This window comes from Bacillus cereus group sp. BfR-BA-01349 (genome assembly GCF_022663795.1).
GTDB classification, from domain to species: domain Bacteria; phylum Bacillota; class Bacilli; order Bacillales; family Bacillaceae_G; genus Bacillus_A; species Bacillus_A cereus.
This window is the reverse complement of sequence record NZ_JAKUGE010000020.1, coordinates 1-57,671: the sequence shown is the minus strand read 5'-3', so window position 1 is coordinate 57,671 and position 57,671 is coordinate 1. Positions and strand designations below refer to the sequence as shown.

Genomic DNA, 57,671 nt, shown 5'->3' with positions numbered 1-57,671 from the left:
TAGGGATGAGTGATCGAGTTCTTGTTATTCATGAAGGAAAAGTCGGCGGAATTTTAGAGAAAGATGAGGCATCACAAGAGTCTATTATGGCACTAGCTACAGGGGGAGAGTAAGGATGGATAAGAAGGGGAATGTATTACAACAACTCGGTTCTTTAATCGGTTTAGTATTAATTATCGTTGTAATTACAGCTTTAAATCCAGCGTTCATTGAAATTCCAAATTTATTTAATATACTGCGTCAAGTATCGATTAATGCGCTTATTGCATTCGGAATGACCTTCGTAATTTTAACAGGGGGTATTGACTTATCGGTAGGTTCTATTTTAGCATTATCAAGTGCACTTGTTGCTGGAATGATGGCAAGTGGCATGGATCCGTTCCTTGCAATGGCAGTTGGATTATTAGCAGGTCTTGTAATGGGAATTGTAAACGGTATCATCATTGCGAAAGGAAAAGTAGCTCCATTTATTGCAACTTTGGCAACAATGACTATTTTTCGTGGGTTGACGCTTGTTTATATGGACGGACGTCCGATCACTGGTCTTGGTGATCATTTAATGTTCCAAATGTTTGGCCGCGGTTATTTTCTTGGTATTCCGGTACCAGCTGTTACAATGATGATCGCTTTCGCAGTACTGTACTTCATTTTGAAGAAAACGACATTTGGTCGCCGTACATTTGCAATTGGTGGAAATGAAGAAGCAGCAGCACTATCAGGTATTAATGTTACGAGAATTAAAGTAATGATTTACGGTCTTTCCGGAATTTTGGCAGCGCTTGCAGGTATTGTCTTAACATCACGATTAGATTCTGCACAGCCGACTGCAGGTACTTCTTATGAATTAGATGCAATTGCAGCAGTTGTATTAGGTGGAACAAGTCTTTCTGGGGGAAGAGGATGGATTGTTGGTACATTCATCGGTGTACTTATTATCGGTGTACTAAATAACGGTTTAAATTTATTGGGTGTATCTTCTTTCTTCCAACAAGTTGTAAAAGGACTTGTAATCTTACTAGCTGTATTAATTGATCGCAGAAAAGAAGCGTAATGGAGGGACAGTTCATGAAGAAATGGTTACTTATACTCGTTGCATGTATTATGGTCATTACTGCTGGTTGTTCAATGGAACCGCCAGAATGGGCAAAGGATTCTAGCGATAAAGGTCGAAATAAAACTATTAAAGTTGGATTCTCTGTTTCAACTTTAAATAATCCCTTTTTTGTAACTTTGAAAAAGGGTGCAGAAAAGAAAGCGAAAGATAGTGGCATCGAATTAATTGCTGTTGATGCACAAAATGATGCAGCAAAGCAAACGAACGATGTTGAAGATTTAATTCAAAAGGGTGTCGATGTAGTTGTTATTAATCCGACCGATTCAGATGCTGTTGCTTCAGCAGTAAGTGCGGCAAATGCAGCAAATGTTCCTGTTATTACAGTAGACCGCGTTGCGAATTCAGGTAAGGTTGTTTCTCACATTGCTTCTAACAATATCGAAGGTGGTCAAATGGCTAGTGATTACATTCGGGAATTAGTTGGCGAAGGAGCAAACGTTGCTGAGTTAGAAGGAATCCCTGGATCTTCCGCTGCTCGTGAACGTGGGAAAGGATTCCATAACGTAGCCGATAAGTCTTTAAAAGTAGTTGCAAAACAAGCGGCTGATTTTGATAGAGCGAAAGGATTATCTGTTATGGAAAACATTTTGCAAGCAAATAGCGATATTAAAGCCGTGTTTGCTCATAACGATGAGATGGCATTAGGTGCACTTGAAGCATTGAAGTCTGCTGGAAAAACAGATGTAGTAGTTGTTGGATTTGATGCAACAGAAGATGCTGTGAAAGCGGTTAACGATGGGCGTATGGCTGCAACAGTCGCTCAAAAACCAGAATTAATCGGAGAGAAGGCGATGCAAACAGCAAAAGAGATAACACAAGGTAAAAAAGTGGACAAATCTATTCCGATTGAATTAGAGCTTATTAAGAAAAAAAATAAATATAAAATGAAAATTAGGAAGGAAGAATAACAAATGAAATTCTTTATTGATACAGCAAACATTAACGAAATTAAAGAGGCAAATGCATTAGGCGTATTAGCTGGAGTAACGACAAATCCATCACTTGTAGCAAAAGAAGGCGTAGATTTCCACGAACGCATTCGTGAAATTTGCAACGTTGTAGAAGGACCTGTAAGTGCAGAAGTAATTAGCTTAGAAGCTGATAAAATGATTGAAGAAGGAAAAGAACTAGCGAAGATTGCTCCAAACGTTGTTGTAAAAGTTCCAATGACAACAGAAGGTTTAAAAGCAGTAAAAGCGTTCTCTGATTTAGGAATTCGTACAAACGTTACATTAGTATTCTCAGCAGTTCAAGCATTACTTGCAGCTCGTGATGGTGCAACATACGTTTCACCATTCTTAGGTCGCTTAGACGATATCGGTCATAACGGTATGGACTTAATTCGTCAAATCGCAGAAATCTTTGCAATTCATGGCATCGAAACAGAAATCATTGCAGCATCTGTACGTCACAGTGTTCACGTAACTGACGCAGCATTAAACGGTGCACATATTGCAACAATCCCAGCAAACGTAATTGCTTCATTAGTGAAGCACCCATTAACAGATCAAGGAATTGAGAAATTTTTAGCTGATTGGGAAAAAACACAAGAGAAATAATAGAAAAGCAAGAATCCTAGTTTAATTGACTAGGATTCTTTTTTTTATTTAAAAGAATTTTCATGCAATTTTGCATATTGTCTTTTAAATTTGTTATATAAGATATTTAATATATATCACATAACTCTTTATTTTTCATATTTCGACATAAAGTGAAACTTTAATCAGTGGGGGCTTTGTTCATCCCCACACTGATTATTAATTGAACCAAGGGATAAAAAGATAGAGGGTCTGACCAGAAAACTGGAGGGCATGATTCTATAACAAAAAGCTTAATGTTTATAGAATTATGTCTTTTTATATAGGGAGGGTAGTAAACAGAGATTTCGACAAAAATGCACCAATTTATCTGAATTTTAAGTTTTATAAAAGGGGAGAAATGGAATGAGAAGAAAAGCACCATTTAAAGTGTTGTCATCATTAGCAATTGCGGCAATTATCGGATGTACATCTGTAATGAGTGCTCCGTTAGCATATGCAGAAACGGCAGCAAAAGAGAAAGATAATGTATCTACAACACCAATTGATTACAATTTAATTCAAGAAGATCGTTTAGCGGAAGCACTGAAAGAAAGAGGAACAATTAATCCAGCATCTTCTAAAGAAGAGACGAAAAAAGCTGTTGAGCAATATATTGAAAAGAAACAAGGAGATCAGGCGAATAAAGAAATTCTTCCAGATGCTCACTCACAAGAAACGTCTGATTTCACAAAAAAAGTAAAAGAGAAAAAGATGGAAGAAAAGGAAAATGTAAAAAAGGCTGAAAAAAATGTTAGCCTTGAGCAAAAGCCAGAACCAAATAAAAAGCAATTGAATGAGCAAGTTCCAACTTCAAAAGCAAAGCAAGCTCCATATAATGGATCTGTTCGATCGGATAAAGTATTAGTGCTACTCGTTGAATTTAGTGATTATAAACATAATAATATTGATCAAACACCAGGTTATATGTATTCGCAAGACTTTAGTAGAGAACATTATCAAAAGATGTTGTTCGGTAATGAGCCTTATACTTTATTTGATGGTTCAAAAGTAAAAACGTTTAAACAATACTATGAAGAGCAGTCTGGTGGTAGTTATACGACAGATGGATATGTAACGGAGTGGCTAACTGTTCCAGGAAAAGCATCTGATTATGGAGCTGATGGTAGCAGTGGTCACGATAATAAAGGTCCGAAAGGTGCACGTGATTTAGTGAAAGAAGCTTTGCATGCAGCTGCTGAGAAAGGACTAGATTTATCCCAGTTTGATCAATTTGATAGATATGATACAAACGGGGACGGGAATCAAAATGAACCTGACGGTGTAATTGATCATTTAATGGTAATCCATGCTGGTGTTGGTCAAGAAGCTGGTGGCGGTAAATTAGGTGATGATGCGATCTGGTCACATCGTTCAAAATTAGCAGTAGATCCAGTAGCGATTGAAGGTACGAAATCAAAGGTAGATTACTTTGGTGGTAAAGTCGCAGCACATGATTACACAATTGAACCGGAAGATGGAGCTGTAGGTGTGTTTGCACATGAATTTGGACATGATCTTGGATTACCAGATGAATATGACACGAAATATACTGGAAATGGTTCACCAGTCGAAGCTTGGTCATTAATGAGTGGAGGTAGTTGGACAGGGAAAATCGCAGGAACAGAGCCGACTAGTTTTTCACCACAAAATAAAGACTTTTTACAAAAGAATATGGGTGGCAACTGGGCAAAAATATTAGAAGTAGATTACGATAAAATTAAGAGTGGTGTGGGAGTTCCTACCTATATTGATCAAAGTGTTACGAAATCAAACCGTCCAGGCGTTGTACGTGTTAACTTACCAGGTAAAAGTGTTGAAACGATTAAACCGGAGTTTGGAAAGCATGCATATTATAGTACAAGAGGCGATGATATGCATACAACGTTAGAGACACCATTCTTTAATTTAACAAAGGGAACAAATGCAAAATTCGATTATAAAGCAAATTATGAGTTAGAAGCAGAGTGCGATTTCGTCGAAGTACATGCAGTAACAGAAGATGGAATGAAGACGTTAATTGATAGACTTGGAGAAAAAGTAGTCCAAGGAGATAAAGATACAACAGATGGGAAATGGATTGATAAATCATATGATTTAAGTCAATTTAAAGGCAAAAAAGTGAAACTACAATTCGACTATATTACAGATCCGGCTGTAACATATAAAGGTTTTGCGATGGATAGTGTAAATGTAACTGTTGATGGACAAGTTGTATTTTCTGATGATGCAGAAGGACAGTCTAAAATGAATTTAAATGGTTTTGTTGTTTCTGATGGGACAGAGAAGAAAGCTCATTACTACTACTTAGAATGGAGAAACTATGCGGGATCAGATAATGGATTAAAAGCAGGAAAAGGTCCAGTGTACAATACAGGTCTTGTCGTTTGGTATGCAGATGATAGCTTTAAAGATAACTGGGTTGGGATGCATCCAGGTGAAGGATTCCTTGGTGTTGTTGACTCTCATCCAGAAGCGCTAGTTGGTAATTTAAACGGGAAACCAGCATACGGTAATACGGGCATGCAAATTGCAGATGCTGCATTTTCATTTGATAAAACACCAGCATGGAGTGTAAATTCATTAACACGTGGTCAGTTTAACTATTCTGGATTACAAGGTGTTACAACTTTTGATGATTCAAAAGTATATAGTAACAAGCAAATTGCAGACGCAGGAAGAAAAGTTCCAAACCTTGGACTTAAATTCCAAGTTGTTGGACAGGCAGAAGATAAATCGGCAGGCGCTGTTTGGATTAAACGCTAATAACATAAAAGCACATTCTTCATATGAAGAGTGTGCTTTTTAATTTGTACAGTAAGTTATTATTTTAGCTTATGTAATACAAGTCTCTGTTCATATGTAGTGTATCAAATTATGTGGGGAAAGGAAATATTTCCGAGGAAATTGTCGAAGTATCGTCGGTATTTATACACCTTTTTTGTAAAAGAAGAAATGTAGTATTGCCTTTACAGTTTAATTTATTTACATTGTTACTTGGTTACACACAAAAGTAATATATTCGGCAGTAAAAGAGCGCTATTGGATAGTGCTCTTTTTGTAGATAGAAAGGAGTTGAGTTAAATGAAAGAAATAATTGAATGTCCACAGTGTGAAGGAGAGATTACTGCGCAACATATTATTGATCTCCCGCATCCTTTTTCATTCAGATGTCCACACTGCAAGGTGAAGTTAAAAGAAATGAGAATCACACCGTGCTTAATATTAGCAGCAATTTGTATCATTCCACTGTTTATTATAATTGGAGAGAGTATTAAGGAATTACTAGTAAAATATTTTTCTATTATAGATGATGTACCAACTGTACTTATTTTCTTCTTATTTTGTTATCCATTGTATTATTTCCATGAAAAATATAATGCTATATTGTTTATTAAATACGGCTTATTGAAAGTTAAAAGTTGAATTGAATAGGAGATTATCATAATGCTTTGGAAAATATATTTAGTTATTGTAGCAATGTTAGCTATTATTTCGTTAGTAAGGGGCATGTTTCAAACACCAATTCAAAAGTTTGACTTTGTAGTTTCTATTATTACGTGGATAGGGCTCTTTGGTTTTGTATTTGATATACAAATATTAACCTCAATTGTTTGGAAATGTATTTTCTTGTTTAGCATCATTTGGACTTTAACTGCAGTTTTTGTTTTTCGTTTATATGAGGAGCGAGATGAGCCGTTACCTTTTATATTTAAAGTAATTGGAATTATTCCAACGCTTCCATTATATTACGGATTATATCAATATGCATTTTAAAAAAGACAACGATGGATTATCCCATCATTGTCTTTTTTACTTTGCTTCTTACATAAATCATCCCAGCAAATGTTAATAAAAATGCTGTCCCGATAATGAAGCTGATGCTAGGTGATGCTCCGATTGCGCCGACTGTAAAGGAGCCAGCAACAACTCCTAATGAGAAGAAGGCATAAAATAATCCGAATGCCTTTCCGCGATTATCGTCTGTAGTATTTTCAACGAGTAAAGCGTTAATAGAGGGGAAGAGGATTGCGAATCCAATTCCATAAATCATCATTACGATAAAGAGCATACCTTTTGTAGCAAATAATCCGAGTAAAGATAATGCGAATGCCATAACTGCAATTCCGATTAGCATTAGTTTCGAACGATTAAATCGATCGTAAATACGATTTGTTGGAAGCAAGAAGAAGAGGATAGCAGTTATACCAAATACACTTAACATCATGCCTGTTGTGGATGCTTTAAGCGCTAATGCCTCAACTTTTACTGGTAACATATAAGTGACAATTCCTTGTGAAAACATTAATGTGAAAGCACCAATATATGCTTGTAATAACGGTTCTGATTTTAAAAGTTCAACCATATCTTCTTTGTTCATCATTTGCGTTCTTGATGTATCTTTTCTTGATACGTTATTTGGTAAGAAGAATAGAGATACGATCGTACCAAGAGCCATTAAAATAGAAATAGTAATGAAGACCCATTCTACGCCAGTTGTTGCTTTCATAATACCGCTGAAAGCCGGTCCTACGATTGCGGCTGTTCCAACAGCAGCACCAGATAGAGCCATTGCTTTTCCTTGTCTTTTTGCATTTGTTTGTTTTGATAAAAATGTAAAGGCAGCAGGAATTAAAAAGCCATCACTAAATCCATGCATAAAGCGAACAACTAATAGTTGTTCACCACTTTGAACAACGGTGTATAACAAGACTATGAAACTCGTAATTCCCATGCTTATATAAAGGATTTTTTTTGCACCAAATTTATCGACAGCTGCTCCAGCAATAATATTACCGATCATATTAGCGAATGAGTACATACCGACAACTAGCCCGATAATAAGAGGGGTTCCTCCAAGGCTTTGAGCGAAAGTACTCATAATAGGTAATTGTGAAAATGTATCTAAAAATGCCACGATAACGATAAAGTAAATAAAATATTTCAAGCGATATTCACCTCTCCTATGCTATTATGGCACAATGCTAATTTCACCTGCAATGAAATTGAATTAACAGATGTGGAAAAAAGTACAAAGTGACAAAATATTGAACATTATTTGTAAAAAATTAGTAGAGATGCGGTTGTTTTTTTGAAATATATGGATAGAAGTATTATAATAGAATTGTAAACTTCACCAGGTTAAGTATATACATAGAGAGGGATGTATAAAATGAAAGCACTACTTTGGCATAATCAACGTGATGTACGAGTAGAAGAAGTACCAGAACCAACAGTAAAACCAGGAACAGTGAAAATCAAAGTTAAATGGTGTGGTATTTGTGGGACAGACTTGCATGAATATTTAGCAGGGCCTATTTTTATTCCAACAGAAGAACATCCATTAACACATGTGAAAGCACCTGTTATTTTAGGTCATGAGTTTAGTGGTGAGATAATAGAGATTGGTGAAGGAGTTACATCTCATAAAGTGGGAGACCGCGTTGTTGTAGAACCAATTTATTCTTGTGGTAAATGTGAAGCTTGTAAACATGGACATTACAATGTTTGTGAACAACTTGTTTTCCACGGTCTTGGCGGAGAAGGCGGCGGTTTCTCTGAATATACAGTAGTACCAGAAGATATGGTTCATCACATTCCAGATGAAATGACGTATGAACAAGGTGCGCTTGTAGAACCAGCAGCAGTAGCAGTTCATGCAGTACGTCAAAGTAAATTAAAAGAAGGGGAAGCTGTAGCAGTATTTGGTTGCGGTCCAATTGGACTTCTTGTTATCCAAGCAGCTAAAGCAGCAGGAGCAACTCTTGTTATTGCAGTTGAACTTTCTAAAGAACGTCAAGAGTTAGCGAAATTAGCAGGTGCGGATTATGTATTAAATCCAGCAACTCAAGATGTGTTAGCTGAAATTCGTAACTTAACAAATGGTTTAGGTGTAAATGTTAGCTTTGAAGTAACAGGTGTTGAAGTTGTACTACGTCAAGCGATTGAAAGTACAAGCTTCGAAGGACAAACTGTAATTGTTAGTGTATGGGAAAAAGACGCAACAATTACTCCAAATAACTTAGTATTAAAAGAAAAAGAAGTTATTGGTATTTTAGGATACCGTCACATCTTCCCAGCTGTTATTAAATTAATTAGCTCTGGTCAAATTCAAGCAGAGAAATTAATTACGAAAAAAATTACAGTCGATCAAGTTGTTGAAGAAGGATTTGAAGCACTTGTAAAAGATAAAACACAAGTGAAAATTCTTGTTTCACCTAAATAAGATAGAATCGAATAGAGTAGCCCTTTTCTAGAAATAGAAGAGGGCTACTTTTTTTCTATACTGAAAGGTGATAGACTTTCCTTTGACTAAATGTATTTTTGTTTGGAAGGGAGAATCTAATGCTTTCATTTTTGTTAACTTTAAAGCGAATGTTAAGAGCCTGTTTACGAGCGTGGAAAGATAAAGAATTTCAAGTATTATTCGTATTAACAATTTTGACTTTAATATCGGGTACGATTTTTTATAGTACAGTTGAAGAATTACGTCCTATTGACGCTTTATATTTTAGTGTGGTCACGTTGACGACTGTCGGTGATGGGAATTTTAGTCCGCAAACTGATTTCGGAAAGATATTTACAATCTTATACATATTTATTGGGATTGGATTAGTGTTTGGATTTATTCATAAGTTAGTGGTCATCTCCCTGTCAAGTAGACAGTAATAAAAAGAGTATTATGCCACGGCCTTTTCCCGATATTCTATCGGGGAAAGGCCGTGAAGTTTTTCTTGGAATCTTTCTGTATTATAAAATTGAATATATTCTTGAATTGCTCGGTAGGCCATTTCATATGTCGTTAGGAAACTATTCATCTTCAACTCCTGAAGATGGTGGCGTTGCGATTGTGAGCAAATGGCCAATCGCTGAAAAGATTCAATATGTATTTGCAAAAGGATGCGGGCCAGATAATTTATCGAATAAAGGATTTGTATACACGAAAATTAAGAAAAATGATCGCTTTGTTCATGTAATTGGTACGCATTTGCAAGCGGAAGATAGTATGTGCGGAAAAACTTCACCTGCATCTGTACGTACAGACCAATTAAAAGAAATTCAAGACTTTATTAAAAATAAAAATATACCAAATAATGAGTATGTGTTAATTGGTGGTGATATGAACGTAAATAAAATAAATGCAGAGAACAAGAATGACTCAGAGTATGCATCTATGTTTAAAACATTGAACGCTTCTGTACCATCTTATACTGGACATACAGCGACTTGGGACGCAACGACAAACAGTATTGCAAAATATAATTTCCCTGATAGTCCTGCTGAGTATTTAGATTATATTATTGCAAGTAAAGACCATGCGAACCCATCGTATATAGAGAATAAGGTGTTACAGCCGCAATCTCCACAATGGACTGTTACATCATGGTTCCAAAAATATACGTATAATGATTACTCTGATCATTATCCAGTAGAGGCGACTATTTCTATGAAGTAGTTTCAAAAAGTTTCTTCGTAAAGAAGAAACTTTTTTTATTTGCAAACAGGAAAATCACACTTTCTTTCCAATATGTATAAGACATATTGAGAAGAGGAGAGAAAAATGTGGATCGAGGAATTTTTAAAGAAGTTCCATTACCGTGTGCATTTTTGGATGAAGTGGCTTTAGATAGAAATATTCAATCGATTATAGAGTTAAGTGGAAATAAAAAGATTCGTATAGCGAGTAAATCGTTACGCTCTGTTCCGATTATGCAAAAGATACTATCTACAAATAATCGATTTCAAGGTATTATGTGCTTTTCACCTAGAGAGATTTTATTTTTAATAGAACAAGGATTTAATGATTTATTGCTTGGATATCCTGCTTACGATGAAAGAGCTCTGTATGAAATTAGTTTGTTAACAAAGAAAGGTTTCATTATAACTTGTATGGTGGATTGTGAAGAGCATATTGTGTATTTAGAAAACATTGCTGAGCAATCTAAAGGATGTTTTCGTGTTTGTTTGGATATTGATATGAGTAGTCGCTTCTTTCAATTTCATTTTGGTGTACAAAGGTCCCCAGTAAAAAATGTGCAGGATGCGTTGAAAGTAGTAGAAAAGGTGAGAAGGTCATCATATTTAATGTTAGATGGTGTAATGGGATATGAAGCTCAAATTGCCGGGGTGGGCGATTATATACCGAATCAATGGTTGAAAAGTAAAGTGATTTCGTATTTAAAGCAGAAATCAGTGCTAGAAGTTAAAGAAAGAAGAGAACATATTGTAAAAGCAATACAAAACATTGGTGTTGAGCTAAGGTTTGTAAATGGAGGCGGAACAGGAAGCATAAAAACAACCGAGAAAGATAATTCAGTTTCAGAGATTACAATAGGTTCTGCTTTTTATTCTCCGAAGCTGTTTGATTATTATAAAGAGGTGAAATTTCATCCAGCGGTCGGATTTGCCTTACCAGTTGTGCGTAAACCAGTCCCGTTTATTTACACTTGCCTAGGTGGTGGATATATTGCTTCAGGAGCAGTTGGAAAAGATAAAGAGCCTGAAGTTTGGAGACCGAAGGGTGCAAAATTATTAGCTTTAGAAGGTGCTGGCGAGGTACAAACGCCAATTTTTTATAACGGCGAGGAACGAGTGGATATAGGAGAGACCATTTTGTTTCGTCATAGTAAGGCTGGTGAATTATGTGAACGCTTTCCTTTTTTGTATCGTGTTAAAAAAGGAGAGATTGTCGGGGAGTATTCAACATATCGGGGGGATGGCCAATGCTTTCTATAAAGGGACAAAAGTGGAGAAATTGGACAGGGAATGTAGAAGGAACGCCGCATTATACGATGTATCCAGAAAGTATACAAGATGTAGTAGAAGTTGTGGGGCTTGCGCGAAAAAAGGGAAAGAAAATTCGTGTTGTCGGTTCAGGACACTCGTTTACCCCCCTTGTGCAAACGGAAGAAGTTTTAGTTTCTTTAGATGAATTGAAGGGTATTGTGAATATTGATGCAGAGAAGATGGTTGCTGAAGTATGGGCAGGAACAAAGTTATATGATTTAGGGAAGTTACTTGAGGAAAAAGGTTATGCGCAAGAAAATTTAGGGGATATTGATTCGCAATCTATTGCAGGAGCGATTAGTACGGGGACTCATGGAACGGGTATTACCTTTGGGAGTTTATCAACACAAGTTATAGAGATTACGGCAGTTCTATCTAATGGTGAGAGTATAGTTTGTTCGGAAGCTGAGAACGTAGAATATTGGAGAGCGTTTCAGTTGTCACTTGGAATGTTAGGTATCATTGTAAAGATAAAATTGAAGGTTATTCCAGCGTATTCACTCGTTTATGAAAGTGAAAAACAGTCATTATCCACTGTAATGAACAAACTAGAAGAATATAAGAAGCATCGTCATTTTGAATTTTTCGTTTTTCCTTATTCTGATGAAGTACAAGTGAAACTTACGAACGAAACAACGAATAAAGGCAGTGATTTGAAATGGCATAAACTAAAGGTAGAGTTACTTGAAAATAGGATGTTCTCTTTACTATCTAAAGGATGTAAATGGTTTCCTTCTATAAGTAAAGGAGTGAGTCGATTATCAGCTAAAGCTGTACCAAACACAAAAATAATTGGCCCGAGCTATGAAGTATTTGCTACATCACGTACGGTGCCATTTTATGAAATGGAGTATAGCATTCCTTCAAAGTATATGAGGACGGTTGTAGAAGAAATCTCAAATCTTATTGAAAAGAAAAAGTATAAGGTGCACTTCCCAATCGAATGCCGCTATGTGAAAGGGGATGATATATGGCTTAGTCCGGCCTATGGAAGAGATTCAGCATATATCGCTGTTCATATGTATAAAGGTATGAAATATGCTGCTTACTTTGGCGAAGTGGAAAAGATTTTTCTGAAGTATGAAGGGCGTCCACATTGGGGGAAAATGCATACATTATCGTATGAGCAATTACAATATATATATCCAGAGTTTCATTCGTTTTTACAGGTGAGGAAATCTCTAGATGAACTTGGAATGTTTTTTAATCCTTATGCGGAGAAGTTATTTATCCCGCTATTTGTCAGGCAGTAAGACCCCTACGTCAAAATTCAGTGGAAGCAAAGAAGTTAGGTGAGGGCTAATTAAAGTTTCACATTATGTATATGAAAAAGCTGACAAATAATTATTTGTCAGCTTTTTTTAGTGTAATTGCATTTCTTGTATGACTAATATGTTCATAAAATAGTAGTTTATCACGGCTAAATACATGTAGTAAAACATGAATAATAAATAGGCCGTTAATGATGAATAGGAATAATAATGTAACGAGTAATACTAAAGGCTCTGTGTGATTTAAAATAGAGCTACTAGAAAGAATATAATTGATTCCACCTAACGCAAAATAAAATATACCGTAGCGAATAAATAGTTCTTTTAATGTAATACGATTTGATTTTCCTTTCACGTGAATGCGAAGCAATGCTTTCCCAATTGTTTTTCCGTTAGTAAAGTATGGAATAATAATAAAGTAAATAAGGATTGAACACGTAATGAAAATGAGTTCATACATATTGGTGTAAGATTGCATATTAGAAACGAAGAAAGAATTTCCTTTGTTTTTAACGACAGGTACGACGATAGATAAGAAAATCCAATCAATTTGCATCGCGATAAGGCGACGAATGAATCCGACTGGTTTCGTTTCCAAATCAATATGACTATCTAACTCGTTTGTCTTCGGAAGGAAGTACGTAAATATTGGTGCAATGATAAAACCAATTACGCCACCTAATGTATTTAAAAACAAATCATCGATATCAAATAATCGGTATGCACAATTGTATATACTGTATAATCCAGTCACTTGTGTTAGCTCGAAAAATAGTGAAAGGAAAAAGGAAATGCAAATTGTTTGTAAGAAACTACGTCGGAAATAATAACGTAAGTAAATACCGAATGGAACAGTTAATAGAACGTTAAAGGCAACTTGTAAAAACGCAGACTCTTTTAATAAGTAGAAATAAGTAGCTGGTTTCGTTAAAACTGCCGATGTATGACTACTAATCTCTTGTATGAAATAAAATGGTGCGAGTTGCATGTGTTGTGTATTAGCCGGTTGTAGGCTACAAGTATCAAACGTTTGTGGCAACGGCAAAATAACAAGAAAATAGGCATTTAATAAGTAAAGTAATAATGAGTATAAAATAAATGAGCGCCATTTATTTAAATAACCGTATTTTCGATAATTAAATATTAAAAAAGGGATTAAAAGAAACATTGCTAAAAAAGGAAATAAAATAAAGGCTGTTTTCACTGGAAATAAATATGCAGTCAAAGTAAAACTCCTTTCAATAAAAATTCGTTTATCATTATAGCGCTAAAAATATTTAAATACAAAGTTAAAACCTTTCGAAATAGAAAAAATTACTAATTTGATAGGAATTAAGTTATAATAAATTAATATAAGGATATTGTGATTTCATAAGTTGAGAGAGGGTACAAGAGATGCGATATGAACTTTTTTCTGTAAGTGGGGATCATATTACGACTTTTGAAAGTGCATGGCGTTTTCAGGAGGGAGAACAGATTTTTGTTCATGATGATCAAACAAAACGAAACTTTATTATTATTCGGCTGACGCATGATGTATTTCAACAAAATAAACATGTTATTCGTTTGTATTGTCAAGAGAAGAAAGTGTATGCATAAGAGAAGCCCTCTTACAGTATGAAAAGTAAGAGGGTCCTTATCTCGTTATTTGTGAATAGCCCAATTGATGAGGGTGATTAAAGTTTCACTTTATCATTTTGCCCCTCGTAAGGAATAAAAAGAGAAGGATTAATGCACATAGGTAGCATTTGATTTGGAAGAAAGGATATAGCCTTGTATTTTGTGCTTCAAAGTTTCATTGCCTTCTTTTTGAGAAAGCCATGTATGGTAATCTTGTTGTGTTTTCCATAACATACGAATCATATACTCTGCCTTATCATTTGTACGATGAACAGGTGAAAACTCTATGTTAATACAACCGTTCGTTCCGGGGGAAGGATAATTTTGTTTAAGCCCATAAAGTAGCTCATTTTCATATTCGTACTTAATGTGAATGAGTTTAGTAACTATAAACATATAAACACCTCTTTTACGATAATAGTAGGAAAGATAGAATTACTGTAATAGTGAACTCGATAAATATTATAACATTCTGAAAATTATAAGTGAATAATAGGTTTTAACTTAATAAAGGTATAAAAAAGCGAGTCATTCTATTACACTAGATGACTCGCTTTTAATTTGTAAGTTTTACTTTATAAGAAAATAAGAGTAAGTACACCTACGATAATACAATAGAAAGAGAAATATTTTAAATTTCCTTTTGCCATAATGTTCATAAACCATTTTAGTGAAATATACGTCATGATAAATGTTGCGATGAATGCAACGACATATGGTACGAATAATGTGTCTAGATTTGGGTCATTTGCAATGTCTGTAATGCTTAACAATAAGCCACCTAAGCTAACAGGAATGTATAGTAAGAATGAGAAGCGAAGAGCTGTTTCTTGCTTCATACCAAGTAACATTGCTGCTACGATTGTGGCACCAGATCGGCTTATTCCGGGAATCAGTGCACAAGCTTGTGCTAATCCGACGATGATTGCATCTTTCATAGAAAGGTCGCCATCATTTTTACGACCGCGTAAATTTCTAATAATCCAAAGGCCGACAGCAGTAATAAGAAGGGAAATCCCAACCATCTTCACACCTTTTAAGTACTGATCGATGTAATCTTTAAATAAAACACCAATAACACCTGCTGGAATGGTTGCAATAACAAGATAAATAATAAAGAAGAAATCTGATTTTGCGTCTTCTGCTCTTGTAAATATATAAGAGAGACCATTCTTCGTTAGACGAATTAAATCATTTCTATAAATAAGTAATACAGCTAATAATGAAGCTGAATTAACAAGTAGTTCGAAGCTAAACTCTTCTATTTTTAGTCCTAGCAAATGTTGTGCTAAAACGAGATGACCACTTGAAGAAATCGGAATTGGTTCTGTTAGTCCTTGGAACAGACCGAGAATTAAATATTTTAAAACGTAGTAAAATTGTTCCATAATAACCTCCTTGTTTATTAGTTGAAAGAAACAACTTTTCCATTATAACAAAGATATGGATGAATATTGAAAAGAAATAAATATTCAAAATAAAATAAAAATCCCTTATAGCAGTATAAGGGATTCTTAATTTTAATTAAGAAGTCACTGTTCCTTGAAGACTTTTAGACAATTGAACATCGACTTTTTCAGCATCATGAATATGATTCATAATAGTAGTATTTAATTTTTGGAACATTTGTTGTGTGTTAGCGAATTCTCGTAATATGTCATTATTACAAGACTTTTGGTTTTCGATAGCCTTAATAACATTTGTAGCACCATTTTGTAACGTTTGAATCATAACTAAAATATTTTCAATTCTAGCATTTGTATCGGCGCTCATTTCTACACCTTCATCGACTAAATGTAAATTATCTTTTGTGTTATCATATGCTTTTTCAATTTCTTCTTGTATTTTTTTCGTTAAGTTGCCGATGTTTTTTGTACTTTCTGCTGTACTTTCCGCTAGTTTTCTTACTTCATTGGCAACGACGGCGAATCCCTTACCATGCTCTCCAGCACGCGCGGCTTCAATACTCGCATTTAAAGCAAGTAAATTTGTTTGTGCTGCAATGTTTTGAATGACTTCTACAATTTGCTCGATTTCCTTTGAGCGTTCGCTTAGATGATTCATACTATTAGACGTGCGTTGAGATTGTTCACCTAATTTATTAATTACAATAAGTAAGCGGTGAACGGATTCTTTTCCTTCATTAGAGCAGTCAATAATTTCTGCAATAGACTGAATTAAGCTTTGTTCCTTTTGTAACATTTCATTATTTAACTCATTGGAATGTGTCGTACGTGTTGAAACATTTTCGAAACATGAACTTAATTGTTGAACTAAATTTTGAAGTGTATTATGTTGGTTATTTACAAGTTGATGCTCTTGGATAACGCTTTGTACACGATCGTGGATAGTAGAAATAGTCTCTTGCTTTTCGATATCTTTTTGTTTTAATTCTGCTTCTAATTCTTGTATACGCTCTTCTAATTGAGCAATTGTATGTTGGAGTGATTTTTTTTGAGTAAACATGTATTTATTTCAACCGCCTTCGAAAGTTATATTTTCTCTATATTTGGATTTTAGCATCTTTTGTATTTTTTAAATATAGGAATTGTTAAATATTTAAGAATCTATTACATTTTATTCATAATTCTCTTTTTTTCGTCACGAAAAATAAACTGTATTTAATCGTTTTGTAAACAAACTGTAAAATAAATCATGTATAACTGTATAAGAAGGGAGTCGGATTATGAACTATTTTAAGCGAATCAGCTGTCTAGTATTAGCAGGAATTATCGGTCTTTCTAGTACAGTCGCTGTTAAAGCAGAGTCAAACGACGAGAAACTTAACAACATGCAACAGCAATTGCAACAAAACGATGCAGAAATGCAAAAGAAAGAGCAAGAGAAGCAAGCTGTTAGTAAAGAAATTAAAGGTATCGAAAACGAACTACATAATTTAAATAATACAATTGCAAAAAATAAAGAGGATCAAGCTGCTATTCAACGTAAAATCGATGAAACACATAAGCAGATTGAGCAAAAAAAGCAAGAAATTGTCGTTTTGGAGGATAAAGTCCTTGCTCGTAAAGATATTATGAGAAAACGTATGGTTTCTGTTCAAAACAGTTCAAATACAAGTTTAGTAGTAGAAGTTGTAGTAGAGTCAAAAAACTTTGCAGACTTCTTACAACGTATGAACGCAGTTTCTACTATTCTAGAAGCTGATAAAGAAATTTTACGTCTACAAGAACAAGATCTTCGTCAAATTGAAGAAGATAAGAAAACAATTGACGAAAAAGAAGCATCTTTAGTAGTAGACAAACAAAAATTAGCAAAAGCGCAAGCTGAACTGCAAGATAACTTGAAGAAGCGTCAAGATAACTTACAAACAGTTCAAGCTAAATATAATGAAGTTGCAAGTCAACTTAATTTAGCAGCGGAAGAAAAAGCTAAAATTGAATCAAATATGAAGACAGTACAAGAAACAATTGCTCGTGAGCAAGAAGCAGCAAGAATCGCAGCGGAAGAGCGTGCAAAAGCAGAAGCGGCTGCAAAAGCAGAGCAAGAAGCTTTAGCGAAAGCACAAGCAGAAATTGCTGAAAAGCAAAAGCAGGAAAAAGCTAGTAAACCAGCTGAACCTGTAGCAAAAAATACAGAAACACAGCCTAAGCCTGATACGAAACCAACTCAAGGTGGAAAAGAATTTTACGTAACAGCAACCGCTTATACAGCTGACCCATCTGAAAATGGCTATAAACCGGGTGAAACTGTAAAATCTAAGTTAGGACATAATTTAACTGCAAATCCAAACATGAAATTAATTGCTGTAGATCCATCTGTTATCCCATTAGGTTCTACTGTATATGTAGAAGGATATGGAACAGCAATTGCTGGAGATACTGGTAGTGCAATAAAAGGGCATATCATTGATTTATTAATGCCAAATTCAGCTCAAGCTAATGACTGGGGTAGAAGAACAGTTAAAGTTAAAATTTTAAATTAATATGTAATCCAACTTTACAATACGTAGAGTTGGATTTTTTTATAATAATAATGTTAAGTTGAGTTTACATTTTGTTAAGGATAGCATACAATAATGGTGAGAGGTGGTAAATTTGACCATTTTAAACAGAGTAAAAGAATTAAGAGCTCGTTTTAACTTTACGCAAAGCGTATTAGCAGAAAAGGTTGGAGTAACGAGACAAACAATTGCAGCAATTGAAAAAGGGGATTACGTTCCTTCGTTGTTATTGGCACTTACGATTTGTGATGTGTTTCAGTTAAAGATGGAAGATGTGTTTGTTTTAAATAAGGAGGGGGAAAAGGATGAATAGAATTGTTTTTTCTTATATTATAAATGTACTCTATACTGCACTAGCATGTTGGACATTTGTTGAATTTTATAGTGTTATTACAGAGTTAGCAGATATAATTAAAAACGAGAAATTCCCGTTTGAAGTATGGTTTAATGGAGTACCATTCATTTTATTATTTATTGGAGCAATTATAGTTACAATTTTTTATCGAATTCAAAAGAAAAAATATAAGAATTTATCTTTTTGGATGTATCCATTATTATTTCCACTAGAAGATGAACGTGAAAAAGCGATTACGGATAAAGCTTGTAGAACAACATTTGTATCGTTATGGTTTGTGTTACCTTGTGCAGTTGGATTTTTAACTTTTTCGCCTATTATTAATGAATATCTTCCTGGATACCCATTATATATTCTATTTTCTATTTTCTTTATTCAAATGACAGTATTTCACGTATCACTATACAGAAATAAATTAGCTTAAAAAGAAACCTTCTTGCACCGGCAAGAAGGTTTCTTTTCAGCTAATACTTGTACATATGACGATATTATTTTATCATTTTATATAGAGTAAGATTTTGTAAGGGAAAGGAACTGTGTATGAATAAGCAAAGAATTTATAGTATAGTAGCAATTCTGCTATTTGTTGTAGGTGGCGTGTTAATTGGAAAGCCATTTTATGATGGATATCAGGCTGAAAAGAAACAGACTGAAAATGTGCAGGCTGTTCAAAAGATGGATTATGAAAAGCATGAGACGGAATTTGTAGATGCTTCCAAAATTAATCAACCAGACTTGGCGGAAGTAGCGAATGCATCATTAGATAAGAAACAAGTAATTGGTCGTATTTCGATTCCAAGTGTTTCAGTAGAACTGCCTGTTTTAAAAGCTTCTACTGAAAAAAACTTATTATCAGGTGCAGCGACAGTAAAAGAGAATCAAGTTATGGGAAAAGGAAATTACGCATTAGCAGGACATAATATGTCTAAAAAAGGTGTTTTATTTAGTGATATAGCTTCTTTGAAAAAAGGCGATAAAATTTATTTGTATGACAATGAAAATGAATATGAGTATGCGGTTACTGGTGTATCTGAAGTGACTCCTGATAAGTGGGAAGTTGTAGAGGATCATGGGAAAGATGAGATAACGCTTATTACATGTGTATCTGTAAAGGATAATTCTAAGCGTTATGTTGTTGCTGGTGATTTAGTAGGAACGAAGGCGAAGAAGTAAAAAAGAAGGTGAACTCTTTAAAGAGTTCACCTTCTTTTTTACTAATGTTGAGAAATAATAGAATATTTCGGTTCGTATTTAAGTATTCTTCTATTTATGTATAATAAAGTAAGAATTCCATATTTTGGGAGGGACAAGAGTGAGACAACAGGTGAAGAAACTTCTTTTAACAACGAGTATAGCGTTATTGGTAGCTCCAATTTCAGCTTATGCGCATCCAGGGCGTACAGATGCTAATGGCGGACATACGTGTCGTACAAATTGTGAGAAGTGGGGATTACAGTACGGGGAATATCATTATCACAATAAACCAGCTTCTAGTAGTGGCGCAACGAGCCCAGCTCCTAGTCAGAATAATAATAGTGCTGTAGAAGCTGAGAGACAAGCAGAAGCACAGCGCAATACTGAGGCTGAAAAACAACGTGCTGCAGAAGCACAGCGTAAAGCTGAAGAAGAGAGACAACGTGTAGCCGAAGAACAAAGAAAAGCTGAAGAGGCACGTAAGCAAGAGGAAGCGCAGCGCCAAGCTGATATGGAAAAAGGTCAAAAGAATGGAGAAACTGATTTTAAAGCAGGAAAAAATGATGCAGAAGTGCATGTAGCTGGAAAATCTGATGCATATAAACAAGCGTTTAAAGCGACTTATGCAGCCGCATGGTCTTTAGAAGAGCAGAAGAAAACGCATTTTGAAAAAGGAAAAGAACAAGGTTTAGCACAAGAGACGATGGACGATAGTCAAGTTGCTCCAGAGTTTAAGGTAAACTTTGCAGACGGGTTCAAAGTAGGGAATAAAGAAAGAACAGAAAAAATTGAAAAGGAGCAAGCTGAATTAGGGGAAAAGACAGGGAAAGAACTAGCTGAAAAGAATCCTGAAAATAGAGAGAAAGAAGTATACGTGAAGGCATATGAAACAGCGTATGAAAAAGGCTATAAGTCTACAAAAAAGGTAGTAGAAAAGGCTGGCTATAAGTATGCATTTGAAAACTATGATTTAAAAGTTCCTGCTAAGTATGAACGAAATGAATTGTTAAAGAAGTGGTTTACTGAAGGATTTAAATCGAATAAAAAAGCAGCGGAAATTCGAGAAGAAGGGTATAAAAAAGGAGACAGCTGGTTCTCATTCTTCTATAAGAGTTTCGTACCAAGTGAATATAAAGAACATAAAGAGCTGTACGAACAAGCAATAGAAAAAGGTAAAACAGCATAAAAAAGATGAGGAGAAATTCCTCATCTTTTTTAATCCATCCATTTCACTAATTTCTTAGAAATTAATAATAAAACACAGCCTAATACAATTGCCACAGCGCCAATAACTGTGAATACTTCAGCGTATCCAAGTGAAGTTGTGAAGCTTGCAAGTTGTCCGCCTAAAATGTTGGCGATACCTGAACTTGCTAGCCATACACCCATTAATAAAGATGCTAATTTTACCGGAGCAAGCGAACTAACCATTGATAGTCCGACAGGTGATAAGAATAGCTCACCTAACGTATGGAAAAGATACGTAAAGACGATAAACAGTAAGTTTGCTTTTTCTGTAATGTTATGTTCATCACTACCTGTTTTTAATGTAGCGATAACGAGAATGATATAACCGATACCGAGTAAGATCATACCAAGTCCCATTTTAGTTGGGATTTTTAAATCACCCTGCTTGCGAGTTGCAAGTTTTGCCCATAATGCAGAAATGACTGGAGCAAGTAAAATAATAAATAATGGATTGACCGATTGGAACCAAGATGTTGGAACTTCCCATCCGAACACAGAGCGGTCTACAAATTTGTTTGTATATAATGTTAATGAGCTACCAGCTTGTTCAAAGCCAGCCCAGAAGAAGACAACGAAGCATGTTAAAATGACAATAACTGCGGTACGTTGTTTTTCTTTTTTTGTTAACGGTGTATCTCCTACTGATGGTTGTCCAGTAGCTGTTTGTAAATCGCGAGTTGGTTTCTTACCGATATTACCAAGGAAGCGATTTGATAGTGTTGTAAATAAAATTTGTCCAATGATCATTCCGATTGAAGCGGCTAAGAAACCGTAACGGAATCCGTAATGTACAACGCCATCAACTGTTGTTTTGAATAAATTTTCTGATAAAAATCCGCAAACGAGTGGAGCTAAAAATGACCCGACGTTAATACCCATATAGAAAATGGTAAATGCACTATCACGTTTTGGATCGTTCTCTTCGTATAATTCTCCAACCAGTGTAGAGATGTTCGGTTTGAAGAATCCGTTACCTATAATAATAAGCGCTAATCCGAGGTATAGACCTAATTGGTTTTGCAAGGCAAATAGTGTAAGGTTACCGATTGCCATTGTTATACCACCAATTGTGATTGCTTTTCGTCTACCTAGAAAACGGTCTGTTAAGTATCCACCAATCATTGGTGTGAAATAACAGGCTCCAGTATAAAATCCGTAAATAGAGAGTGCCCATGCGGGACTAAACCCAAGACCACCGCTTACTAAAGCTGTCGTTAAATATAATGTTAATAATCCTCGTAATCCATAGTAACTAAATCTTTCCCACATTTCTGTAAAGAAGAGTAAGTATAAACCTGGAGGATGTTTCTTTTTTCTTTGTTGTTCTCTTTCTAGTTGTATCGCTGATTCCATGTTATTTTCCTCCTGACACAAACAAAAACAAAGTTAATAGTTTTGTATATTTAATATTTTACCTTATTAACTATTATAAGTCAATAAAGGTTGATTTTTCAGAAGAAATTGGAAAAGAGGAATAGCTATAGAATGGGTGTTTCTTTTGTGATAGACTATGGACTATGTTTTCTTTGTAAGGAAGCGGGTTATTGTACTTTTTTTATATGTGAAATTGATTTCATAAAAGATGAAATTAAAGAAGGAGAAAGAAATGAAATTGTTACAGAAAAAAGAAATTTTACTTATTAGCCTTATGTTATTCTCTATGTTCTTTGGAGCAGGGAATCTTATATTTCCACCTTTCCTTGGGTATGAAGCAGGAGAACATGTTTGGATTTCATTAGTAGGGTTTATTATATCAGCAACAGGTCTTCCTATATTAGGTGTTATCTCTATTGCAAAAGCAGGAAGTTTTCAAACGTTAGCGGGTAGGGTTCATTCTTCATTTGCAATTATTTTTCCATGTATCGTGTATGTATTTATTGGACCTGGGCTTGGTATACCACGTGCGGGAAGTTTAGCTTTTGAAATGGGGCCAGGTCAGTTATTCCCTGAAGCAGGAAGCGGACTATTGTTGTTTTACACAGTTATTTTCTTTAGTATTGTTTACTGGTTAAGTTTATCTCCATCTAAATTAATGGGGTTGTTTGGAAAAGTATTGACGCCGTTATTATTATGTATGATTGCACTTATTTTTATAAAGAGTATGTTTACACCGGTAGGAGATATGAAAGAACCAATAGGGAACTATGGACAAGCTCCTATGTTTCAAGGGTTTTTAGATGGATATTTAACAATGGATGCGTTAGCTGCTTTAATCTTTGGAATTGTTATTGCAAATGCATTACGTGCAAAAGGTATTGAAGATGATAAAAGTTTAGCGAAATATATGAGTATTGCTGGCATTGTGGCAGGATTATTATTATCGATTATTTATGTCATCCTTGGATATGTGGGGGCAATTAGTGGCTCATTAGGAACATTCGATAACGGTGCGAAAGTGTTAGCGCAAGTTATGACTACATTATTTGGGGAGGGCGGAGTCGTTTTATTAGGTCTTATTTTTACTATCGCATGTTTATGTGTTTCAATTGGACTTGTTACGTCTTGTAGTCAATTTTTTGCGAGTGCATTTCCGAAAGTATCTTATAAAGTGTGGGCATTTATAGTAAGCGTTGTTAGTATGATCTTAGCTAATTTAGGATTAACGCAAATTTTAAAAGTATCAGTTCCAATTCTTGGATTTATTTATCCAATTGCATTAACTCTTATTATTCTAGGGTTATTCCATAAGTATATTGGAAAGTATGCATACGTATATGCAGTAACTGTTTTGGTTGTAGCGATATTTAGTGCAATTGACATTTTAAATAAAAATGTAATGATGAATCAGTGGACGTCAGCATTAAAATACATTCCGTTTTATACAGAAGGTGTTGGGTGGATTGTTCCAGCTATTGTAGGCATGTGTCTCGGTTTCATCGTTAGCATTGTTTTAAATAAGAATAACTGAGTAAAAAGGTGTTTTCCGATTTTGGAAGACGCCTTTCTTTTTTGGAAAAAATACTATTGAAAATGAATAGACTAAGAGTATGATAAAGATAATTGGTAATATATAGGTTTAATGAGAGTTACAAATGAGGGGGGAGCGTATGAAGAAGGATTTTGATAAGAAAATAGAAGCACTCGAAACGGCAATTGAAACAATTCAAGAAGCACTTGCTGAATTAAAAGTGAAGCAAAGGGAAATAGAAGTAGAAAACGCTCAGCAACATGTTAGTAAGAACAAGAAAGAATATATTGAAACGGTAATGGAGGAAAAGCCAAAAGAAGAAATAGTTAAGATAAAAGAGCCTTTGCAAGAACGTCAGGTAAAACAAGTAGATATATCTGCTTTTAAACCAGAGCCATTTAATATTATTAAGTTTTGTCAAACATGGTTACCGCGTGTATTTGTCGGTATTATGTTGCTTGGAGTGATCTGGTTATTTAAAGCAGGGGTAGATGCTGGCTTATTAACACCAGCGATACGAATTGTGTTTGGTATCGTATTATCTATCGGATTGTATTATATAGGAGATATTCAAATTAAAAGAGAGCGGCAGGCGTTAGGGTTAGTATTAGCTGGAGGAAGTATTACCGGGATTGTTCTAACAACGTTTGCAGCACATTATTTATATGGATTTATTCCGGCAAGTGTCGCATTTCTCTGTAATATTGCATGGGTTATTTTAGGTATTTATTTAGCGAAAAGATATCAATCGGAATATCTCACTATTTTCGGAGCGGTCGGAGCGTTCTTCGTACCATTCTTGTTAAATAGTACGACTCCTAATCCTTATATTTTCTTTGGATATGAGACAGTATTAACACTTAGTTTATTATGGTATGCGTTGAAAAATCGTTATAAATACTTATATATGATTTCTTACGCTGTTGCTGCCATTGTCCTTTTCGTTTTCTTTGCTGTTATGTCAATGTTAGTAGAGAACTTGCAAGTACAGTTAACGATTGTATATGGTTTGATTCATTTACTATTATTTTGGCATATGTTTACGGAGAGAAGTTTTATACTAGAACCACGTTTGGCGATATTTAGTGCAAATGCAGTGTTCTTTATACTAGCTATTTCAAAAATACATGATTTTACAACATGGGGATTAATTATTAGTGCAATCGTGCATGCCGCTATGTTCGTATTTGAATATAGGAAAAATAGACATTCTACATTTACAAATCTCTTATTTGGTTTCGCAATGGGAGCATTTAGTTTAGCAATTTTATATGAGTATAGTTTAGTGAATGCAGCGATTGTACTATTATTACAAGGTTTCCTCGGCATGGTCACTTCTATTAAAGTAAAACAACAGATAAAATTGTATGTTAGTGCGACGGTTTACGCAATTGGAATGATACAGACTATTTTTAGCCCGTTTGATCAATTTATTTCGGCAGGCTTTGTTGCTCATCTTATTTTAATAGGAACGTTCTATTATTGCATGAGAGAAGCGAAAGAAGTATTAGCGAGCTTCGGCAAATATATGTATTCTATAGTGCTCTATTGGTTTATGATAATTGTATTTATTACAATTACGAGAATCGGTGAAGTTTTATCTACAGATGGAAGCGTAATTAGTGTATCAGTATCGTTATTATGGATGGTATATGCATTATTTGCGGTTTGGTTTGGAAGAAATAGAAATATGAATGAAATATTATATGCTGGTTTAGTCGTTTTAGTCGTAACGGTAGGGAAGTTATTCTTACTTGACTTACCAGAGGTATCGATGATGATTAGGGCAGTGTTATTCCTAATCGTCGGTAGTATAGGTATCGTTATTTCAAGAATGTTTTTCTCGAAGGAAGAGAAGTGAGAAGAAGGCAATCCATGTATGGATTGCCTTTTTTATTATTTCTTATTAATTGTTACAGTTTCATTATATTTCGTTGTTGTATTTTGGCGTAGACGAAGCGTTGCTTGTCCAACTGTATTTGAATCAATCTGTACATTTACAACTTTCTCAGCAGAGCCTAAGCTGTTTGTTGTGAAAGAAAATGCACTACTATATCCAAAAGTAGATGGCCAAGTGCCGTTTGCATTTTGTACTTTAGCCACTTGTGTTCCACCAGTAGTGAAGATACCTAAAGAATAGTTGTTATAAGTTGTATTAGGTAGTAAGTTGTTTACTTGAATCTTCATTTGGAAAATTTCATTGTTTGGTAGAATGCTAGGGTGTGTAACGACGTAGTCGCTTGTTGTTACCGCACCGTTATAACCGTATGAACCTGGTTTAAAAGTATTTGTATTAAACCATTGATAACCTGCATTTGGTGCACTCCAAGGTTCAGGTTGTGGTTCTGTTGATAAGCTTGGCTGTTCAAATGTTTGTAGAGCTGTAGGTGAATCAAGTTGTAAACCATTTACTTGATCTAAACTTGTAAATGTCTCTTTATTTGATAACCAATTTACGATGTTTTCTAATAAGATAGCATCGTTTTCTTCTTTATAACCATCGTAAGTTTTCTTTGTTTGGCCAGAATCTTCACGAACGTACTTTGGCGTAGCATCTTCAACAGGAGAAGAGTCACCAATAAAGGCAGCTTTTCCAAGTCCTACTTTTGCAATTGCAGCATATGGGCCTTCTGCAATACCACCGCCATTATAAACGCCGCTATCAACAGCGTTATTCCATTTTGATGGATTTTCTGGAAGGTAAACAAGTCCTTTTGCTAGTTTTGGATTTGTAATTGCCAGAGTAGAACCAGCATGCATTGCTACAGACGAAACACCTTTTGTAATTCCGAAAGATTGTTCAGGCGATACAATTGTTTTCGCTGAAACATCACCAAGTGCATTGTAGCGGAAGCGAATACCGAAGTTGTCAGAGAGCCAATCAGAGCTTTCTACTCCTTGCATAGCTTGTGAATTTGTTTCTTCATTAGACATTCCTTTTGCTGGATTATCCCAAGCACCGCGTCTATATCCATTAAATACTTCAGAAGAGTCCCAGCGATTTTTATTACGATCTGCATTGTAATGATCAGCAATAAAGAAGATACTACCACCATTTTTTACATATTGTAACATAGCGTCCTGCTCAGATTTTTTGTAAGGAATATTAGCTTCTGGAACGATAAATACATTGTAATCTTTTAAATCTTCGTACGTAATAGGTGTTGATTTACGAAGTTCCTTTACGTGATATCCGTTTTTTGCAATGCCGTTTCCGAAGTCAGAAAAGCCGCCGTCAATAACCCAGTCAGCTGTCCCAGCAGTTTGACCGTGTGTATTATCAAATAATACTTTCTTCCCATTGTTTTGATTTACAACTTTTGCAGCAATTTCAGGAGCTGGGTCTACAGAGCTTTCGGCATAAGTAGACGGTATGAACGAAGTCCCTATACTTAGTGTAATTGCTGTTGCTAAAGAAAATGTAATCCATTTTTTATTCTTCATAGAAGAATCCCCCTAATAATAAATATATGTGCTTTAATAATGTAATTTATTTTTCTGTAAAAATAAAGACGGAAAACATAAAAAATATTAAAAGATTGTAAAAATACCGTGAATTATGTTGAGAAATATTTATATAGATATAAAAACATCCCTTCCAAGTAATAAGGAAGGGATGTTTTGCTTAACTAATTTTTGAGTTAGGTGTTTCATCAATCTTATGAAACCCTTTCATGTAATATACGATTGCTAAGCCGATAAGCCAAATTGGGCCAACAATCAATGCAATTCGTGTATCTTCTGAATACGCCATTATACCTAATACTAATATAAGGAAAACGAGTGAGAAATATGAGCTTAATGGGTATAAAGGCATTTTATACGATAACCTTTGTTTATTTTGAGTAGGCAAGCTTTTACGGAATTTAATTTGAGCAACTAATATAATGCCCCAAGTCCAAATTGCGCCGAAAGTTGAAATGCTAGTAAGCCATGTAAATACCTTTGCAGGTACGAGATAGTTTAATATAACACCAATGAGTAAAACGATAGCAGTTGCTACAATTCCTTGGCTTGGAATGCCATTTTTATTTAAACGACCAAATCTTTCAGGAGCTTTTTTCTGCTGAGCTAATGTATATAGCATACGGCCTGTACTAAATAAACCACCGTTACAAGAAGAAAGAGCTGCTGTTAATACGACAAAGTTAATAATACCTGCTGCTTTTGCGATACCAATTTGCTGGAATGTTAATACAAATGGACTGCCTTTCTCACCAAGTTCGTTCCATGGATAAATTGCCATCATAACGAATAATGCCCCAACGTAAAAGAGTAGAATTCTCCAAAATACGTTATCAATTGCCTTTGCGAGTGTTTTCTTCGGATTTTGAGCCTCACCAGCTGTAACACCGATTAATTCAACGCCTAAATAAGCGAATAGTACCATCTGCATGGAGAGTAGTAACCCAGAAAATCCATTTGGGAACCAGCCACCATGTGACCAAAGATTTGAAATACCAGTAGCGATACCACCGTTTCCGAATCCGAATAAAATAATACCAGCTCCGACTACTATCATACAGATAATTGTGACAATTTTAATGAGAGCAAACCAAAACTCAAGTTCTCCAAATACTTTTACCGATAAGAAGTTAAAAGCGCTCATTAATAATAGAGCAAGTAATGCCCAAGTCCAGCGCGGGATATCAGGGAACCAGTACTGCATGTAAATGCCAGCTGCTGTAATTTCAGCCATACAAGTAACAACCCATAAGAACCAGTAATTCCAACCAGTAATATAACCAGCGAGTGGTCCAATATAATCATATGCATATTTACTAAAAGAACCAGCAACAGGTTGTTCAATTGCCATTTCCCCAAGCGCTCGCATAATGAAAAGAATAACGAGACCGGCAATCATATAGCCTAGCAAAATAGAAGGACCTGCTAGTTTAATGGCGGAAGCGGATCCTAAAAATAGCCCAACGCCAATAGCTGAGCCTAGTGACATTAAAGTAATATGTCGTTCTTTTAAACCACGATTTAAAGTTCCAGATTTGTTTGTGTGCTGCATAAGAAGAATCCCCCTTGTAGAGTGAACGATATTTGAATGCATTTACTAAATATTTAACTATTCCAAATTATAAAACATTTCTATCTGTTATGCTACAAAAATAATCATAATGAACTGTACTACATCTGCACTTGTCAGACTTAAACTTAAAATTCGAACTATTAGGGAATATATTGACTCTTCTTTTTATTGATTGTTAAGATTAAGTATTATATTTTCTCACATACTAGTAAGAAAAAGAATGTGTGATAATAATTCAGGTGTAGGAAGGGTACATAAGCATGTTTCAATTACAAAAATATAACACTTCTGTGAAGCAAGAGTTTTTAGCTGGCATCACAACTTTTTTTACATTTGCGTATATTCTTGTCATCAATCCAAAAATATTATCTGATGCAGGTGTACCATTTGACCAAGCGTTTACAGCAACAATTATTGCAACCGTTGTTGGAACAGTAGGTATGGCGATTTTCGCGAATTACCCGATTGTTATTGCTCCAGCTATGGGAATGAATGCATATTTTGCTTATTCTGTTGTACAGAAGGCAGAAGGGATTACATATGTAGTTGCCTTTTCAGCTGTATTTGTAACGGGGATTATTTTTCTTTTATTATCTTTTACTTCGTTTAGGCAAAAGTTAATTTTAGCAATTCCTGATAGTTTAAAGCATGCAATTGCAGGTGGAATTGGACTATTTATTGCTTTTATTGGATTGCGCCTTTCTGGAATTATCGTGGATCATCCGTCTAATTTAGTTACGATTGGTGATTTTCATTCTCCAGCTGTTATTTTAACTTTAATTGGTTTAATATTAGCGGCGGTATTAATGACATTGCGTGTGAGCGGTGCATTATTTATTAGTATGATTGTGACAGGAATTATTGCCTTCTTTACAGGGCAATTGAAGTTTGCTGATAAAATTATGGCGATGCCTCATTTACCAGAGGGTATCATCGTTTCAAACCCAATCAATGCCTTTTCAGATGTAATTGAATACGGATTATACGGCGTTGTATTTTCATTTTTACTTGTACTTTTATTCGATACAACAGGTGCATTACTCGGTTTAATTAAACAAGCAGGTTTAATTACAGACAATACAGAGAAGCGTTTTGGTAAAGCGTTTATTGCAGATGCAATTGGCGGGACTACAGGTTCTATCTTTGGAACAAGCCCAACAGCAGCGACGATTGAATCATCAGCAGGTATTGCTGCAGGTGGTAAAACTGGATTAACAGGGATTGTAGTTGTTGGTCTAACAATTATAACGGCATTTTTTAGTCCTGTTATTGCTTCTTTATCAAGTGTAGCCGCTATTACAGCTCCTTCATTAATTATAGTAGGTAGTTTAATGGCACAAAGCATTCGAGATATTAATTGGAATGAATTTGAAGATGCGTTACCAGCATTTTTAATTTTTATAGGTATTCCGTTAACATCTAGTATTGCAAATGGAATCGCAATTGGATTTTTAGTATATCCAGTCTTGAAAATTGTGAAGGGTAAAGGGATGGAAGTACATCCATTACTATACTTATTTGCATTCTTATTTGGATGTCATTTATTCTTATAATATAAATATAGGAGAGGGCCTTCTTATGGGAGGCTCCCTTTTTGTGTATAATAAAGTGAAACTATGGGCAGTAGGGGATATCCTCACTGTGTATTAGCCCGCACCAATCGGGATAAGATGAAAACTTAATTGGTTTCGTAAAATATAAATTACTTAATGGAATATATATGTTACAATATAGATAGAGGAGGAACATGAATGGCTGTAAGTAAAATAAAAGTCGCACGTGTTCAGTTAGATTTAACACAGCAACAATTAGCAGAAAAAGTAGGCGTTACAAGGCAAACGATTAGTTTAATTGAGAAGGGGAAATACAATCCATCTTTAGATTTATGTTTAAAAATTTGTTATGCAGTAGATAAAACGTTGAATGATTTATTTTGGGAGGAAAAGGAGTGGTAGGATGGAAATCGTGAAAGATGAACGTTTAATGATTGAAGGGTTAAAACATATTAGATTAGCTTTCATCTTACAAAACATCGTCATACTAGCTATCGTCTTTTACCGCTATGTCTTGCAAGGGGCAGGATATGAAAGTGTTTCAGATTTATTAATGGTATTTATGGGCGGGATAATAATTATTAACTTTTTAAATCTGAAAAATTCAGTGGAAGTGTATGAGCATACGGGCGGAGTGTCGCGGCGTTATTTTATGAAGCTATTATTCATTCCAGTGGGTATTATTATTGGGATTTTAGCTATTTGTATCGTTGTAACACCAGATATTTCGATAAAGGAAATTAGTATGACAGGACTTATTATGTTTGCTTGTTTTTTAGTTCCTAGTTTGTTTATATACATATATATGAAAAAAATAAAAAGAGAAGATTAAAATATAAGAAAGGCTTTCCCGTATTGAGGAAAGCTTTTCTTATATCTTTTTATACAAAACTTTATGAAGGCCAATTGGTTCAATTTCAAAAATTTCACCATGTTCCTGAAAGCCTAAGCGCTTGTAATAGTCAGCTACAGTAATTCGGCCATTACACCATAACATATTTGCTTGACGCTCTTGTAAGATTTGTTTTGCATTCTGAATTAAGGAGCTTCCAGCGTGGTTGTTTCGAAACTCAGGTAATGTGGCCATTCCTCGTAGACGATAATGAATACCGGCTGGTAGGTCAGGATATATTTCTTTTGAGAAGGAAGCGATACTAATTAGTTCATCGTTTATAAATGCGCCTAAGTGGAAGGTGTCTGTTTCATAATCGGAAGGATATTTACAATCTGCTAATGTTTGATTGGGGCGTAAAATTTTTTGACGTAATACGTAAGTTTCGGATCCCTCAATATTTTTCACGATAATCATATTAACATCCTTTCTTATAAGGCTTTTTCTGTTAATTGTATAAAGAAATAAGCAGGTGCGGCGAGAAGTCCGAGTATGCTAGCAGTTCCGAGAAGGAGTGAAAGTAGGAGGCAAGAATATTTTATTCCATTCGATTTTTTCCATCCGTAACTACAAATCTCAATACTAACACCGATGAGAATAATGGCAACGAGTATTTCTGCTAATAATAAAAGAGCTAAAGTTACAATAGACATAATGTGATCCATCCTCATAATATGTGATAGTAACATTTTACCATATAAAGTTAAAAAAATGCCCCTCAATTATGTGAGGGGCATTTTTTTACTCTAATATGTTTTTTAGTGTATCGATATGTTCTTTTGAACCTGTTACAAGTAATGTGTCACCGTGTTGTAGTCTTGTATCACCATGTGGTATTAATGCTTTGTTACCGCGGTAGATTTGAATGACAAGTACATCACCTAAAAACGGGAGGCGGCGAAGCGCAACGCCGTTATATTTATTGCTGCGCAGTTCAACTTCACGTACTGTTTCGTTTGCTGTTGTAATTAAGCGAACGAGACTAGGTTTATCAATAAGTGCACGTAATAAAATACGTGTAGAGTTAATTGTTGAGAATACAGCGATATGTTCTTGCGTTGCTTTTTCTTGTAGAAGTGGATCTTCTACACTTGCAATAACATGTTCAACACCTAGCTCTTTTGCATGTTCTGCCAATAATAAGTTTTGTTCATCATCGCTTGTTGCAACAACGACGCGATCTGCATCAAATGCTGTTTGTTCAGTTAATGATGCGATTGTGATGTCATCTAATTTCACGATAGGGAAGTCATGTGATTTCGCTTCTTCATCATTTATTTTGTTTTGACGCATCATATATAGCGTTACGTCATAATCTTCTCGTTTTAAATCTAGTGATAACGGAAGGGTAATTCTGCTCGCGCCAATAATAGCTACTTTTGGTTTTGGTGTTTCTACTTTTGGGAACATTTTTTTAAACAATATAGGTGCAAAAATACAAGTAATAACTGCACTTAAAATAAGAGAGGCAGATAAACTTGGACTGATGATCTCCAGTTTTTCACCAATTTGTGCAGCCGCAATAACTAGAGAAAGTGTCGATGTTAATAAGATTGCACTTCCAAGTACGATATTACGTGGATACCATTTTCTTAAGACGAGTGATGGTAAGAGTTTCGAAATAAAGAGTCCTACAATTAAGATTGGAATCATTAGCATGCTAGAAGGTTCTTTGAAAATAGACCACACCTCTAGATTTACACCAACCATTACGAAGAAAATAGGGATGAAGAAACCATAGCCGATAGAATCAAGTTTTTCCACCATATCTTCATTTGGTGATAATAACGATACAAGTACACCTGCTAAGAAGGCGCCTAAAATATTTTCTGCTCCAACAGATTCCGATAACCCAACTAAGATTAAAATGAGTGCAAAAACAGCTCGTGTATCAATTTGTACACTACCAGCTTTTAAACTATCTAAGTATGGAATGTTTTTAAAGCGTTTTGCAATAAAGTAAATGACAATACCGGCACCGAATAGAATAAGTAAGAGCCACATACTCTGACCGCTTTCGGAATTTAATGCGACAAAAACAGCGAGTAAAATCATTGTAACTAAGTCTGCAATAACAGCAACTAATAAAATGATTTGTCCGATTGCAGTTTTTCCTAGGTTGTTCTCTTTTAATGTTGGTACAACAACACCTAAAGAAATAGTTGAAATAATTAAAGTCATGAACATTGCATTATCTACGAATCCTAGCCATACGAATAGTAATGATAGGGCATAAGACAAGATGAAAATAAATAAGAAGATAATGCTTGCTGCTTGAAATGTATTTGGCTCGTTTGTCGTATTCTTTTTCCCTTTTTGTTTAAAGATAGAAAAATCAATTTCTAAACCGCTTAAGAACATAAGGAAGATAAATCCTAATGTTGATAAAACTTGAAGCCATATATCTGGCTCAATAATATTAAACCCACTTTTACCTACAAAGATTCCTGCAATAATTTCTGCAACGACCACAGGAAGTGCTTTTAATTTAAAGCGTTGTAACAAAAGGGGAACGAAAAACGCGATTGCAACGACAACCATAAGTGATAGAACAGAAGTATGATGTTCCATTGCGTTCTCTCCCTTCAAATAAATATAGTACCTATTTAGCCATATAATAGGTAGAAAAGCAACGCATATGGATTCGATTTCATAAAGAAAGACTTTTCTTAACATTTGTCATAATAAGTATATTTTTCATGATTATGCTGTTAATTCCGTAATGTGGATGTAATAGGGGGGATAAAAAAAGCCTGCTGAGGAATCTCAGCAGGCTTTTTCATGTACATTACATTGAGAAGAAGATCCATACAGTTAAACCAACTGTTGCAGTTGCAACGAAGAAACTGTATATCATTGTAAGAATTTGAACTCTTCCTTCTCCTTCTTTTAAATGCATGAACATAATTAATTGTAACAACGCTTGCGCAACAGCCATTATGATAATAGTTGTTAGGACTGTTGAAAGTGGCAATGTTGTGTAAAGTGCCACGTATAACGCTAGGAACGTTAATGCAAGCGATAAAATAAATCCGAAAACGTGTGACCAAGGGAATCCGCTATGCGCATGTCCGTTTGCTTGGTTGTTATTTTGACCCATTTACGCCACCATCCCGTTCAAGTAAACTAGTGTGTAAATAAAGACCCAAACAAGATCGAGGAAATGCCAGTATAAGCTGATAATGAATACTTTACGAGCTGTAACTGGTGTTAAACCTCGTTTTAAAATTTGGATAATAACACAAATTGCCCAAATGATACCGCCTGTTACGTGGGCTCCATGCGTTCCAAGAAGAACGAAGAATCCAGATAAGAAGGCACTTGTTTGAATTGTTGCACCTTCACCAATATACATAATGAATTCTTCAATCTCGAAGAATAGGAAACCTGCACCTAAAAGTAATGTAAGGACGAACCATCCAAGCATCGCTTTTTGGTTGTGCTTACGCATTTCGTGAATTACGATACCACATGTGAAACTACTTGTTAAAAGTAGTAATGTTTGAATTAAAAGCGTTTTAAGTTCAAACAGTTGCGCTGGTGTTGGGCCATCTGCCGTACGACCAGCAAGGACTAGATAAGAGGCGAAAAGTGTTGCGAACAGCATAATTTCAGCCCCAAGAAAAATCCAGAATCCTAGGATATTCAATCTGCTTTGTTCGGATTGATATTCCAAAGGTAAGCTTTTATCTAAAGCCGCCATGTCATTTCACCTCTCATGCTATATGTTCTGTTTTTTTAATTTCATCAACACTGATATAGTAACCTTCATCATAATCGAATGAACGATAGATTAAGCAAGCTAAAATACCAACTCCACCGATTGCTGCAAGCCAGAACCAGCTAAATACTAATGCGAAACCTGCAAGACCGAAGAATCCAGACGCAATAATAGGCACACCAGAGTTACTTGGCATGTGAATTGGTTTGATATCTTCTGCTGCTGGTGTAACTGTTTCTCCGCGTTTTTTCATGTACCAGAAAGCATCAGCTTCTTTAATTTCAGGAAGCTTCGCGAAGTTGTAATGTTGTACAGGAGAGTGAGTTGCCCATTCAAGTGTACGACCATCCCATGGATCTCCAGTTGTGTCACGTTCACCGTGACGTGCACTCCAAATTACGTTGTAGCAAAGAAGTAGGAAGCCGATACCCATCATTACCGCACCAACAGATGCGATTTGGTTTAGCCATCCCCATCCAAGACTTTCAGAGTAAGTGTACATACGACGAGTCATACCGTCTAAACCTAAGAAGTACATTGGGAAGAAACAGATGTTGAATCCGCTCATAAAGATCCAGAATGTCCATTTACCTAGGCGTTCATTTAACATATGACCAGTCATTTTTGGATACCAGAATGTGAATCCAGCAAGCATAGCGAATACTGTACCTGCGATTAATACGTAGTGGAAGTGAGCGATTAGGAAGTAGCTGTTATGGTATTGATAATCAGCTGCTGCCATTCCAAGCATAACCCCTGTAACCCCACCGACTACGAAGTTTGGAATAAATGCCAATGACCAAAGCATTGGAACTGTAAAACGAATACGTCCTTTATACAGTGTAAACAACCAGTTAAAGATCTTAACCCCGGTTGGAATCGAAATCGCCATTGTCGAAATCGAGAAGAATGAGTTAACCGCTGGACCTGCACCCATCGTGAAGAAGTGGTGAAGCCATACGACGAAACTTAGTAAAGAAATTGCAACCATTGAGTATACCATCGCACTGTAACCGAATAGACGCTTACGTGAGAATGTACTAATGATTTCAGAGAAAATACCGAATGCCGGTAAAATAACGATATATACTTCAGGGTGACCCCATACCCAGAACAGGTTGGCCCATAACATCGGCATACCGCCGCTCGCCATCGTAAAGAAGTGAGCATCGAATAGACGGTCAAATGTCATTAATGCAAGAGCAACTGTTAATACTGGGAAAGCGAAAATAATGATAATTGTTGTAATTAAGATTGACCAAGTAAACATTGGCATTCTCATTAAAGTCATACCAGGTGTACGCATTTTTAAGATAGTAACAAGGAAGTTAATACCGGTCATTAGCGTACCGAGACCTGAAATCTGTAATGCAATTGCGTAGTAGTTATTTCCTACGCCTGAAGTAAACTCTGTACCTGCCATTGGGAAGTAAGAAGTCCACCCAGCGTCTGGAGAACCACCGATTACGAAAGCGATGTTGAATAACATTGCTCCGACAAAGAATAACCAGAAACTTAAAGCATTTAAGAACGGATATGCAACGTCACGAGCACCAATTTGTAATGGTACTACAAGGTTCATTAATCCCATAACGAATGGCATTGCCATGAAAAGAATCATTACTGTACCATGTGTTGTAAAGATCCCGTTATAGTGTTCAGCGTTTAAATAAGTTGTTTCTGGGAATGTTAATTGTGCACGGATCATTAAACCATCCATACCACCACGGAATAACATGATAACCGCAGAAATAATATACATAGCTCCGATTTTTTTATGGTCAACAGTTGTTAACCATTCGTCCCAAAGCCATTTCCATTTTTTATACTTTGTTAGTACGAAAATGATTGCTAATGTCACAAGAACGATAGAAGCGTCTGCACCGTAAATAATCGGGTCACCTGTGACAAAGAATTCATCAAGCTTCACTGTGTTCACTCCAATCTGTTGGAATAATAGCTATTATTTTTTGTTTTTGTAGTAGTTGTAATCACAATATTCAAGTGATTTTGGATCTACATAACTTAAGTGGTGACTAGAGAATGTCATACGACCAACTACACCAGGTTTAACAATTTCGTTGTACTTAGCTTCTGTTAGTTTAGGAGCAGTTTCTTGTACTTCTTTAACCCACTTGTCATATTTCTCTTTAGTTTTTGCTTCAACTTCGAACTCCATGTGTGTGAATCCTTCACCAGAGAAGTTCGCACTACGGCCTAGGTAAGAACCTGGCTTATCAGCTTGTAAATAAAGATCCATAATCATGCCATCCATTGTGTACTTCATACCACCAAGTTCTGGTACCCAGAAAGCATTCATTGGGCCGACAGAAGTCAGTTTGAATTGAATTGGTACACCAGCTGGGATGTTTAAATAGTTAACGGTTTCAATTTTTTCCTCTGGGTAACTGAATAACCATTTCCAGTTTGCAGATGTAACATAAATTTCAACTGGTTTAATATGTTCGGACTCTTTCGGAACCTCTTCCGAAGCATAAGTTGCTTTTACTGTTGGAATCGATAATGCGATAACGATAATAACAGGAACAAGCGTCCAAATAATTTCTAGTAATGTGTTACCGTGTTGTTCAGGTGGCTCATAGTCCATATTCTCTGGTTTTTCACGATAACGAATCAAGATGACTGTAAACAGAATGAATACAATTGCGATAATTAATGACATAAGCAAGAATGACCAAACAATTAAATCATACTGTGCTTTTGCAACAGGTCCTTGCGGATTTAATACTGCGAGTTTTTTATCACAGCCACCGAGGAACAGAAGTAATGATAACGGAAGAAGTGAAGCCAACTTCCAAAACGCTTTCTTTAGTTGCACGATTGAAAATCTCCTTTCTCCTTGGATTGAAACTATGCCAATAAAACAATATAAACCTATTAATTTATAGAAGGCAATAGTTTTTGATATATTGTTAAAAAATAGACACAAATGCACACTTTTTAAGGTGAATATCATTTGTAACTTGATTACATTGTAAACTATTTTCCAGAGAAAAACGTGATTGTGAAAATTTTAAGATAAATAAAGTTATACCAGGATATCCAAGAAATAGAAAAAAGCTATCTTATGATAAGAAAGATAGCTGAATATTTTGTATATTTAGTTTATTTCTTGTGTGACAGTTCGTGGCTGTTCAAGTGTGACAATTTTTTTATATTTAACTGGGTATAAAATGTAACAAATAATCATAAATGGAATGCCGCAATAAAGAGCAATTCTTTGATCTGGAATGAAAGCCAAACTAACAAATGTAATGAAATTGAGCGAGAACGCTACGATTGGAACGAGTGGATAGAGCGGTGTACGATATTTTAAATCATTTATGTCGCCACCATTTTTCACGAAATTTCTACGGAAGAAAACTGTGAAGCGGCGATTGACATCCAAACTACAACGGCAGCCATTGCTGCAATAGATGTTAAAACTAGAAAGACAGTATCTGCCGCAAATACACTTGTTAGTAAGGACAGGCTAGCGAAAATTAGGCTGAAAATTAATGCATTTAGCGGTACACCTTTCTTAGTTAATTTCGTAAATGCTGGACTTGCCATTCCTTGTTTTGCCATCGCCCACAGCATACGAGAATTTGCGTATAGACCAGAGTTAGCAACGGATAATACAGCTGTAATAATAACAAAGTTCATAATGTCTGCTGCATATGGGACACCGGCTACATCAAATACAAGTACAAAGGGACTTTCGACTAGATTAGCCTCTTGCCATGGGAGTAAACCTACAACAACTGATATCGCTAAGACGAAGAAGAAGAGAGTTCGCCAAATTGTATTTTTTATTGCTTTTGGAATTGTTTTTTCAGGATTTTCACTTTCTCCTGAAGCGATTCCAATTAATTCTGTTCCTTGGAAGGAGTAATTTACTGTAATCATCGTAAGAAGAACAGCTAATGCACCGTTTGGAAATAGCCCACCATTTTCAGTGAAATTATGAAGCATTGGAGCTGGCTTTCCATTGAAGTCTAGTAGACCGAACATAACAGCACCACCAAGCACGATGAAAATAACAATTGTCGCGACTTTTACACTTGCGAACCAAAACTCTGCTTCTGCATATGCTTTTGCTGATAAAGCGTTTACAAGGAAGAGTGCTGCTGCAAATGTAACGCACCAAATCCAGGAAGAAACGTCTGGAAACCAGCGTTTCATTAAAATACTTACAGTTGTTAACTCCACGCCAACTGTAACAGCCCAATTTAACCAATACATCCAACCAACAACAAATCCAAAACCAGGTGAAATGAATTTGCTTGCATAACTTTGGAATGAACCTGCTTCTGGCATAGCAACGGATAATTCACCAAGACATAACATCGTTAAATACATAACAAATCCACCGACTAAAAATGCAAGAATAGCACCACCAGGTCCGGCATTATGGACAATTTGACCAGATCCCATAAATAGCCCGGTTCCGATAACACCGCCGAGTGCAATCATAAATAGGTGTCTACTTTTCATTGTTCGTTTTAAATCTGTTTGTTCAATTTGTTGATTCATATGCCCTCACCCCGTATTTTCTTGAATGTGTGAACTTCGTTTTATTCTGAGTTTTTAATCATTAGTGGGGGATGCAACACACACTCGGTTTATTTGCTATGAAATGAATGGAGTATGTAAAAAAACGAACTATGACTAAATACTCTAAGAATGTTTGTTAACATGGTGATATCTTCACTATGTTAACAATTTTGATTTTAGCAAAATATTCTGAAAATGTATATTTATTTTTCTTTTTATTAAAAATAATTAGAATTTTTATAATTCATTCTATGAGCGATAATTCACATGATCTTTCTAGCAAACTAGTAAGAAGAAGGGTACAATGATAAGAGTTGTATCTGTAAAATAATAATTAATGGAGTTTTGTTTATAATGAAAAAGTTAAAATATCTTTTTGTTTTTGGGATTATAATTGCTGCTGCGTTTTTTATAGGGAAAGATAAAATCATGCAAAAGGCGCAAGTTCTACGCCTAGAATTTCTATCTGAAATGAAAGAAGCAGCTATGATTGAAGATGTTCCGTTTATTAAACAATTACCAGAATTACCTCGAGGATGTGAAGTGACAAGTTTAGCTATGTTGCTGCAATATAAAGGTGTACAAGTAGATAAGATGCAACTTGCTAGCGAAATTCATCGTGTTCCATTTGAACAAAATGGTTTGCGTGGAAATCCTTACGAGGGATTTGTGGGAAATATTTATACAAAGGCAGAGCCTGGATATGGTGTGTACAATAAACCAATCTTTGATTTAGCAGAAAAATATGTTCCTGAAAAAGTAATTAATTTAACAGGTAGAGACATGCAAGATATATATAAAGTAATTAGTTCAGGCTCTCCGGTATGGGTCATTATTAATACGACGTTTAAGCCGCTAGCTGAAAGTAGTTTTGAAACATGGAATACGAGTTCAGGCGAAGTGAAAATTACATATTATGAGCATAGTGCAGTAGTAATTGGATATGATCAAAACTTTGTATATGTAAATGATCCTCTTAAAAATAATCCACGTTTGGCTGTTCCGCGAGCAGAATTTGAGAAAGCTTGGGAGCAAATGGGAAAACAAGCAATTACTATTTTATAATAATGAAAAAGTCATCTTTTGGATGGCTTTTTCTTTTTAGTTTATCATCACTGAAAATTCAGAAGATTCTTTTAAAAGTTAACAATTCACGTTATAATAACATTTAACTTGGTGAAGAAGGGGAGAAGAGAAATGGATGTTGCAAAGGAACTTGTTTTGTCAAAAAATCAGTTAGTTGAGTGGAGAAGGCATTTTCATAAGTATCCAGAGTTATCTTTTCAAGAAGAAAAAACATCGCAGTTTGTGTTCGATATACTTCGGAAATTTCCATGTTTAGAAGTGTCACGGCCGACTAAATATAGTGTGATGGCAAAGTTAGTAGGTAAACATCCGGGCAAAACAGTTGCGATTCGCGCCGATATGGATGCTCTTCCTATTCATGAAGAAAATGAGTTTGATTTTATTTCTACATATAAAGGTGTAATGCATGCATGTGGTCATGATGGACATATAGCGATATTACTTGGGGTTGTATATAAGTTAGTAGAAGAAAGAGAGAAGATTAAAGGGGAGATTCGTTTTCTATTCCAACATGCTGAAGAGAATTTTCCTGGTGGTGCAGAGGAGATGGTTGCTGCAGGTGTAATGGAAGGTGTGGATTATATTATTGGTGCTCACCTTTGGGCGTCGTTAGAGGTTGGGAAAATAGGTGTTATTTATGGTCCTGCAATGGCTGCACCGGATGTTTTTAAAATTAAGATAGAGGGAAAAGGTGGACATGCTGGAATCCCTCATGAAACGGTGGATAGTATTGCAATTGGAACACAAGTCGTTTCGCAACTTCAGCAAATTGTATCTCGCCTCACGAATCCATTAGATTCTCTCGTAATATCTGTTACGCAATTTCATGCGGGGACAACTCATAATGTAATACCAGAGCAAGCCGAGATTGAAGGGACAGTGAGAAGTTTAAGACATGAATTACGAGGTGAAACAGAGAAGAAGATTGAGCGGATTGTGAAGCATATTACGGAATCTTACGGAGCGAAATATACATTTTCATATGAATATGGGTATCGACCAGTTGTAAATGACTATGAAGCTACAGAGCTTATTGAACAAACGGCATTACAACTTTATGGAAGGGATAGAGTTGTTCGTTTACAGCCGACGATGGCTGGAGAAGATTTTTCAGCGTTTTTACAAAAGGCACCGGGGACATTCTTTTTTATCGGAGCGGGAAATAAAGAGAAAGGTATTATATATCCTCACCATCACCCTCGTTTTACGATTGACGAAGATGCATTACCGATTGGAGTGGAAGTCTTTGTATCAGCCATTATGAACTTTATAAGTAAAGGAGAATGAGATGAAGAAAATACACATTCTAGCGCTTATCCCAGTTCTTTGTTTAGTAGTTGGGCCAATATTTGCGAATTCAGTTACTCCTTACGTATTAGGGATGCCATTTTTATTATTTTGGGTATTATTATCAGTGTTTATTACATCTTTTTGTATGGGGCTTGTGTACGTGTTTGATCCTGCTAATAAGGAGGATGTAAAATGACTGCATTACTTATCATTATTTTATTTTTGTTTCTCGCACTATTTTTAGGGATTCGGGCACAACATGGAAAAGATATGAATTTAGAGCAATGGTCAGTTGGGGGAAGAGGGTTTGGCACTATTTTTGTTTTTCTCCTTATGGCAGGTGAAATTTATACGACGTTTACATTTTTGGGAGGAAGTGGCTGGGCGTATAGTAAAGGAGCACCTACCTTTTATATTTTAGGCTATGGCGCTTTAGCTTATCTTTTATCGTATTTTTTATTGCCACCGATTTGGAAGTATGCGAAAGAGCATAACCTTGTTTCACAGTCGGATTTTTTTGCGAAGAAATATAGAAGTAAAGCGCTTGGGATTATTGTTTCAATTGTTGGTGTTGTTTCCATCATCCCATATCTTGTTTTACAGTTAAAAGGGCTGGGAATTATCGTTTCAGAAGCTTCTTACGGAAGGGTGTCACCTGTTGTTGCGGTTTGGATTGGTGCTATTGTTATAACTATATATGTAATGGTTTCAGGTATACATGGTTCGGCTTGGACGGCCGCTTTGAAGGATATTATGATACTGTTTATCGTTATGTTTTTAGGTATATATTTACCGTATCATTATTATGGAGGATTTCAGCCGATGTTTGAGGCTGTAGAGGCAGCGAAACCGGGATTTTTATCTTTACCTGAAGAAGGAATGAGTATTTCTTGGTTTGTTTCTACTATTATATTAACGGCCCTCGGTTTCTATATGTGGCCTCATACATTTGCTTCTGCTTTTTCTGCAAAAAATGAAAAAGTATTTCGTAAAAATGCAGCAATTATGCCATTGTATTCTTTAGTTTTACTTTTCGTATTTTTTGCAGGATTTGCTGCTATATTACAGGTTCCGGGATTAAAAGGAGCGGATGTAGACCTTTCATTGTTCAGACTTGCTCTTCAAACGTTTGACCCTTGGTTTATTGGAATTATTGGTAGTGCGGGAGTATTAACGGCATTGGTTCCGGGTTCGATGCTTGTTATGGCGGCTTCTACACTGTTAGCGAAAAATATTTATCGAACGATAGTTCCATCTGCTTCAGATAGACAAGTTGCTAAGATGGCAAAATTATTTGTGCCTGTAGTAACGCTCGTGGCAGTTTTATTTACATTTAAAGGAGGAGAAACGATAGGAGCGCTTCTATTAATGGGATACAGTATCGTTACACAACTTTTCCCTGCACTTGTATGTAGTTTGTTTCCACGTCAAATTATTACGAAGCAAGGAGCTATTGCAGGAATGGGAGTTGGGCTATTAGTGGTCGCATATATTACCTTATCTGGTTCAACTATAGCCACGATGTTTCCGAGTTTCCCGCAGTATATAAAAGATTTGAATGTAGGTATAGTCGCATTGTTAATTAATATAATTGTGATGTTTGTAGTCAGTGGATTTACAAAAGGTGTATTTATAAAGAAAAACACTATAATAGTGGAAAAGTAATTCGTTTATCCCGCATTAACAAGCAGTAAGACCCCCACCTCAAAATTCAGCGGAAGCAAAGAAGTTAGGTGGGGGCCCTGCTGCCTGTAAAAGCCCGATTGGTGAGGGTTGATTAAAGTTTTACTTTATTAGAGCTATCTTTGAAAAGAGATAGCTCTTTTTTGTATATATTTTCTTCAATTAGCGGAATCTAACTAAAAACTTGTTGAAAAGGAAGTTAGGTGGGGAAATTGTTAGAGCTTGAAGGTAACTTATTTGAAGTTATGAAAGAAATTAGGGATGAGTTAGGTTCACCTAATGATTTAACAATTAGAGAAGTTGCTCTTGCTGGGAGTTTTACACGTTGTGCGGTTGTGTTTTTATGTGGGTTAACAGACAAGGATAATGTTTATAAATATGTAGTTCGTACTCTTCAATATGAAGAAGTGCAAAATGAAGCGGCTGTCGTTCAGACGTTATTGGATCGTTTTATTTCTATTGCGGAAGTGGGTAAGAAGACAACATTTCCGGATATTATAAATGCGATTTTAGCGGGAGATACAGTTATATTAATTGATAATATTCAAACTGCTATCATTATTAATAGTAGGGCTTGGGAGAAGCGAAGTTTAGAACCACCAGTGACAGAAGATTTAATACGCGGACCGAGAGTTGGATTAAATGAAGATATTAATGTGAATAAAATGTTAATCCGACGCAGCTTACGCGATCCAAAGTTGAGGTTCCAATCTTATATTATGGGGAAGCGATCGCAGAAAGAAGTAACCCTAGTATATATAGAAGATATTATTAATCCTCACATTGTAAAAGAGTTAGATCGCCGTCTTCAATCAATAGTGACAGATGTCGTTTTGGAAACAGGTACGATTGAACAATTAATTCAGGATAATAATTTATCCCCATTTCCACAGTTTTTGAATACAGAGAGGCCTGATAATATTATAGCCTCATTAGCGAAAGGGAAGGCGGCCATTTTAGTAGACGGATCCCCGTTTGCTCTTATTGCACCACTTGTGTTTGTTGATATTTTTCAATCTGTAGAAGATCATTATGAGCGCTGGGTGATTGGAACGTTATTAAGGTTTTTACGTATGGGTTCAGGCATAATTGCGGTTTTGTTACCAGCTATGTATGTAGCACTTGTATCTTATCATCAAGGACTTATTCCTTCTAAATTGGCTTATTCAATTGCAGGTGCGAGGGAAGGTGTTCCGTTTCCTGCATATATTGAAACATTAATGATGGCCTTGACTATGGAATTAATACGAGAAGCTGGAATCCGATTGCCGAAACCGATGGGGCAAACGATAGGGATTGTAGGAGGTCTTGTAATTGGAGAAGCTGCGGTAAATGCAGGGATTGTAAATCCGTTTTTAGTTATTATTATTGCAGTTACTGCGATTGCTACGTTTTCGCTTCCTGTATATAGTATTACGATTACGTTCCGAATTTTACTTTTCGTCTTTGTATTAGCTGCAACGGCTTTTGGACTGTATGGGATTATTCTAGCTCTGATCGCACTTGCTATTCATATTACAAATTTAACAAGTGTTGGTATACCGTATACAACTCCCATTGCTCCTGCATTTTATAAAGATTGGAAAGAAGAATTTATTCGCATGCCAAAATCGATGTTGAAAGATAGACCAGAGTACTTACAAACAAAAGACTCTACAATACGTCCAAAGGAGCGAAAATAAGTGAAACCATTTGAGTATGGCGATGAAGAGATTGGATCTCGGGAAATTGGGTTTGCGGTATCATCGACCATTATTGGTATAGGGGCATTGTCTATGCCAAGAGATATCGCTAACCAAACTTTATTTTCGGACGGTTGGATTATCTTGCTTTTGGGTGGACTGATTTGCGCAGTTTTAGGCTGGTTTGTGACGAGAGTGGCTATCTTATTTCCAAAACAAAATTTTGTTCAATATACGAGTGCGCATTTGACGAAGCCTGTTGCATACACAATTAGTAGTATTTTAGTATTAACTTTTGCTGCTTTGACAGCGTATGAATCGCGAATGATTTCAGTTATTTCTCAAACGTATTTATTTAGTGATACACCAATACAACTACTGTCTTTTTTCTTCTTATTAGTTGTTATTTATGGAATAGCAGGATCAAGAGCAGCCTTATTAAGGTTAAATGTTTTATTCTTGCCTATTGTTTTAATTGCGATAGTACTTCTTTCTTTATTGAATATAAATTTAATGGAAATAAATAATTTACTACCAGCTTTTCAAACGAAAGTAAGTCAATATGCTGTTGGAGTTAAAAATTCTATTTTTACGTTTATTGGATTTGAAGTAGCGTTATTTTATGCAGTTTTGCTGAATAATAAGACAGCGAAAAAAGCGCCAATGGCAGTCGCGAAAGCGGTGATGGTAAACGTGCTGTCATACATTTTAATTTATGTAACTTGTATTAGTGTTTTTACTTATATGACAACACGTGGATTGACATATCCAACAATTGAATTAGGGAAAGAAATTGAAATTGGTGGAGGATTTTTAGAAAGGTTTGATGCGATTTTTTTTACGACTTGGATTATTACTATTTATAACACTACAGCAATGTATTATGACGTCGCATCTTTATTGTTTTGTGCTATGTTTCCGAAAGTGAAGAAACAAATTTTTATTTTCATAAGTGCCCCTATTATTTTTATGGTGAATATGATACCTAGTAGTTTAAATACTTTATCAAGTTATGGGACTTATTTAGCTTGGATAGATATGGGGTGTGTTGTGTTAGCACCTTTGCTCGTTTTAATTGTATATAAAATAAAAAGAAGGAATGGTGGAAATGAAACACCTTCTTAAAATTATAATGGTTATGGCTTTAACTGGATTTATGAGTGGGTGTTCTGAGTTAGAAGAGATAGAAGAAAGAGGATTTGTAGTAGGAGCGGCTTACGATATTGTGAAGGAGAAGAAAGCGAATCCAATTATGAAAGGGACCTATCAGATGGTACTCCCCAGTAAATTGTCTCAACAGGGTGGACAAGGGGGTGGGGATAGCGAAAATTATATTAATGTTAGTGCAAAAGCAGATAGTGTATTTGAACAAATAAGAATAATCGCCAAAAAAATTAGTCGTACATTATTTTTCCCTCATATACAGGTGATTATTTTCTCTGAAGAATTACTTTCACATCCATACATTTTACAAAATACGTTAGATGTATATATTCGCGATCATGAGATGAGAAGAAATATTCGTTTGTTCGTTTCTAATAAAAATGCCGAAGCTATTTTAAAACAAAGTGCCAAGCCTGAAAATTTACCGGCGCAGTATATTGATATGTTAGCTGAACACCCTCCGAAAAATGCCCAAATGATTGAGGCTGCAAGAATTGGTGAGGTGCAGGAAAAGATGATCTCTAACCGAAGTTTTGTATTACCTATTCTGGAACTAACAAAACAAGGAGTACAAATGAACGGTGCAGCATTGTTTCGTGGAAAGGATAATAAGTGTGTAGGCAATTTGAGTGGGGAAGAAACAGTAGGGATGAATTATATAATAGGTAAAAAAATTGGAGGTTTTTTTACCATCCGTAAAAAGAATCAACTTATTACATATGAAATTCATAAGTTACGTCGAAAAATTAAAGTATCCACAACGAATGCTACAAAACCAAAGTTTGATATTCATTTATCTCTGGAAGGCACATTGGCTGAGTTGCATTTTAGTGATCATAAAAAGGTTTTGAATGAAAAGCGTTTAGAGAAGGATATATCGGAAGAAATGGAGAAGCGTATTCAAAAATCAATTAAACTTGTTCAAAAAAAATATAAGGTAGATGTACTAGAGTTAGGGGAAGTGTATAAGCGACATAATTATAAAGAGTGGAAAAAGGTAAGTAAGAATTGGGATCAAGGCGAAAATTACTTTAGTAATGCTGAAATTACTGTTCATGTTCATACAACAATTGAACATTCAGGTTCAGCTTTACCGAAAAGAGTGAAATAAGGTGATGAAAGTTGTTTACTGGATTAGGAATTAGTTGCACGATATTAATGGCAGTTCTTCCAGGAACTATATATTTTATTCATAAAAAACTCACAACGTATGGAGCACAGCCGTGGAATACTGATGTGCAAAAAAAGAAACCTGAATAATTTCAGGTTTCTTTCGTGCAAAGCATATGTGAAGGGGGATACCTTCTATGTATGCTTTGCTTTATACAAGCCCTAACCAATGTACCAATTGTGTAGAGAGGAATGTAACAACAATGGCGATAACGGTAGGGATTGCAAACGATAAGAATGTCCATTTTGCACTTTTTGTTTCTTTGTATATATTAACAAGTGTTGTTCCGCACGGGAAATGAAGAAGTGAGAACAACATTGTGTTTAACGCTGTTAACCAAGTCCAACCATTTTCTAGGAATAGATTTTTAATTTGATTAAAATCATCTATTTCAGTTAAAGCCCCAGTTGATAAGTAAGACATTAATAAAATTGGGATTACAATTTCATTAGCGGGTAGTCCAAGAATGAATGCAGCTAGAATAAACCCGTCAAGTCCTAACATTTTAGCAAATGGATCTAGGAAGTTTACAAAATACATAAGTAAGCTTGTGTCACCGATAAAAATGTTAGCAAGTAACCAAGTTAATGCAGCCGCAGGGGCAGCAACAACTATAGCTCGTTTTAAAACATAGATTGATTTATCGAGTGTTGCGCGAACAATTGTATTCCAAACTTTTGGCTTGCGGTACGGAGGTAACTCAAGTGTGTAGTGAGTTGGAACCCCTTTTAAGGCTGTTTTTGATAGTACCCAAGAAACAGTTAATGTCATAATAACACCAATTACAACCATTCCAACTACAACACCAGCAGTAACCAATGTTTGCATACTGCCTGTATAACCAGCAGCCATAAATAGTGAAGCCATTAAAATTAACATAGGCCAGCGACCGTTACAAGGAACGAAGTTGTTCGTTAAAATTGCTAGCATACGTTCACGTGGTGATTCAATGATACGTGTTGACATAATGGCTGCTGCATTACAACCAAATCCCATTGCCATTGTTAAAGATTGTTTCCCGTGTGCGCCGGATCGTTTGAATAAGCGGTCCATATTAAACGCGACACGTGGTAAGTATCCGTAGTTTTCTAATAGCGCGAACATAGGGAAAAAGATTGCCATAGGTGGTAACATAACGCTAATAACAGCACCGATACCACGGAACAAACCAAGTATTAAAATGCCATGTAACCATTCAGGTGCATGCGCTGCTTGGAACCAAGATGTTAAATATCCTTCGGCCCATCCGAAGAATTCGGCAATCATATCAGATGGTACGTTAGCGCCTGCAATTGTAAGATAAAAAATAATAGATAAAATACCGAGCATAATTGGGAATCCCCAGATTGGAGATGTGAAAATTTTATCTAGTTTTTCGGAACGATATAATTTATCAGTATTTGTATATTGGATGGATTCTTTACATATGCTTGCGGATGTTCGGTAAATATCTCCGACTATATCATCTCGTATATCTTCTTTTGAAAGTGTTTGTGCATGTTGAATAATATAGTCTAATGGAAGAGCTTTACTGGCTGAGTGAGATTCCATTAATTACGACCTCCCTTACAAGTGGTTCATTATGGTGTTTTTGAAGTGTAGTTAAGAAATTTTTATCTCCATCTAATATACGTAACGTAATCCAACGTGCTGGATACGTATCACCGAATACTTTATAAATTTGTGGCTCTAATTCCTGAATCATATTTTCGATTTTTTCGCTGTAAGTAATTTTAATTGGTGTTGGAATTAGTTTTTTATTTGCTACTTTTGCAATAACATTTAGCAAATGACCAATACCTACTCGGTTACGTGCTGAAATTTTAACGACAGGCACACCAAGTGATTTTGCTAATTTCTTTTCATCGATAACAATCCCTTTTTTCTCGGCTTCATCAATTAAGTTAATGCAAATGACTACATTATTTGTCATCTCCATCACCTGGAGTGCTAAATTTAAATTTCTTTCCATAGCAGTTGCGTCTATAACAACTACAGTTACTTCTGGTTTTTCAAATATAATATAATCCCTTGCTACTTCTTCGTCTGCGGAATTTGAGTATAGTGAGTAAGTTCCAGGTAAATCTATTAATGTATAATTACTTCCGTTATGTTCATATTCTCCTTCAGCTTTTAAAACAGTTTTTCCCGTCCAGTTTCCAGTATGTTGTTTTAAGCCTGTTAAAGTATTAAATAATGTACTTTTCCCTGTATTTGGGTTACCAGCTAAAGCGATACGATGTTTGCTCATCTGAAATCATCTCCTATTAATACCCCGAAAATAAGGGAGCTTTCTTCTTTACGCAGTGCAATAGTTGTGTTGCTCACTTGATAAGCGACCGGATCTCCAAGTGGACTGCGTTGCAATACTTTAATCGTCGCCCCCGGGATAAATCCCAAATCTAATAAGCGTCGTTTCATAGTTCCTTCTAATTGTATCTTCTCAATTTGTACAAACTCTCCTATTTTAAATTCGGAAAGTGGTTTTATATTAGCCGATACCATAAAAGTTACCTCATCTCTATATTTTTAGTTTGAGTTTAAAAAGTTTCCTTAGGTAAACTTTTTGTTAGTAATATATAGACTACATTGGATGATGCTGTCAATTGGTACTTTAAAAATATTCATTTAATTTTAGAATTGTTCCAATTTATTTAGTTGTACTAAAAAATATTACTGAAATTCTTTTTTATGTGCATAAATTAGGCGTGTAAAAGTTACAAAATACAGCGGAATTGTAAATATAACTTTAATTAAAAGGGAAAAAGAGAGAAAAACATTTACATTGGATTTACATTGTTAAGAATAAATTTACATTACAGCTTAAATAGTGTGGATTTTGTTGGGTTCTTTAACTATAAATGTTGGGATTCCTAGTTTTTAAGGATTATTATCGTCATTTACTTAAAATTAAAAATTGCTTAACACTTACATAATATTATTGTCCTACAATGAATTTGTGTTCGAAAGAAGTAGACAAATGTGAAAAGTGATAATCCAAATGGGGGTACAAGACATGGTTATGAAAAAGGGTATTAAATTTTCTTTAGCAGCTTTAGTGGTAGCGGGTTCATTAGTGGGATGTGGAAAAGCAGAAGAGACATCAGGTAAAGATGCTAAAGGAAACGATAATGCAAAACAAGAATTGTCAGGTACGATAGCAGCTGCAGGCTCTACAGCACTTCAACCTCTTGCAGAGGAAGCTGGAAAGAAATTTATGGAGAAAAATTCAAACGTTTCTATTCAAGTGCAAGGTGGCGGTAGTGGAACTGGAATTAACCAAGTAGCTTCTGGTGCAGTCCAAATTGGTAACTCAGATGTTCCATCTGCAGATAAAATAAAAGATGCTAATAAGGCGAAAGAATTAGTAGATAACAAGGTAGCGGGTATTGCATTCGCACTTGTCGTAAATAAAGATGTAAAAGTTGATAACTTAACAGTACAACAAGTACAAGATATCTTCACTGGAAAAGTAACAAACTGGAAAGAAGTAGGCGTGAAAGATGAAAAAATCAACGTGATTAATCGTCCAGCTTCTTCTGGTACACGTGCTACATTTGAAAAAACAATTATGAAAGACGCGAAAATCAATGATGGAACTGGTACTACACAAGATTCTAACGGTGCAGTAGAACAAGCGATTAACTCTACTCCAGGTTCAGTAAGTTATTTAGCGATGTCTTACATGGTTGGCGAGAAAAAAGGTGCGCTACAAACAGTAAAAATTGATGGTGCTGAACCAAAAGTTGAAAACATTGCGTCTGGTAAATATCCATTTTGGTCTTACGAGTACATGGTAACGAAAGGTGAGGCAAAAGAAGCAACAAAAGCTTACATTGACTATGTAAAAGGTAAAGATTTTGAAAAGCAAGTAGAAGATATGGGTTATATTCCAATGTCTAAATTAAATAAGTAATAAAATTTATGGGGCTGGCTGCAAGGCCAGTCCTGTTCATTTCAATTTATGAAGTGGGGTCTGTCCTGTGATGAAGGGGAAAAAACAAATTAATTACGTAAAAAGTGAATATATAGGAAGATCACTTGTTACGTTTTGTGGTATTTTTATTGTTTTAATTACATTAGCTATTATTGCGTTTATTTGTGGTAAAGGTATTCAATCTTTTACACAAAGTGGTATCTCATTTACTGAGATGTTAACATCGACAAAATGGAATCCAAATGCTGATCAAGGATCCTTCGGGGCTTTAATTTTCATTGTAGGTTCAACGGTGGTTTCGTTAGGTGCGGTCATTATTAGTGCACCAATTGCTATAGCTCTTGCTATATTCATGAATTTAATTTCGCCAAAGTTTGGAAATAAAGTATTGAAGCCTGTTTTAGAATTATTAGTTGGTATTCCTTCGGTTGTATACGGATTATTAGGGGTTACGATTTTAGTGCCACTATTACGTGATTCGTTTGGGGGAGTAGGCTTTAGTTTAATTGCGGGTATTGTTGTATTAAGTATTATGATTTTGCCAACTATTGCTAGTATCGCTTCTGATGCAATACGTTCTGTTCCATTTGATTATTTAGAAGCTTCTTATGGTCTAGGATCAACGAAATGGCAAGCGATTAGCCGAGTAATTGTTCCTGCTGCGAAGAAAGGGATTTTAACAGGTGTTGTTTTAGGTTTAGCGCGTGCTTTTGGTGAAGCGCTAGCGGTTCAAATGGTAATCGGGAATACGATTAAATTACCAGAAGGAATATACAGTCCAACAGCGACGTTAACTGGTATTTTAACAATGGACATGACAAATACATTAAACGGAACTGCTTGGAACAATGCGCTATGGACTTTAGCAATGATTTTACTTGTTATTTCATTCCTGTTTATTTTAGTAATTCGAGCGATTGGGCAAAGAGGTGAGCGATAATAATGAATGCAAGAACGGTAAATAAAGTTTGGACAGGTATCTTTTATACGATTGCAGCTTTAGTTGTAGCTTTGCTAGTGTTCTTAGTGTTTGAGATTTTACAAAAGGGATGGGGTTTTTGGGATCCTAATTTCTTGTTTGGAGAACCAAGTAATACAAGAGCTGGTGGTGGGATTGGTCCGCAGTTATTCAATTCTTTCTATATGCTTGTTATAACGCTTATTATATCTATTCCTCTTGGATTAGGTGCTGGAATATATTTAGCAGAGTATGCAAAGCAAGGACGTTTTTTAAACTTTGTTCGTTTATGTATCGAGACAATGGCATCTTTACCTTCTATTGTTGTTGGTTTATTCGGTTTGTTAGTGTTCGTTACAATGACTGGTTGGGGATATACAGTAATGGGTGGTGCCCTTGCTTTAACTATTTTAAACTTACCGGGCTTAACGCGTGTTTGTGAAAATGCGATTTCAGAAGTTCCTTCTAATGTGAAAGAGGCAAGTCTTGGGCTAGGTGCAACGAAGTGGCAAACGATCACTCGTATTATTATTCCGTCGTCATTACCACAAATCATTACAGGTGTTATTTTAGCTGCGGGTCGTATATTTGGTGAAGCAGCGGCATTAATTTATACAGCGGGTTTAACATCTCCGATTTTAAATTCAGCAGCGGACTTCTCAAGTCCTGCTCATCCTTTAAATCCATTTAGACCAGCTGAAACGTTAGCGGTTCACATTTGGAAGTTAAATTCTGAAGGAATTATCCCGGATGCGAAGTTAATTGCGACAAAATCTGCAGCTGTATTAATTATTATGGTATTACTATTCAATGTTATTTCACGCTTGATAGCATCTATATTACACAAGCGCTTTACAGGAACGAAAAGAAAAAGTAAAACGACGAAAAAGGTAAAAGCGGCATAAATTATAAAGAAGAACTCTCTACTTATAAATAGGGGGTTCTTTTGTATTTTAATTATAGAAGGAAAGGGCGTAACGATTGTTGAATTTGTGATTAATTATATAGACGAACAGATGTAATTTAGATTGTGGATTCTAGTGAATCTCTAGAACGGTACGCGGAAAAAATGATGGATTATATGAGTAGGTAGAGAAAAAGGGTTATCTTCATTCGTGAAGATAACCCTTTTCTTTTAAATGTCAGGTGTTTCTGTAGAAGTGCTTATTTTTCTACGGGAGCGTCTTTTTCTCCCGATTTTATCTAATAGTTCATACATAACTGGAACAACTACTAATGTAAGAAGAGTTGAGACTGCCAAACCACCGATGAGAACGACGGCTAAACTTTTTGATACCATACTCCCTGCTTGGGATTGGCCAAATAGAAGTGGGAGCATAGCAACGATTGTTGTAATAGCTGTCATAATAATTGGGCGTAGTCTAGTAGAACCTGCTTCAAGTAAGGCTTCTCTTGTTTCCATTCCGTGTTCCCGATTTTGTTGGACTCTTTCTATTAATACAATAGCGTTTGTAACAACAATCCCGATTAACATTAACGCGCCGATTAAGGAATTTACATCAACAGGTGTTCGTGAAACGATTAAGCCTAAAATACCACCGACAGCAGCTAACGGTAAGGAGAATAGGATTGCAAAAGGAGCACGTGCTTGCCCGAAGGTGATAACCATAATTAAATATACAATCCCTATTGCAATCCCCATAATTTTGAATAAATCTGTAAAATTCTCTTGCATAGATTCAGTAGCTCCTGCGATATTGACTTTTGCACCACTAGGTAAATCTAAGTCAGTTATCGCTTTATTTACTGCTGTGTTTACTTTACTCAAATCTTCATTTGAAGCTTCGGCTGTAATTTGGATTGTTTCTTTTCCGTCTTTATGGAAAATTTCTGTTTGCGTTTGTTTTTCTGAAATAGTTGCGATGTCTTTTAAAGGTATTGGGCCATTAATAGGTGATAGTATGTTTGTATTTAAAATATCTTCTTGTTTATTAATGTTTTCTTTTTTGTGTTCTATCATAATAGTAGTTTTTTCATTATTAATTGTAATTTCGCCAATAGGTGATTTCTTCATAAGGAATGCTACTTGTTGCGCAGCTATTTCTGGTGTTAAACCTAGTTGTTCAGCCTTTGTTTGATCAATATGAATTTGCCATTCTTTCTTAGAGTCTTCTAAATTTGTTTTTACTTTAGAAAGATCATCCATGCTTTTTAGTTTTGTTTCAACGATAGTAGCCGCCTCTTTTAAATCCGCTTCGTTAGTAGCTGTTACGTTAAATTGTAAGTTATTGCCGCCGCCAGAACTTGAATAACTTGTTTTTATATAATCAAGTTCAGCAGGCTCAAAAGTTTTATTTTCCTTTTTTAACTCTTTAATATATTGATCAATATCAGAACCTTTTTTAAAGACTACGAATATACTAGCAAGGTTATTTTTAGTTGTTTGCCCCCATTGTGCATCTTCTGCGCTAGATCCCATTCGTAAAATAACGTCTGTTATATCTGAATTAGAAAGTAATTTCTTTTCAAAATCAAATGCTTTTTGTTTTTGAGATTCAGCATTATAATCGGCTGGAAATGTCATGTTAATAGATAACATTGTGTCGTCTTCAGATTTTATGTTTGCTTTCGGTAGTAATATATAGGCCGCAATTGATCCTGCAAATAATAAAAATGAAGTAAGTAGAATAATGAATTTATGAGAAAGAGCCCACTTTAATGTAGCGACATATCGTGATGAAGAACTTGGCTTTCGATGCTTTGTTTTTTTGAGTAGTAAAAAAGCCATAAGTGGAACAACTGTTAGTGCAACGATTAAGGATGATAGTATAGAATATACAACTGCTAATACCATAGGTAACATTAATTTTCCGATTGCTCCTGATACGAGGCCGATAGGTAAAAAAACAGCGACCGTTGTTAAAGTAGAAGAAGTAATTGCGACTGCGACTTCTTTCGTTGCATCGAGAATGATATCTTTAGAGAAAGAATCTTTTTGTAAACGGCGGAAAATATTCTCGATGACAACGATACTATCATCGACGAGACGTCCAACCGCAACAGCTAAACCACCGAGGGTTAAAATGTTAAGCGTAATGTTAGATTGATGTAGTAAAAAGAGTGTTAATAAAATAGATAATGGAATACTGACAACAGCGATGAGTGTTGTTCGGAAGTTACGTAAAAAGATTAAGATAATTAGAGTTGCAGCGATTGCTCCAAGTATTACTTCTTTTCCCATGCTAGTAACAGCATTTTCAACTTGTTCATGGGTTGAAGCCAAAAGTTTAATAGAAAATTGATTTTTATATTCCTTATCTATCTCTTTAACTTTTTTATCAATCTCTTTTCCAATGGCAACTGCATTTTTACTTGGCTCTTTCATGATGATTAATCCTGTGCCTTCTTCTCCGTTTATATGTGAGATTGTATCGTAGTGTTGTTTAATTTCAATTTGAGCAATGTCTTGCAATTTCACTTGGGGTGCCACAGTGATGTTTTTAATGTCATTTACATTTTTTATGTCCCCAATGACGCGGAGGTTGTATTCTTCCTGATTAACAGTAATTGCCCCAGCTGGAGTAGAAGTTTCTTTTCCTTGTAAAACAGTTAATATCTGCTGTGATGTTACGTTTTTGTTTTTTAATTGTTCGGATCAAGTACGATAGATAATTCAGAGGTGGATTTTCCGAAAAACATAACGTTGGCAACACCATCAATGTTTTCGAGTTGTGGTACGATTTCTTTTTCAATTTGTTTTTCATCTGCTTTTGAAAAACCGTTTTGTTTCTGGATAGTAATTTGAGCGAGTGGAATCATAGAAGTGTTTAATTGACTAACTACGGGCTTGGTTACATCTTTAGGTAATTTAATTATATTGACGGCTTTTTCGACTTCGCGTGCTGCATCTTTCATGTTTGCTTTTGATGTATACGCAATGTCGATACGTGATAATCCCTCGTATGTAGAAGAAGTAATGGTGTCGACGTGCTCTAAATTGCGAAATTGTTTTTCGAGAGGATCAGTTACATCTTTTGTCATCGTTTCAGCGTCGAGTCCTTGAGATAAGGTTGTGACGGTAATTGCTGGATTGTCGATACTTGGTAAAAATTCCATAGGTAATTTAGAGCCGGAATAAACACCGAGTATGGAAATGAGAAAAATCATGATGATAATGGCAGCTCGGTTTTTTAATGAAAACTTTGTTAACCTATCCATAAAATAATTCCTCCATTGGTTTATTTATAGTTGAGTGCGTCCTTTCTTACTATATAACAAAAAATGGATATTTTTCATCAATTAAATGTAAAAAAATTCTAACAATATCCTTAAGTTTATAATAGGGTTGGAATGTTGTTAATTTGTAGGGAGATAAATTTTGAATGAGAAGGAAGGGGATAATGCGCGCGAGTGGTTGTTTAATGTAGATGGGATTTTTTCTTACGGCTAATTTGTATGGTTATTTTATAGAAGGATAATTATTATAAACTTTAATATAGAAGAGAATGAAAATTTGGGAAGGCATTGTGAAATACAATTTGGTTGAACGGAGTGTATTAGCATACAATTAAAATAACTATTTTCAGTAGTAAGGATAATAGTTATTTCTATAGAAGAAATTAGGGTAGATAATTTTTTTATGTTTTTTATAAAAACACTTGTTATTTGAAAATCATGATGGTATATTAATAAACGTCGCTGATGCGGAAACGCAGAAAACGACAAAAAAGAAATTTTAAAACTTAGTTGACATCGAAAAATGAAGATGTTAATATGATGAAGTCGCTTCTGAAGCGGTGGACAAGTTCTTTGAAAACTGAACGAAACAAACAACGTGAAACGTCAATTTTTATTTTAGATGCTAGACAAACTAACTTTATTGGAGAGTTTGATCCTGGCTCAGGATGAACGCTGGCGGCGTGCCTAATACATGCAAGTCGAGC

General features: G+C 35.4%; 50 protein-coding genes, 1 rRNA gene and 5 pseudogenes (1 of these 56 running past the window's edge). 35 read left to right on the top strand and 21 right to left on the bottom strand.

Features of this window, described 5'->3' with window-relative positions; translation table 11 throughout:
- The 7 genes from rbsA to MR169_RS13100 all read left to right on the top strand — a co-directional run.
- Window positions 1–113: the 3' end of a ribose ABC transporter ATP-binding protein RbsA gene (gene rbsA / locus MR169_RS13130; protein WP_016117168.1), read on the top strand. 1,372 nt of this gene lie to the left of the window's left edge; 113 of the gene's 1,485 nt are visible here — the last part of the coding sequence; the start codon falls outside the window, past its left edge; it ends in the stop codon at window positions 111–113.
- Window positions 114–115: 2 nt separating this feature from the next.
- Window positions 116–1,051, top strand: coding sequence for an ABC transporter permease subunit (locus tag MR169_RS13125; protein ID WP_131933953.1), 936 nt, complete (start codon window positions 116–118; stop codon window positions 1,049–1,051).
- A 14-nt stretch (window positions 1,052–1,065) separates the two neighbouring features.
- Entirely contained in the window at window positions 1,066–2,022 is a 957-nt protein-coding gene (rbsB, locus tag MR169_RS13120) for a ribose ABC transporter substrate-binding protein RbsB (RefSeq protein ID WP_242319508.1), read from the top strand.
- A 3-nt stretch (window positions 2,023–2,025) separates the two neighbouring features.
- The gene (fsa, locus tag MR169_RS13115; RefSeq protein ID WP_242319507.1) at window positions 2,026–2,673 is read left to right on the top strand and encodes a fructose-6-phosphate aldolase; all 648 of its coding nucleotides are present in this window, start codon (window positions 2,026–2,028) and stop codon (window positions 2,671–2,673) included.
- A 384-nt stretch (window positions 2,674–3,057) separates the two neighbouring features.
- A complete protein-coding gene (inhA2, locus tag MR169_RS13110) occupies window positions 3,058–5,457 on the top strand; it encodes a M6 family metalloprotease immune inhibitor InhA2 (RefSeq protein ID WP_242319506.1) in 2,400 nt (799 codons plus the stop codon).
- 318 nt (window positions 5,458–5,775) lie between these two features.
- Window positions 5,776–6,117: a hypothetical protein gene (locus tag MR169_RS13105; protein ID WP_242319505.1), complete on the top strand. Its 342-nt coding sequence runs from the start codon at window positions 5,776–5,778 to the stop codon at window positions 6,115–6,117.
- 21 nt (window positions 6,118–6,138) lie between these two features.
- Entirely contained in the window at window positions 6,139–6,468 is a 330-nt protein-coding gene (locus MR169_RS13100; protein ID WP_016117170.1) for a hypothetical protein, read from the top strand.
- A gap of 16 nt (window positions 6,469–6,484) precedes the next feature.
- Here the strand turns inward: MR169_RS13100 and MR169_RS13095 are convergent, their stop codons facing one another.
- The gene (locus tag MR169_RS13095) at window positions 6,485–7,639 is read right to left on the bottom strand and encodes an MFS transporter (protein WP_242319504.1); all 1,155 of its coding nucleotides are present in this window, start codon (window positions 7,637–7,639) and stop codon (window positions 6,485–6,487) included.
- Window positions 7,640–7,864: 225 nt separating this feature from the next.
- On the opposite strand from MR169_RS13095, the gene bdhA reads away from it, so the two are divergent.
- Complete coding sequence (gene bdhA / locus MR169_RS13090) at window positions 7,865–8,917, top strand: (R,R)-butanediol dehydrogenase (protein WP_242319503.1); 1,053 nt, start codon at window positions 7,865–7,867, stop codon at window positions 8,915–8,917.
- A 119-nt stretch (window positions 8,918–9,036) separates the two neighbouring features.
- Window positions 9,037–9,360, top strand: coding sequence for a potassium channel family protein (locus MR169_RS13085; RefSeq protein ID WP_242319502.1), 324 nt, complete (start codon window positions 9,037–9,039; stop codon window positions 9,358–9,360).
- An 11-nt stretch (window positions 9,361–9,371) separates the two neighbouring features.
- Here the strand turns inward: MR169_RS13085 and MR169_RS13080 are convergent.
- A pseudogene (locus MR169_RS13080) lies at window positions 9,372–9,494 on the bottom strand (IS3 family transposase); the annotation flags it as partial.
- Here MR169_RS13080 and sph point away from each other — a divergent pair.
- The 3 genes and pseudogenes from sph to MR169_RS13065 all read left to right on the top strand — a co-directional run.
- A pseudogene (gene sph, locus MR169_RS13075) lies at window positions 9,491–10,147 on the top strand (sphingomyelinase C); the annotation flags it as partial. The pseudogenes MR169_RS13080 and sph overlap by 4 nt on opposite strands.
- Window positions 10,148–10,254: 107 nt before the next feature.
- A complete protein-coding gene (locus MR169_RS13070) occupies window positions 10,255–11,427 on the top strand; it encodes an amino acid deaminase/aldolase (RefSeq protein WP_242319501.1) in 1,173 nt (390 codons plus the stop codon).
- The gene (locus MR169_RS13065) at window positions 11,415–12,731 is read left to right on the top strand and encodes a D-arabinono-1,4-lactone oxidase (protein ID WP_000948950.1); all 1,317 of its coding nucleotides are present in this window, start codon (window positions 11,415–11,417) and stop codon (window positions 12,729–12,731) included. The genes MR169_RS13070 and MR169_RS13065 overlap by 13 nt, the downstream gene beginning before the upstream one ends.
- Window positions 12,732–12,822: 91 nt before the next feature.
- On the opposite strand, the gene MR169_RS13060 is transcribed toward MR169_RS13065, so the two are convergent.
- Window positions 12,823–13,974 carry a VanZ family protein gene (locus MR169_RS13060; protein ID WP_000128015.1) on the bottom strand — a complete coding sequence of 384 codons (1,152 nt, stop codon included), beginning with the start codon at window positions 13,972–13,974 and terminating at the stop codon, window positions 12,823–12,825.
- A 170-nt stretch (window positions 13,975–14,144) separates the two neighbouring features.
- Here MR169_RS13060 and MR169_RS13055 point away from each other — a divergent pair, with 170 nt between their 5' ends.
- Window positions 14,145–14,348, top strand: coding sequence for a hypothetical protein (locus MR169_RS13055; RefSeq protein ID WP_001268332.1), 204 nt, complete (start codon window positions 14,145–14,147; stop codon window positions 14,346–14,348).
- Between the two features lie 129 nt (window positions 14,349–14,477).
- On the opposite strand, the gene MR169_RS13050 is transcribed toward MR169_RS13055, so the two are convergent.
- The 3 genes and pseudogenes from MR169_RS13050 to MR169_RS28475 form a co-directional block, all read right to left on the bottom strand.
- Complete coding sequence (locus MR169_RS13050; RefSeq protein WP_242319500.1) at window positions 14,478–14,765, bottom strand: hypothetical protein; 288 nt, start codon at window positions 14,763–14,765, stop codon at window positions 14,478–14,480.
- 179 nt (window positions 14,766–14,944) lie between these two features.
- A complete protein-coding gene (locus MR169_RS13045) occupies window positions 14,945–15,757 on the bottom strand; it encodes an undecaprenyl-diphosphate phosphatase (RefSeq protein WP_242319499.1) in 813 nt (270 codons plus the stop codon).
- 136 nt (window positions 15,758–15,893) lie between these two features.
- Window positions 15,894–16,424, bottom strand: a pseudogene (locus tag MR169_RS28475) (methyl-accepting chemotaxis protein); the annotation flags it as partial.
- 631 nt (window positions 16,425–17,055) lie between these two features.
- On the opposite strand from MR169_RS28475, the gene MR169_RS13035 reads away from it, so the two are divergent.
- From MR169_RS13035 to MR169_RS13015, 5 genes are all read left to right on the top strand, one after another.
- Window positions 17,056–18,312, top strand: coding sequence for a 3D domain-containing protein (locus MR169_RS13035; RefSeq protein WP_001105784.1), 1,257 nt, complete (start codon window positions 17,056–17,058; stop codon window positions 18,310–18,312).
- A gap of 112 nt (window positions 18,313–18,424) precedes the next feature.
- Window positions 18,425–18,643, top strand: a complete 219-nt coding sequence (locus tag MR169_RS13030; protein ID WP_000154020.1) for a helix-turn-helix transcriptional regulator — start codon at window positions 18,425–18,427, stop codon at window positions 18,641–18,643.
- Window positions 18,636–19,109: a DUF2178 domain-containing protein gene (locus MR169_RS13025; protein ID WP_001080043.1), complete on the top strand. Its 474-nt coding sequence runs from the start codon at window positions 18,636–18,638 to the stop codon at window positions 19,107–19,109. The genes MR169_RS13030 and MR169_RS13025 overlap by 8 nt, the downstream gene beginning before the upstream one ends.
- 116 nt (window positions 19,110–19,225) lie before the next feature.
- The gene (locus MR169_RS13020) at window positions 19,226–19,858 is read left to right on the top strand and encodes a class A sortase (protein WP_001041724.1); all 633 of its coding nucleotides are present in this window, start codon (window positions 19,226–19,228) and stop codon (window positions 19,856–19,858) included.
- A 139-nt stretch (window positions 19,859–19,997) separates the two neighbouring features.
- Complete coding sequence (locus MR169_RS13015; RefSeq protein ID WP_242319497.1) at window positions 19,998–21,065, top strand: YHYH domain-containing protein; 1,068 nt, start codon at window positions 19,998–20,000, stop codon at window positions 21,063–21,065.
- Between the two features lie 29 nt (window positions 21,066–21,094).
- On the opposite strand, the gene MR169_RS13010 is transcribed toward MR169_RS13015, so the two are convergent.
- On the bottom strand, window positions 21,095–22,480 hold the full coding sequence (locus tag MR169_RS13010; RefSeq protein WP_000443146.1) for a peptide MFS transporter: 1,386 nt from the start codon (window positions 22,478–22,480) through the stop codon (window positions 21,095–21,097).
- Window positions 22,481–22,733: 253 nt separating this feature from the next.
- Between MR169_RS13010 and brnQ1 the strand changes: the two genes are divergently transcribed.
- Window positions 22,734–24,035, top strand: coding sequence for a branched-chain amino acid transport system II carrier protein BrnQ1 (gene brnQ1 / locus MR169_RS13005; RefSeq protein WP_016117175.1), 1,302 nt, complete (start codon window positions 22,734–22,736; stop codon window positions 24,033–24,035).
- 139 nt (window positions 24,036–24,174) lie between these two features.
- Window positions 24,175–25,896 carry a DUF2339 domain-containing protein gene (locus tag MR169_RS13000; RefSeq protein ID WP_242319496.1) on the top strand — a complete coding sequence of 574 codons (1,722 nt, stop codon included), beginning with the start codon at window positions 24,175–24,177 and terminating at the stop codon, window positions 25,894–25,896.
- A gap of 35 nt (window positions 25,897–25,931) precedes the next feature.
- Here MR169_RS13000 and MR169_RS12995 read toward each other — a convergent pair whose 3' ends face one another.
- Window positions 25,932–27,479, bottom strand: a complete 1,548-nt coding sequence (locus MR169_RS12995) for a DUF2194 domain-containing protein (protein ID WP_242319495.1) — start codon at window positions 27,477–27,479, stop codon at window positions 25,932–25,934.
- Window positions 27,480–27,660: 181 nt separating this feature from the next.
- Window positions 27,661–29,052, bottom strand: a complete 1,392-nt coding sequence (locus MR169_RS12990) for an amino acid permease (protein WP_242319494.1) — start codon at window positions 29,050–29,052, stop codon at window positions 27,661–27,663.
- Between the two features lie 281 nt (window positions 29,053–29,333).
- Here MR169_RS12990 and MR169_RS12985 point away from each other — a divergent pair, with 281 nt between their 5' ends.
- The 3 genes from MR169_RS12985 (at window position 29,334) to MR169_RS12975 (ending at window position 31,458) form a co-directional block, all read left to right on the top strand.
- Window positions 29,334–30,626 (top strand): NCS2 family permease, encoded by a 1,293-nt coding sequence (locus MR169_RS12985; protein ID WP_016117177.1) that lies wholly within the window; start codon window positions 29,334–29,336, stop codon window positions 30,624–30,626.
- Between the two features lie 198 nt (window positions 30,627–30,824).
- Window positions 30,825–31,028, top strand: a complete 204-nt coding sequence (locus tag MR169_RS12980; protein WP_000301183.1) for a helix-turn-helix transcriptional regulator — start codon at window positions 30,825–30,827, stop codon at window positions 31,026–31,028.
- Between the two features lies 1 nt (window position 31,029).
- Window positions 31,030–31,458 (top strand): hypothetical protein, encoded by a 429-nt coding sequence (locus MR169_RS12975; protein ID WP_242319493.1) that lies wholly within the window; start codon window positions 31,030–31,032, stop codon window positions 31,456–31,458.
- Between the two features lie 39 nt (window positions 31,459–31,497).
- Here the strand turns inward: MR169_RS12975 and MR169_RS12970 are convergent, their stop codons facing one another.
- The 8 genes and pseudogenes from MR169_RS12970 to MR169_RS12935 all read right to left on the bottom strand — a co-directional run bounded on the left by MR169_RS12970 (window position 31,498) and on the right by MR169_RS12935 (window position 39,775).
- Entirely contained in the window at window positions 31,498–31,935 is a 438-nt protein-coding gene (locus tag MR169_RS12970; protein WP_000587683.1) for a GNAT family N-acetyltransferase, read from the bottom strand.
- A gap of 14 nt (window positions 31,936–31,949) precedes the next feature.
- Window positions 31,950–32,207 (bottom strand): DUF4022 family protein, encoded by a 258-nt coding sequence (locus MR169_RS12965; RefSeq protein ID WP_044129536.1) that lies wholly within the window; start codon window positions 32,205–32,207, stop codon window positions 31,950–31,952.
- A gap of 52 nt (window positions 32,208–32,259) precedes the next feature.
- Window positions 32,260–34,089 carry a monovalent cation:proton antiporter family protein gene (locus MR169_RS12960; protein ID WP_242319492.1) on the bottom strand — a complete coding sequence of 610 codons (1,830 nt, stop codon included), beginning with the start codon at window positions 34,087–34,089 and terminating at the stop codon, window positions 32,260–32,262.
- Between the two features lie 217 nt (window positions 34,090–34,306).
- The gene (gene qoxD, locus MR169_RS12955; protein ID WP_000531386.1) at window positions 34,307–34,618 is read right to left on the bottom strand and encodes a cytochrome aa3 quinol oxidase subunit IV; all 312 of its coding nucleotides are present in this window, start codon (window positions 34,616–34,618) and stop codon (window positions 34,307–34,309) included.
- Entirely contained in the window at window positions 34,619–35,221 is a 603-nt protein-coding gene (qoxC, locus tag MR169_RS12950) for a cytochrome aa3 quinol oxidase subunit III (protein ID WP_000729317.1), read from the bottom strand.
- A 13-nt stretch (window positions 35,222–35,234) separates the two neighbouring features.
- The gene (gene qoxB, locus MR169_RS12945; protein ID WP_000762367.1) at window positions 35,235–37,169 is read right to left on the bottom strand and encodes a cytochrome aa3 quinol oxidase subunit I; all 1,935 of its coding nucleotides are present in this window, start codon (window positions 37,167–37,169) and stop codon (window positions 35,235–35,237) included.
- A gap of 33 nt (window positions 37,170–37,202) precedes the next feature.
- Window positions 37,203–38,078, bottom strand: coding sequence for a cytochrome aa3 quinol oxidase subunit II (locus tag MR169_RS12940; protein WP_001176162.1), 876 nt, complete (start codon window positions 38,076–38,078; stop codon window positions 37,203–37,205).
- Between the two features lie 282 nt (window positions 38,079–38,360).
- A pseudogene (locus tag MR169_RS12935) lies at window positions 38,361–39,775 on the bottom strand (amino acid permease).
- A 375-nt stretch (window positions 39,776–40,150) separates the two neighbouring features.
- Here MR169_RS12935 and MR169_RS12930 point away from each other — a divergent pair.
- The 8 genes from MR169_RS12930 to MR169_RS12895 all read left to right on the top strand — a co-directional run bounded on the left by MR169_RS12930 (window position 40,151) and on the right by MR169_RS12895 (window position 47,961).
- Complete coding sequence (locus MR169_RS12930; protein ID WP_000734482.1) at window positions 40,151–40,861, top strand: C39 family peptidase; 711 nt, start codon at window positions 40,151–40,153, stop codon at window positions 40,859–40,861.
- Between the two features lie 132 nt (window positions 40,862–40,993).
- Window positions 40,994–42,169 carry an amidohydrolase gene (locus MR169_RS12925; protein WP_000382124.1) on the top strand — a complete coding sequence of 392 codons (1,176 nt, stop codon included), beginning with the start codon at window positions 40,994–40,996 and terminating at the stop codon, window positions 42,167–42,169.
- Between the two features lies 1 nt (window position 42,170).
- On the top strand, window positions 42,171–42,368 hold the full coding sequence (locus MR169_RS12920) for a DUF3311 domain-containing protein (protein ID WP_000719833.1): 198 nt from the start codon (window positions 42,171–42,173) through the stop codon (window positions 42,366–42,368).
- Window positions 42,365–43,837, top strand: coding sequence for a sodium:solute symporter family protein (locus MR169_RS12915; protein ID WP_000125930.1), 1,473 nt, complete (start codon window positions 42,365–42,367; stop codon window positions 43,835–43,837). The genes MR169_RS12920 and MR169_RS12915 overlap by 4 nt, the downstream gene beginning before the upstream one ends.
- 221 nt (window positions 43,838–44,058) lie before the next feature.
- A complete protein-coding gene (gerLA, locus tag MR169_RS12910) occupies window positions 44,059–45,537 on the top strand; it encodes a spore germination protein GerLA (RefSeq protein ID WP_001999095.1) in 1,479 nt (492 codons plus the stop codon).
- Window positions 45,538–46,662, top strand: a complete 1,125-nt coding sequence (gerLB, locus tag MR169_RS12905) for a spore germination protein GerLB (RefSeq protein WP_000802011.1) — start codon at window positions 45,538–45,540, stop codon at window positions 46,660–46,662.
- Entirely contained in the window at window positions 46,646–47,812 is a 1,167-nt protein-coding gene (gerLC, locus tag MR169_RS12900) for a spore germination protein GerLC (protein WP_242319491.1), read from the top strand. The genes gerLB and gerLC overlap by 17 nt, the downstream gene beginning before the upstream one ends.
- An 11-nt stretch (window positions 47,813–47,823) precedes the next feature.
- The gene (locus MR169_RS12895) at window positions 47,824–47,961 is read left to right on the top strand and encodes a hypothetical protein (protein WP_000493997.1); all 138 of its coding nucleotides are present in this window, start codon (window positions 47,824–47,826) and stop codon (window positions 47,959–47,961) included.
- 61 nt (window positions 47,962–48,022) lie between these two features.
- On the opposite strand, the gene MR169_RS12890 is transcribed toward MR169_RS12895, so the two are convergent.
- From MR169_RS12890 to MR169_RS12880, 3 genes are read right to left on the bottom strand one after another with little or no spacing between them, the layout of a single operon-like run.
- Window positions 48,023–49,423, bottom strand: coding sequence for a nucleoside recognition domain-containing protein (locus MR169_RS12890; RefSeq protein WP_000443591.1), 1,401 nt, complete (start codon window positions 49,421–49,423; stop codon window positions 48,023–48,025).
- Entirely contained in the window at window positions 49,401–50,123 is a 723-nt protein-coding gene (locus MR169_RS12885; protein WP_000033866.1) for a FeoB small GTPase domain-containing protein, read from the bottom strand. The genes MR169_RS12890 and MR169_RS12885 overlap by 23 nt, the downstream gene beginning before the upstream one ends.
- Entirely contained in the window at window positions 50,120–50,377 is a 258-nt protein-coding gene (locus tag MR169_RS12880) for a FeoA family protein (protein ID WP_000252982.1), read from the bottom strand. The genes MR169_RS12885 and MR169_RS12880 overlap by 4 nt, the downstream gene beginning before the upstream one ends.
- Window positions 50,378–50,888: 511 nt before the next feature.
- Between MR169_RS12880 and MR169_RS12875 the strand changes: the two genes are divergently transcribed.
- The 3 genes from MR169_RS12875 to pstA all read left to right on the top strand — a co-directional run bounded on the left by MR169_RS12875 (window position 50,889) and on the right by pstA (window position 53,672).
- Window positions 50,889–51,788, top strand: coding sequence for a phosphate ABC transporter substrate-binding protein PstS family protein (locus tag MR169_RS12875; protein ID WP_242319490.1), 900 nt, complete (start codon window positions 50,889–50,891; stop codon window positions 51,786–51,788).
- 70 nt (window positions 51,789–51,858) lie between these two features.
- Window positions 51,859–52,749 (top strand): phosphate ABC transporter permease subunit PstC, encoded by an 891-nt coding sequence (pstC, locus tag MR169_RS12870; RefSeq protein WP_000676676.1) that lies wholly within the window; start codon window positions 51,859–51,861, stop codon window positions 52,747–52,749.
- A gap of 2 nt (window positions 52,750–52,751) precedes the next feature.
- Entirely contained in the window at window positions 52,752–53,672 is a 921-nt protein-coding gene (gene pstA, locus MR169_RS12865; protein WP_086423280.1) for a phosphate ABC transporter permease PstA, read from the top strand.
- Window positions 53,673–53,902: 230 nt separating this feature from the next.
- Here the strand turns inward: pstA and MR169_RS12860 are convergent.
- Window positions 53,903–56,946 (bottom strand): annotated as a pseudogene (locus tag MR169_RS12860) (efflux RND transporter permease subunit).
- A gap of 658 nt (window positions 56,947–57,604) precedes the next feature.
- Here MR169_RS12860 and MR169_RS12855 point away from each other — a divergent pair.
- Window positions 57,605–57,671 (top strand): 16S ribosomal RNA (locus MR169_RS12855); the annotation flags it as partial.

What these genes read in the sequence shown, in the direction of transcription:
- MR169_RS13125 (WP_131933953.1), top strand. Translation starts at nt 116, where the DNA reads ATGGATAAGAAGGGGAATGTATTACAACAACTCGGTTCTTTAATCGGT.
- rbsB (WP_242319508.1), top strand. Translation starts at nt 1,066, where the DNA reads ATGAAGAAATGGTTACTTATACTCGTTGCATGTATTATGGTCATTACT.
- fsa (WP_242319507.1), top strand. Translation starts at nt 2,026, where the DNA reads ATGAAATTCTTTATTGATACAGCAAACATTAACGAAATTAAAGAGGCA.
- inhA2 (WP_242319506.1), top strand. Translation starts at nt 3,058, where the DNA reads ATGAGAAGAAAAGCACCATTTAAAGTGTTGTCATCATTAGCAATTGCG.
- MR169_RS13105 (WP_242319505.1), top strand. Translation starts at nt 5,776, where the DNA reads ATGAAAGAAATAATTGAATGTCCACAGTGTGAAGGAGAGATTACTGCG.
- MR169_RS13100 (WP_016117170.1), top strand. Translation starts at nt 6,139, where the DNA reads ATGCTTTGGAAAATATATTTAGTTATTGTAGCAATGTTAGCTATTATT.
- bdhA (WP_242319503.1), top strand. Translation starts at nt 7,865, where the DNA reads ATGAAAGCACTACTTTGGCATAATCAACGTGATGTACGAGTAGAAGAA.
- MR169_RS13085 (WP_242319502.1), top strand. Translation starts at nt 9,037, where the DNA reads ATGCTTTCATTTTTGTTAACTTTAAAGCGAATGTTAAGAGCCTGTTTA.
- MR169_RS13065 (WP_000948950.1), top strand. Translation starts at nt 11,415, where the DNA reads ATGCTTTCTATAAAGGGACAAAAGTGGAGAAATTGGACAGGGAATGTA.
- MR169_RS13055 (WP_001268332.1), top strand. Translation starts at nt 14,145, where the DNA reads ATGCGATATGAACTTTTTTCTGTAAGTGGGGATCATATTACGACTTTT.
- MR169_RS13050 (WP_242319500.1), bottom strand. Translation starts at nt 14,765, where the DNA reads ATGTTTATAGTTACTAAACTCATTCACATTAAGTACGAATATGAAAAT.
- MR169_RS13045 (WP_242319499.1), bottom strand. Translation starts at nt 15,757, where the DNA reads ATGGAACAATTTTACTACGTTTTAAAATATTTAATTCTCGGTCTGTTC.
- MR169_RS13035 (WP_001105784.1), top strand. Translation starts at nt 17,056, where the DNA reads ATGAACTATTTTAAGCGAATCAGCTGTCTAGTATTAGCAGGAATTATC.
- MR169_RS13025 (WP_001080043.1), top strand. Translation starts at nt 18,636, where the DNA reads ATGAATAGAATTGTTTTTTCTTATATTATAAATGTACTCTATACTGCA.
- MR169_RS13020 (WP_001041724.1), top strand. Translation starts at nt 19,226, where the DNA reads ATGAATAAGCAAAGAATTTATAGTATAGTAGCAATTCTGCTATTTGTT.
- MR169_RS13010 (WP_000443146.1), bottom strand. Translation starts at nt 22,480, where the DNA reads ATGGAATCAGCGATACAACTAGAAAGAGAACAACAAAGAAAAAAGAAA.
- brnQ1 (WP_016117175.1), top strand. Translation starts at nt 22,734, where the DNA reads ATGAAATTGTTACAGAAAAAAGAAATTTTACTTATTAGCCTTATGTTA.
- MR169_RS13000 (WP_242319496.1), top strand. Translation starts at nt 24,175, where the DNA reads ATGAAGAAGGATTTTGATAAGAAAATAGAAGCACTCGAAACGGCAATT.
- MR169_RS12995 (WP_242319495.1), bottom strand. Translation starts at nt 27,479, where the DNA reads ATGAAGAATAAAAAATGGATTACATTTTCTTTAGCAACAGCAATTACA.
- MR169_RS12990 (WP_242319494.1), bottom strand. Translation starts at nt 29,052, where the DNA reads ATGCAGCACACAAACAAATCTGGAACTTTAAATCGTGGTTTAAAAGAA.
- MR169_RS12985 (WP_016117177.1), top strand. Translation starts at nt 29,334, where the DNA reads ATGTTTCAATTACAAAAATATAACACTTCTGTGAAGCAAGAGTTTTTA.
- MR169_RS12980 (WP_000301183.1), top strand. Translation starts at nt 30,825, where the DNA reads ATGGCTGTAAGTAAAATAAAAGTCGCACGTGTTCAGTTAGATTTAACA.
- MR169_RS12975 (WP_242319493.1), top strand. Translation starts at nt 31,030, where the DNA reads ATGGAAATCGTGAAAGATGAACGTTTAATGATTGAAGGGTTAAAACAT.
- MR169_RS12970 (WP_000587683.1), bottom strand. Translation starts at nt 31,935, where the DNA reads ATGATTATCGTGAAAAATATTGAGGGATCCGAAACTTACGTATTACGT.
- MR169_RS12965 (WP_044129536.1), bottom strand. Translation starts at nt 32,207, where the DNA reads ATGTTACTATCACATATTATGAGGATGGATCACATTATGTCTATTGTA.
- MR169_RS12960 (WP_242319492.1), bottom strand. Translation starts at nt 34,089, where the DNA reads ATGGAACATCATACTTCTGTTCTATCACTTATGGTTGTCGTTGCAATC.
- qoxD (WP_000531386.1), bottom strand. Translation starts at nt 34,618, where the DNA reads ATGGGTCAAAATAACAACCAAGCAAACGGACATGCGCATAGCGGATTC.
- qoxC (WP_000729317.1), bottom strand. Translation starts at nt 35,221, where the DNA reads ATGGCGGCTTTAGATAAAAGCTTACCTTTGGAATATCAATCCGAACAA.
- MR169_RS12930 (WP_000734482.1), top strand. Translation starts at nt 40,151, where the DNA reads ATGAAAAAGTTAAAATATCTTTTTGTTTTTGGGATTATAATTGCTGCT.
- MR169_RS12925 (WP_000382124.1), top strand. Translation starts at nt 40,994, where the DNA reads ATGGATGTTGCAAAGGAACTTGTTTTGTCAAAAAATCAGTTAGTTGAG.
- MR169_RS12920 (WP_000719833.1), top strand. Translation starts at nt 42,171, where the DNA reads ATGAAGAAAATACACATTCTAGCGCTTATCCCAGTTCTTTGTTTAGTA.
- MR169_RS12915 (WP_000125930.1), top strand. Translation starts at nt 42,365, where the DNA reads ATGACTGCATTACTTATCATTATTTTATTTTTGTTTCTCGCACTATTT.
- gerLC (WP_242319491.1), top strand. Translation starts at nt 46,646, where the DNA reads ATGAAACACCTTCTTAAAATTATAATGGTTATGGCTTTAACTGGATTT.
- MR169_RS12890 (WP_000443591.1), bottom strand. Translation starts at nt 49,423, where the DNA reads ATGGAATCTCACTCAGCCAGTAAAGCTCTTCCATTAGACTATATTATT.
- MR169_RS12885 (WP_000033866.1), bottom strand. Translation starts at nt 50,123, where the DNA reads ATGAGCAAACATCGTATCGCTTTAGCTGGTAACCCAAATACAGGGAAA.
- MR169_RS12880 (WP_000252982.1), bottom strand. Translation starts at nt 50,377, where the DNA reads ATGGTATCGGCTAATATAAAACCACTTTCCGAATTTAAAATAGGAGAG.
- MR169_RS12875 (WP_242319490.1), top strand. Translation starts at nt 50,889, where the DNA reads ATGGTTATGAAAAAGGGTATTAAATTTTCTTTAGCAGCTTTAGTGGTA.
- pstC (WP_000676676.1), top strand. Translation starts at nt 51,859, where the DNA reads ATGAAGGGGAAAAAACAAATTAATTACGTAAAAAGTGAATATATAGGA.
- pstA (WP_086423280.1), top strand. Translation starts at nt 52,752, where the DNA reads ATGAATGCAAGAACGGTAAATAAAGTTTGGACAGGTATCTTTTATACG.